Source organism: Roseibium sp. MMSF_3247 (assembly GCF_030733765.1).
In the GTDB taxonomy this organism is placed as follows: Bacteria; Pseudomonadota; Alphaproteobacteria; order Rhizobiales; family Stappiaceae; genus Roseibium.
The window spans coordinates 1-57,671 of the sequence record NZ_JASHII010000011.1 but is presented as its reverse complement, the minus strand read 5'-3'; the positions used below and the strand labels follow the sequence as shown (position 1 = coordinate 57,671).

The following is a 57,671-nucleotide window of genomic DNA, read 5'->3' as shown; positions in this document are numbered from 1 at the left end:
CGCGCAACCGGCACCAACACCCGCCACCGTTCCGGTCGGCCAGGTCAGGGCTCCGGCGCAAAAGCCGGCATAAAGAGTAATGACTATGAAACAAAAACGGAAAGCCAGCGCAAATCCGCGGCCGTTCATCATTGCCGGCTATGCAACGATCCTCCTGACCTTTGGTGTTGTCGGCGCCTGGGCCGCGATCGCCAAGCTCGACAAGGCGGTGATCGCCTCCGGCGAAGTCGAGGTTGAAGCCAACCGCCGCGAAGTGCAGCACCTGGAAGGCGGCATCGTCAAGAAAAAGGACGTTTCCGAAGGACAGGTGGTCAAGGCCGGCGATGTCCTGATCGAACTACGCGACGTTGAAGCGCGCGCCAACTTGCAAGTGGTCACCATCCGCCTGCGGATCGCCGAGGCTGTGGAAGCGCGCCTGAAGGCCGAGCGTAACTTAGAAGACCACGTCGAATTCAAAGAGTCGCTGCTCGCCGATAAAACACCAGAAGTTGTCGATGCGGTCGCAGATCAGCAACGGATATTCGACGACCGCTCATCCATCCTGAAATCTCAGCAGGATATTCTGACGAACCGCGTCGAACAGCTGAAACGCGAAAAACTCGGACTTGGCGAGCAGAAAGAAGCCTACGAGTCTCGTGCCAGGGTACTCCTGAGTCGGCTTGACCGTCTGAGAGAGGGCCTTGAAAGCGGCTCGATCCAGAAGAACCTCTTTGCCACCTATGAAGACGAATACATCGAGGTGAAAGCCTTCGTTGCCAGCATGGACACCGAGATTGCCAAGGTCGAAAAATCAATTGGCGAAACCGAGTTTCAGATGCTGCAAACGCGGCAGGAGTTCCGGGAGCGCGCGTCGACCGAATATAAGGAAATCTACGGTCAGATCCAGGAACTACGCGAGCAGAGCAAGGTCGCTCAGGACGTTCTGGACCGGACAAAGATCCGCGCGCCAATCGACGGTGTCGCTCAGAACATCAAGCTGAACGGTTTTGTAATCCAGCGTGGCCAGACGCTGCTTGAGATCGTTCCGGACACGGATGAGATGATCATCAACGCGCGCGTCCAGCCGCTGGACATCGACAGTGTGTCCGAGGGTTTGACTGCGGAAGTGAAGTTCACCTCCTTCCCGTCCCGCCTCATGCCGATCATCGAAGGCGAAGTGCTGACCGTTTCCAGAGGCACAATCACCCCAGAAGACACACGGCAGAGCCCGTATTATCTCGCGCGTGTGCAAGTCAGCAAAGACGCACTGCCCGAGGATGTACGCGGCCGCCTCAGTGCTGGTATGCCCGCTGATGTTTTGATCACATCAGGCGAGCGTACGGTGGTCGATTACATGATCTCTCCGATCACCGACGCGATCTGGAAGAGCCTGCGCGAAGAATAAACAGCGCGGATCGTTCAAGACACTGAAAGTACAAAGCGGTGGCCCTTGGCCGCCGTTTTCATTTGCAGTCCGAGATGTCTTACTTCGTCAGGAGTTTCATCAACGGGCTTGAGGCGACGGGCCAGATACCTCTTTGAGGAGCTTGACCACCGCCCATCACCACATAACTTTGGCGTCCATAGTGCCGGAGAGACCGGCGCGCAGACCGCAAGGTCTCGGCATCGTCCGACGCAATGAGGAGGACAGGGGCTCCTACCGGCGACCGGGCCGCCCAGGCGGTCAATGCGCCTACTGCCACGTTGTCTGGAACCGGAGCGATTGCATTGTCTTCCGCAAATTCCGCCAGTTCTGTGGGCTCCCCCACAACGATCAACGGACGTGAACCCGCCTGTGTGAGATCAGGTGCTTCTGCAACAATTTTCGCAGTCGATCCGCGGTCCATAAGACCATTAGCGAGAGCCAACGCCTGATCCGTTAGCCCATCATCATCATAGAGACTGAGTATTGTGACGCTGGGTGCGAGCGTGATGTCACGCATGATCGGCATTGTCTCACCGGGGAGTAATCGGCGGAACAGGTCAAAATCCGGATCGACATGAACACTTTTGACCGGTTCTCCGGTCCGGAATTCAAGAATGGCCTCCTGTCCATCAAGTCGCTTCAGTTCCCGTATGGTTTTAGACGGCGTTTCCAGCTCCACAGGCACCAAGAGCGAATAGGCCGGCGTGCTTTGCCGGACGGTTACCCTTGTCAGGTAGTCGTCGCCCGTTTGCTCCGTTTGAACCTCGGCAAGTTTCAGCTCGGGGGCGCCAACGCGATCCAGCCATTGATCGAAAAAGGCGGTCAGGTCCTTATCTGAGACCGTTTCAAAAACGCTTTTCATGTCTGACCAGCCGGCCATTTCATACCTGTAGTCAGACCAGAACTGCTGAAGCCCTTTTTCAAAACTCTCTTGGCCGATTTCCATCTCCAGCATGTGAAACTGAAAGGCGGCCTTGTTGTAGCCGATAATTTGCGCCGCCTGATGCTCTTTCCCGATGAAATCCCGGACGCGCTCATCCCGGCTTTCCGGCAAGGCCGCATAATCGCGGAGCCACTGCAGCCGCATGGTTTTGGCAGCCTCAGACCCTTGATCCTTTGCCAGCCCATAGTCCGCCATGAAGGTGGTGAGGCCTTCCGACCAGTTGCCGCTCGGATAATCGACATAAACCCCGTTGCCCCACCAATTGTGCAGCACTTCGTGGGCCAGCGACCTGCCCTTCATGAAGGGCAGGGGCACAATCATCTCGCCGATATAGGTCAGATTGACAAAGGCCAAGCCGACGGGGAGCGGTGAGGAAATGATATGAAAGTCTTCATAAGGATAAGGCCCGATTTCCGCGCTGAAGCGGGTGAGATAGCTCCCGGCAGCGTCCAGATAGTCATCGGAAAACCCGGTTATTCTCTTCGGAAAGTAGGTCCGCACCCGAATGCCGCCGACGTCCCGCTCACCTATTTCATAGGGGCCCGCAAAGAGGGACGGTGCCTCAAAGGCTTTTTCCGACGCAAATACCACAGTGTAGTTTTCCGCCGTTTCCGTTTGTTGCAAGATCGCGCCGGGCGAGACGGCCTTGGTCCCCGCCGGTACCGAGACGTTGAGCCGATAGGAGAACGGCGCAGACCCGTCCCAAGGAAACCAGCCACTGTAGCCAGACAGGAATGTGCCGTTCGCACCTGAGACCGCGGATCCGGTTCCACTGCGCCGGCCGCCGGAGGCCAGCGCTGGGATTGTGCCGCGCGCGCTGATGACCAATTCGTCTGGTCCAACATCGGAGAGCGGAACGATGAAGCCTCGTTGCTGCGGAGTGAAAGCGTGTGCACTCCCGCCAACGGTAACGTTTTCGATAGTCAGCCAGTCCGCCCGGCGGAGTGCAAGTGGCCCGCCGTCAACTCCAGTGATCTTAACCTCGACTGCCATCGCGCCGGTCTCTGGATCAAGATCAGCGGTGATGTCGTAATGCGGCAGGTTCGCCCGGTCCTTGGCAACGACTGTGCCGGTCACGCACAGGAAAACAGCGAGCGCGATTTGAAGCGGGCGGATCACTGAACGCTGTCCCGATCAGAAGGAAACTTGGCGATCAGTGTTAGGCGTTCGCCGTTCCTGTCGACATCAAGCGGCAACCACGTGCCCGGGGCCTGGCGCTGGATGATCTCCACCAGGTCGGACGGGGTCTTCAGCTCTGCTCCGGCAGCGCTCAAAACGATGTCGCCTGCGGTCAGGTCTGCGGCCTCCGCGATGCTGCCGGCAACCACCTCGCTCAGCAAAAGCCCGCCGTCGGGGCCCGGTTGAATGGCAACTCCTAAGCGCGGACGGTTCGGAACGGGCATGTTGTCACCGCGGTCCTCGACAAGGAAAACCGCATCAGCAACGTCCGGCTCCAAACCGGCACAGGCCCGGTCACGATCGACCGGTACAAGTGACGTCACGGCCGAAATTCCCAGATCTGCCAACTGATGCGGGATGCCAAAGCCGCGCTCCACATGCCCGCGCCCGACAATCCCAACCACAACAGAGTTCGGGTTTGCCTCTGCAGACTGTGCCAAGGCCTCGGCCATGGCGCGGTCCCATGTCAGCTGCGCATCGACAAAGTTCTGAAAACCCTCCGTTTCAAGAACATCTTCCACGGTCTGAACCTCTTCAAATGCATCGCGCCGATGGGCAGCGGCGGCAAGATAAACGGAGGCAAGGCTCTCCGAATAGGCTGGTCGTGCCGCTGCCGGGGTGGTGATCCCCTCGCGTGCCTCCTCAGGCACTGCATCCCAGCCGTTCCGACCAACGCGGGAGATCAGGCCGCGGTCAACATTCAGCGCGATCATCGGATTGCGGTTCTGCCGGACAAACTCAAACAAAGGCATATAAAGATCTACGTCATACCCCCAGACCTCCGCCCAGTTCGTCTCGCGCAAAAAGTCGTCTTCGGACAGTTTCCCGGCGGACCAGTCATCAAGTACCGGCTGCACGCTGCGTGGCAAGGCCTCAAACCCGATCACCAGCTCCGGCGTCAAGGCATAAAGCCCGGCCAGGGTCTGCAGCTGCCAAAGATGATCTTCCTTGGAGGTGTGGGTTTCCCCGAGCAGAACGACCCGCGATTCGACTGCCGTCGCGAGCACCTCCCGGTTCGTCAGTTCCGCCTTTGAAGACGGCTCCACCCACTGGCCTACATCCTGGCAGAACTCTGGTTCAAGGACAGCTCCGGCTGTCTGCGACTTCGCGTCTGCACGCGCACCCGGATCGGATGTGAACACCGTCAGTCCAAGCACCACAAGGGCAAAGGTTCCGATGGCAATCCGATAAAAGAGACTGGATCGTTTTTTCAATTTGATCATCACCTGGTCTCCGGGACGAGGATACACTTTAACACCGTTCGGGAAGAGGATTTGGCGCCGGACACCTTTTGTAGGCCTCAAGAAAGCGGTGTCACCAAGTCCCCATACCCGCGAAAATGCGGTGAATCTGATACGAAAAGAAGGAACGCCCAGATTTGAGCCAGCCTTCGAAACGCGCGGCGAGCCGCAAAAAAACCCCTCGCTGCAATTCGCAGGGAGGGGTCTCCAAGACTGACTGTGTGCCCTATCAGGCGATATCAGCAAGTTAGTCTTTCGGCAGGGCCGCGGCGAGGGCCTGGGCGTAGGCGTTGCGCGCGGTCTGGAGAATCGCGATTTCTTGCTGCATCTCGGCAATCTTTCGATCTACAACCGTCATAGAGGACAATTGATTCAAGGCATCTTGGGATAGATCTGATACGGCGTATTCGCGGCCATCTATAGTTACTTTACCTGCTGGTTGTTGTGACATTTTATAGCCTCTTGATGTTTTCAAACTTCGCTTTTGATTCATAGATGATCGGTACGCACTCGTTACCCTTCAAGGCGCCTTTTATCAACGTGTAAAAGAGAATTTAATGAATCCCAAGATCAAGTGCTCGAATTTATCACCTATCCTAGAATAGGAATTTCAGCAATCGGGATAGTCGAAACAAGTAGGTTGATTACTGAACAAATAAATTTACTTATCCCTACCATGCAAAAGGGGTGGCCTTGAGGCCACCCCAATCGTTTTCACTTCTAGGAAGTGATCTTATACGAGGAACTGGCTCGCATCGAAATCAGACAGTTGACCGACTGTCGTGATGTTTTCGAAGGTCGCAACCTGAACTGCACCGGCAGAGAAGTCGCCGTTAGCATCGGCCCACAGCTCAGCAAAACCAGTTGCATTGTTGTAAACCATAACAACAGTTGCGCCGTCGACACCAGCTGCTGCACCTGCAACGTTGCCGAGATCGGTGATCGCGTCAACGGCTGTAGTGTAGATGTTGAGCGTTGTGTCAACCATGTTCGCCACAGCCGCGGTCGTGGTGATGGTGTTCGTGACCAGGGTATCACCGAGGCCCGCATCGAGACGCAGTTGGTCGCCACTTGTGCCAAGGGCGAAGTCAGTGATGACCTGAGCGTTTGTGATGTTTGCAGCATCACCGATCACAGCTGTTACGTCGAAGATGTCAACGCCATCGCCACCTGTCAAACGACCAGCACCGATTGCCGCTGTACCGAAGCTCACGTTGATGGTGTCGTTGCCTTCACCGCCAGAAATCGTGTTTGCAACGCCAGCTTGAGCTGAACCAGTGAGAACGTCGTTCGCAGTACCACCGTTGATGGTGATGCCCGGGCTTGTCGCTGCACCAGTTTCAGCAGACGCATCGATAGTCAAGATGCCAGTAGCATCAGTGCCATCGATTGTGTAGTTCAAGCTGTTGTCAGCCATCGTAACCTGCAAGCGAGAATCGCCGCCGATGTCGATGGTTTCAAACGCGCTACCGGTCAGACCAGCAATTGAGTTGGTGTTTGTACCAGCGCCTGATGATGTGATGTTGAAGGTTTCGACACCATTTACAGTCAGGCTGGTTGCAACTGCAACAGCGGTGTTGTCGGTTGCATGGTCGAGGATCAAGCTTGCGCTGTCACCACTACCCGCAGCTTCCTTCACAGAAATGCTGGATGCACCAGTGGTGCCGTAGGTGAGAGTTACGGCTGCGGCTTGCTCAATGTTACCAAGGACAAGAGCGTCACCTGTACCAGGGGTGGAATCGCGCGCTACGATCGCTGCCAGACCGCTGACGTTGATCAGGTTGGTAGTGGCAGTGGTTGCACCGTCACGATCAAGGCTGAGCGTCGTAGTACCAGTATTTGTGCCAGCAACAATAGTCTTGCCGCTCACATCGCCATGCTCAACGCGCAGAGTGGTGTCGGCTGTACCGGTCAGGTTCAAGGTGGTGAAATCATCACCTGCAGCAAACGCCAGACCGAATACGTTCGCAGCGTTCCCGGTTGACTCAATGTTGAGTGTTTCCAGAGTGCCCGCAGCGATTGCGTCAATATTGATTACAGACTGCGTTGTCGCAGTCGTTCCGAACGTTGCACCAGAAACAGAGAAGTTCATTGTTTCTGCTGTAGCACCGGTGCCAGTAAGGGTCGCTGGTGATACGGTCAGCGTACCAGTCAAGGCGTTCAGATTGAACGTTGGGTTGGTCGTTGCGATCGCAAAGCCGTCAATCAGAAGGTTGTTCGCGCCGGTAGCCGTGACAGAGGTCATGCCAAGAACGTTGTCAAGCTCGAGGTTTGCACCTGCAGCAAGCGTTGTTACGTTTGCGCTTTCGATGTTCTGAGCGGTAAACGTACCAGTTGCAGCCGTCAGCGACACTGTCAGCACATCGGTGTCGGTGGTTGACGGATCGATGAACGTGTCGCCAGCGTTGATGGTACCCGGACCACCTTCGATGGTTTCGCTGTTGGAGCTGAAGCGGAAGTCCGACGGCAGATTGCCGTTGAATGCAGAGTTGGAGCTCGCGATGTCAGCGTTCGGTGTCAGGGTGAATGTTGATCCACCAGATGCCGGAGGTGTGACAGTCGGGGTGTCAGGACGGCTTTCGAACTGACCAAACAGCATGAAGTGCTGCTGAAGCTGAGCTTCAGTGGTGATGCCAGCGGCTGCAAGATCAGGGTTCCCAGCAGCATATGCGGCAGTATCCAAGCTAGCCAGCGGGAAGCCGGTGTACGGCAAGCGACCTTCGAGTGAACCGAACTGCAGGAAGTGTGTGAACGGGTTCACGCCAGCAGCAGCAACGTCAACGTTAGTGTTGAGGTAGTCGGTGGTGACGAAGTTTGCGTTCGGGTTAGAACCTTCCAACCAACCGAACGTGTTGAAGTGCTGCTCAGCAAACTGTGCCCATGTCAGGCCAGTGGAGCCTTGGGTCGCAACGAACGCGTTGAACACGTCCGGGCGAATACCCTGATAATATGTTGCGTCAAATGCGAGAGACATGTGTCTTTCTCCTATGATCTTAACGTTGTGACGTCACGTCTTGGTCCGTCGGGTGATCAATCCCGACCACCGTGTATCACTGCGCAGCCAAATCGAACTGTTCAGCGATTGCTGTACAGCTATCACTGTACCGGATGTGTGACAAGCATTTTTTTTGGGAAAAGTCAATTTTTTGGGAGGAAATCGGCAGTAATTCAAAGCACTTACCGATTTCAAAATGCCTGTTGCAGAATCACCGCAAAGGCATATTGGACCGGACCTGAGAGAGGTCCAATTCACACTCAAAGCATGTTAAAATTTCCAGCCACGCTCAAGAAAACCTGATGTTCGGAATTCATGAGCGGATTGCTTAAGAAATTAACATTTTTCTTTGTAAGGTGAAAGTTTTTTAATCATTTTGGTTGGCAGAGTGATGTCAGGTCCAAATTCCAGTCCTGGATTCGACGGTCGGCAGAAAATTACCGTCGTTATTTTTGCCATGTGCAGCTGTATCGTCTTCGATTCGCAACCCACCAAAGCGGATTTTTGATCCGAATCGCTTACAGCCCTTAGATGGCAGACTTTTGGTTAAAAATGAGTTGATGCGTCGTCGGCTCGTAAAACTCGAGCATTTTGATCGCGAACTCGCGGCTGTCGATCCCAAGCGCCTCTGCGTAGACAGCATAGCGATCTGCCGGCAAGCGGCCCTTGCCACTCTCAATTTGCGAAATGAATGTGTAATAAAGAGCGCCCATCTTCGAGGCGAGCTCGCGCTGGGACAGACCGGCTTCTTCCCGGGCCGCCTTGAGCCATGTACCCGCCAGCAGCCGGAGTTCTTGACGTTTGTCGTCCGTTGTTTTTGCGTTTGTCTGGAACTGCATGATGGACCGCCCTGCCCGAGGGTTTTGTTACTCTATGCATCCACGTGTACAGGAAAAGGTGTACAAAATCCAGCGCAATTGTGATATTTATGTCGACATTGTTCGGTCACAGTCCCGTGAGAGGTGATTTCCTCTGGACGAAAAAGGCCCTGAAACGGTAGGGTGCGGCCGAAATTACGGATAGAGACAACCATATGGTCGAAATCATTGCCTTCCCGGGCAAAATCCAGTCAACAACCGTCGACACGTCCCGCCTAAATCTCGAGGGCGCAGCATCCTGTCAGGACCTACAAGTCATGCCAGTGCCGCAGATCAGCAGCACCTTGGACGGGACGGTTGTGGTCAGCCCTTCGGAAACGGCAGACAATTTCCCGGAAGGTGACTGGACCAACCAGGAACTGGCAGATCTCTATCGTGTCGAATCGCTGCTGGTTCAGGCGGGCATTAAGATGTCCACCGGACGGGGCGTGACCGACGAGAATGATCCCTGGTTCGTGTTTTGCCGGGAAGACGGCGACGTCTTTGTTCATCTGGCGCGCGCCGATGGGCGCTATCTTCTCGACAGCCCGGGCTTGTCCGGGCTTCTGGAAGGTCCGGATTTCGCGACCCTCATCGACACATTCGTTAAGCAGCTCGCCGCCCTGCGTGCGCCCGACGACGACAGCAACGTTGTCAGCTTCCGTCCGAAGATGCTGCGCGACAAAAGCGTTCATCTGCATCCGTCGATCCTGCTCGCAGCCCTGATCTGGACGCTCTATCTCGCCTCCGACGACATTGCCAGCGCGACAGAAGCGGCCAGCGATCTTGCTGAGGACATGATTCTCCCAGTCGATAAGCTTTTGATGATGGATCAGAGCGATACGGGCACAGGAGACATAGAAGCAACAGACATCGATGGCACCGCACCGGATCTTGCCAAGGTAAAGACTGCTGTTGCCAACCCAACCGCACAGACGGCAGTCAGTTTTGCGGATGCGGACCGATCAGGTTCCGACCGTCTGGTCTCAAGCTTCAGTGCAATGATCGCATCCGCGTCTCCGGCAGCACAGGCCGTTTCGGCGAGCCTTGCCATCATCGCCTTCAGCTTCGGGTTTTATGGCCAGAACAAATCCGAGATCGTTGAAACTGAGGGCGAAACCGGATTTTCAATTGCTGGCCTGCATTCAGCTTTGCGCCAACTCGCCGAGACCGGCATTGAGACCGTCCGCCTGAACGGTGACCAACATGCCGTTGAAATCAGCGCGTCAGCGGAAGCCGGGCCAGTGGTCCTCGCCGATCTCAACGGCGAGCTGGATCTGCAAACCGCCGAGATCGTCGACTACGAACTCCATCTTGCGGATCTGAATTCCGATTTGACTGTTGCGTTTGATGGCCAGGCTGAGGTTGCAGCGGAGGACGGTGCTACAGTCCAAGCAAACATGGGCGAGAAGCACCAGCCCGCAGGGCACGCGGCCGAAGTGCAATCCGAAACCAAGGAGAAGGCATCAGCACCAGCGAAAAAAGTGGCGGACGAAGCAACGACGCCAGCGGCCTCCAAGGAAGAGAGCAAGCAGCAGGCAAGCTCCGAACCGGCGAGCGAAGACAAATTTGTTGTCGCTGAAGTTCTGGACACGCTGAGCTCGGGCTCCGCGTTCGGCTCGGCAATGGTCTCCACCACACTCGACTGGGACGGTTTCGAACAAATCCTCGACCAGCTGGACGTTGCAACCAGTGTGGTTTCGGAAGGTCCAGATCTGGACACCGACCTGGCGGCTGTATCTGGAATAAATCTGGGCTCGAAGGAGCTTGGTTCAGGAGACGACGGTTCGGACACCATCGGCAGCACACCGTCTTCTGGCGTGGATATGCCCTCACTCCCCGAGGCTCCGTCAGTCTCTGTGGTCGGTGCCGAGATCCTGGACTACGACCAGCGTGTCACCAACTTCATCACCAGCTTCATTCACAACAACGATTCGATCGAGATCGTGCATTTCCAGACAGAGCTCGTGATCATTGACATGTCGGCGATTGGCAACTCTGCGAGCCACACCTATGCCCGCAGCTGGATCACGGACGAGGGCCACGTGATTTCCACGGTCGGCAGCTATCAAGACTTCCTTGATTACGGCATGGCCTGATTTCATGACTGAGACGTCTCCTGTGCCCGGGGCCCTGTCCCGGGTCTGCGGTGTTGTTGTCACATACCAGCCTGATCTTGGGCCCCTCACAGCCATGCTGGAGCGGATTGCCCCGCAGGTGGACGATCTGGTGATTGTCGACAACGGATCGGCCACCGACCTGAGCGCACTGGCAACCAACTTCAACGCAACACTCAAACTTCTCGGTGACAATTTCGGCATTGCCCATGCACAAAATGTCGGGATTGCCATGGCCCGCGAGCGCGATGCGGATTCTGTTCTGCTGCTCGATCAGGACAGCCTGCCGGCCCCGGACATGGTGGCCAAGCTGATCGCGGCGGAACTGAAGCTGCGCACGGACGGCAAGACCGTTGCGGCGGTCGGCGCGAACTACATCGACCCGCGCAAAGGCGATACCGGCTGCTTTCCCTACCGCAAGGGGCTGCGGCTGAAGCACCGCGTCAACACGGGCAAGGAAACGATCGTCGAGACGGACTACCTGATTGCCTCCGGTAGCCTGACGCCGATGACGGTGTTCGATCAGGTCGGCGATATGGTCGATGAACTTTTCATCGATTATGTCGACATCGAGTGGGGTTTGCGGGCCCGCGAGATGGGCTACATTAGTTACGGCGTATTCGACGCCCACATGGAACACGCGCTCGGCGACGATCATATCCAATTCCTGTGGCGGCGCGTTCCGGTGCACAGCGCGGTCCGGCATTACTACCAGCAGCGCAATGCGGTCTGGCTGATCCGCCAATCCTGGCTGCCGCATATCTGGACGCCGATCCTCTTATTCCGCATGGCCTACCGACTCGTGTTCTTCACGCTTGCCGCACCCAAACGCTGGACCCATTCGCGCATGATGCTGTCCGGCATTTGGGACGGTGTCCGCGGCCGGATGGGCCGGGTCTAAATGACAGGGGAGAGCGGAGCGCTGGATCCGGCGGGCGGGGAAAACCCGCTGCTGACGGTGTCCCTGGTTATTTACCGGCCAGATCTGAAGGTTCTTGCAGCAACGCTTCAAAGCCTTTCCAACGCAATGAGACGATTGGATGCCTCCCGCTGCAAGGTCTTCGTCATCCAGAACTGCGACACGGACGGGATCGCGCTGCTGCTGGCCGCACACCTCAACGGGTTCGCCTTTGATCTCCGGCAAGGACACGGCAATATCGGCTTCGGCCGCGCGCACAATCTGGCGCTCAGCGAGACCGGCACGTTTCATCTCGTGCTCAATCCGGACATCGAAATGGCCGAAGAGGCTTTGGTGAACGGATTGAAGTTCCTGGAAGAGCATACGGACTGCGGCCTGATCACACCGCACGCCTGCTGGCCGGACGGCACCCGACAGTATCTGTGCAAGCGGTACCCAGCGCTGTTCGACCTTCTCTTGCGCGGCTTTGCGCCGGCTTTCTTGAAAAACCTATTTTCAGACCGGCTCGCCCGCTATGAAATGAGCGAAGAAACAGGCGAAGACGTTTTCTGGGACCCGCCGATCGTCAGCGGATGTTTTATGCTGTTCCGGGGCGAGACTTACCGGCAGCTTGGCGGATTTGATCCGCGCTTCTTTCTCTATTTCGAAGATTTTGATCTCGCCCTGCGCGCCGGGAAAGTCACCCGGACCGCCTATGTGCCTGCAGTCCGGATCGTCCACGAAGGCGGCCACGCGGCGCGCAAAGGGCTGACGCACATCAAACTCTTTGCCAAATCCGCTCTTCTCTTCTACAGACTTAACGGTTTCAAGCTTTTCTGATAATCAGCGCCCCAAAGCGCTTACGTCACAGCCCCTTCGGAGACCACAATCAGTGGCCTCGCAGAGACCGAAAGGGCCATTTGTCGGAGAGCTGCAAATCCCGCGGCTCCCGATGGCGTTGTTTTCGGAACGTCTAGCTTTGCAAGAACATCGGCAGCCGTTTGCGCTTCTTCATCAGAGATCTGGATATAAGTGTCGGCTGTCTCTTGAAGGATCTCAAACGCCAGCATCGACGCGGTCTTGCAATCAAGACGCCCCATGTTTGAAACCGGCCCGATCACGTCAACCACCCGCCCGGCCTTCACCGCTTCATCCAAGCATGGCGCGGCCTCCGGTTCGACAACAATGATCTTAGGCTGCACGGCCCAGTTTTTTCGGATCATCTGGGCAACGGCCGCGGCCATGCCGCCAACTCCTGCTTGCAAAAAGACATGGGTCGGCCAGCCGCCAGTTTCCTCAAAGACGGCCCGCATTTCTTCCGCAAGAACCGTATAGCCTTCCATCACCAGCCGCGGCGGTTCTGTGTATCCTGGCCAGGACCCATCGGCGAGATGGATAAATCCATGCGAATCCGCGTCTTCGATCGCGGCTTCAATGTTCTCCTCATAGGTCGCACCTGAGCGGATGACCGTTGCGCCTTCCGCTTCCAGCCGAGCCACGAAACTGTCAGGCACCGTATCTGACAAATGGATGCGCGCGGCTGCACCAAATATCTTCGCGCCTCTGGCAACAGCCATGCCGTGATTGCCGGCACTTGCACAAACAAACATCTTTCCCTTCGCCGCGGCGCAGATGGTCTCAAGGGACACATCCCGTGGAGCATCAGACCCAAGGCACAGGTTGGCGACGGCGTAGATCCCGCCAAGCGCCTTGAACGCCCCGAGCCCCATGCGTGCGGTTTCGTCCTTGATAAGGACAGTCCACGGGGCATAGGTCCGCTCCAGAAGCGGGGTCGGAGCCGGATCGGCCCAAAGGGGCATCAGGCGGGCCGCGCGTTTATGGTCAAGTCGGGTCGATAAAGTCTGCATTTCACAAAGATAGCTGATCTGCTTGATAGAAACGCCTCGCAAGACTAGCGTTTCATGAGAAATATTCCCGCATCCAGACCAAAAGAGACGCCATGAAGCTCGATCAGGTAGACATTTCGATCCTCAGCGCTTTGCAGGACAACGCCCGTACCGGCCTCGAACAGCTGGCGCACGTGAGCGGCGTCTCGATTGCCTCGGTGCAGCGGCGGTTGAAAGCGCTGAGGGAAGGGGGATTTATTCTGCGGGAGGTGGCCCTTCTGGACGGGGCCAAACTCGGCCAGGCCATGACCTTCATCATCATGGTGGAATTGGAGCGCGAGCGGCTCGACCAGATCGATGATTTCGTCAAGCGGGCGCGGCAGGAGCCGCAAGTCCAGCAATGTTATTACGTCACCGGCGAAGCTGATTTCTGCCTGATCTGCATTGCCAAGGACATGGCCGAATTCGAAGCGCTGACCCACCGGCTGTTCTTCCAAAATGCCAATGTCCGCCGCTTCCGCACCTCCGTCGTCATGGGCCGCAAAAAGATCGGTCTGAACGTACCATTGGATATCAGCAGTCGAGAGTGATCACCGTCCGCAGACAAACACGAAAAAGCGCCGCTGATTGGAAAGCTACGCTACACTATCTATTTTCGGGAGACGGCGCGCCCATGACCTTTTCATAAAAAGCCAAAACGGGTTCATTTCCGGTGCGCACCAGGAGATTGATCTTCGGACAGCCAAGACCGAACAGAAACTGCTCGGAATGGTCCGTCATTAGCCGGCCTACCCCAGAGACTTGGCGATCCAGATCCACACCCAGATAAGAAATTGATCCGCGGTGGCCGTCATATCCCGTAATGACGCAGCCAACGACCGTGTCCCCGTTCAGGGCCAGAAAGAATCCGCCCATAGTGTCGGTCAGTTTTCAGTTGATGCCCGTGTCCGGGTTGTTCGACGGGCGGGTCAAACCGCACTTTTCCCAAAGCGCAATTACCTGCTGGCGGTACTTTCGTTCAAAAAATTTCAATTGTGAGGTTTGAAGTCGTGTGTTCCATCATTCAACCGTGACCGACTTGGCAAGGTTGCGCGGCTGATCGACATCAGTGCCCATGAAAACGGCCGTATGATACGCAATCATCTGAACCGGCAGGGCGTAGATGATCGGCGCAACGATATCCGACATTTCCGGTAGAATAACTGTGTCCTGCGCAGCGTTTCCGCTTTCTGCGGCGCCCTTTTCATCGGTAATGAGAATAATGCGGCCTCCACGGGCGGCCACTTCCTGCATATTCGAGACGGTCTTCTCAAAAATTCCATCATAGGGCGCGATAACGAAAACGGGAATGTTCTCGTCGATCAGCGCGATGGGACCGTGCTTCAGTTCACCAGCCGCATAACCCTCCGCGTGGATGTAGGAGAGTTCTTTTAGCTTCAGAGCGCCTTCGAGTGCGAGCGGGAAGCTGGTCGACCGGCCGAGATACAACGCGTTTGTTGCCTGGGACAGCGGTTGAGACAGTATTTCGATCGCCTGTTCGCTGGCAAGCGCCTTCAGCGCAAGGCTTGGAACTTCGGTGAGCTCCGCCACAAGTTTTTTCTCGTCTTCGACAGTCAACACCCCGCGTTCCCGGCCGGCCTGCAGGGCAAGTGCGGCCAGGACAGCCAGCTGGCAAGTGAACGCCTTCGTTGAGGCAACGCCAATTTCGGGACCCGCGATCGTCTGAAACACCACATCTGCTTCACGGGCAATCGTGCTTTCCGGCACATTGACGACAGCGCCGATGGCAGCCCCCTGCTCCTTGCAATACCGGAGCGAGGCGAGCGTATCGGCTGTCTCTCCGGATTGGGAAATGAACAGCGCACTGTCTTTGTCGCTCATTGGCGTTTCGCGGTAGCGGAATTCGCTCGCAATATCGATGTCGACCGGAAGCCTTGCGTATTTTTCAAACCAGTATTTGGAAACAAGACCGGCGAGATACGCCGTGCCGCAAGCGGAAATGACCAGACGGGACAGGTCCTTGAACTTCATCTTGTCAGCGCCCGCCACCTTGGCAGACTGCGCGCCATAATCCAGATACCGGGACAAGGTGTGACCGAGCACTTCCGGCTGCTCATGGATTTCCTTGGCCATGAAGTGCTTGTAGTTGCCCTTGTCCATCAGAGCAGCGGTGACAGATGAGCGCGCCTCCGGCCGTGACACGGGTTGATTGGCGGCATCAAAAATCTCGCAGGACGTCCGGGTCAGGACAGCCCAGTCGCCCTCATCCAGATATGTGATCCGGTCGGTAAACGGTGACAGGGCAATTGCGTCAGATCCGAGGAACATTTCACCGTCACCATGACCAACAGCCAGCGGTGATCCCTTGCGGGCACCAATCAGAAGATCGTCTTCACCAGCGAACAGAATGGCGAGTGCGAACGCTCCATTGAGACGGGGAAGGACTGCGGCAACCGCGTCCTTCGGCGAAAACCCCCTTGCGATCTCAAAATTCAAAAGATGCGCAACGACTTCCGTGTCGGTCTCCGTGTCGAGGACCGCACCGGCCGCGGTGATCTCATCGCGCAGGTCGAGATAATTTTCGATGATGCCGTTATGGACAACCGCAACGCTGCCTGCCTGATGCGGATGGGCGTTGCCAACCGTCGGTGCCCCATGCGTCGCCCAACGCGTATGACCAATGCCACTGGAGCCTTCCAGCGGTGTCTTTTCAAGTGCGGCTTCGAGGTTACGCAGCTTTCCTTCCGCACGGCGGCGCTGAAGTTCACCGCCGACGAGCGTTGCAACGCCCGCAGAATCATAACCGCGGTATTCCAGCCTCTTGAGCGAATCCACAAGCCTCGGCGCCGCTGCAACCCCGCCCAAAATGCCAACAATCCCGCACATGCAGTTATGTTCCTCACATTACCCAAACCAAATCGTCCGCCCCGGTTTAGACGAGGCGGCGTGGCAAATTGAAATCAAAGCTTATTTCAGAAAGTGACAAGCCGGGTCCGCTGGGCACCCTGTCAGGACTTCTGATCTTTCGCCTTTTTCAGTTTGTCCCTGAGAACCTTTGCCATCCCGTCCTTGGATTGCTGGCGGGTCCGTCCGAAGGCCATTGCGTCAGCGCCAACGTCTTTTGTAATGACGCTACCCGCCGCAACAAATGCGCCATCGCCAAGCGTGACTGGCGCAACAAGGGTAGAGTTCGAACCAACAAACGAGCCGGCCCCAATCTCGGTCCGGTGCTTCAAAAAGCCATCGTAGTTGCAGGTAATCGTCCCTGCCCCGATGTTGGTTGCCGCGCCTATGCTTGCATCACCGACATAGCTGAGATGATTGGCTTTGGCCCCGTCTCCAAATTTTGCGTTCTTGGCTTCAACGAAATTGCCCACCCGCACATCTTTTCCAAGCACCGTGCCGGGTCGCAAACGCGCGTAAGGTCCAACAACGGCACCGCTTCCGACCTCAGCGCCTTCCAAATGACTGAATGCCCGGATTTGTGCTCCGGATCGGACTGTCACACCGGGTCCGAAAACAACATTTTGTTCAACGATGACGTCTGGTTCAATAACCGTGTCGTGGGAAAAGAAGACTGTTTCGGGCGCAAGAAGCGTGGCACCGTTCTCCAGGACCTCCATGCGCTTTCGATCCTGAAAATCAGCCTCGCAAGCGGCAAGCTGGGACCGTGTATTGATGCCCTGGGTTTCCGCTTCCGTCCCTGCAACAGCGACGACCTTCAAACCTTTGGCATTGGCGACTTCAACCGCATCGGTCAGGTAGAATTCACCCTTGGCATTGTCATTGCCAATCGCGCGCATTAATTCGAGTGCATGTCGGCCAGCAAAGCCCATGATACCGGAGTTACAGAAGGTAATTTTCTGCTCTTCCTCGCTGGCTTCCTTTTCTTCCCGGATAGCCAAAAGCCGCCCATCTTTCATGAGCATCCGGCCGTACCCAAACGGATTCTCAGCCTCAAATCCGACTACAACCAGGTCTGCACCTTGAGATAACGATTGGCGAACGTTGCTAATTGTTTCCGACGTGACGAGCGGAGCATCTCCAAGAAGCACCAAAACATCGTCGGCGGCTTCCTCCAAGGCAGTGGAAGCGGCAAGTGCCGCATGGGCTGTGCCAAGGCGATCCGACTGCACAAAACACCGCGCTACGGGGGCCAGTTTGCCAACGAGTTTTTCAAGTTCCGGCATGTCTGGACCGGTCACAACAGACAGTCGGCTCGAGCCGGTTTGGCTGAGGACCTTCAGAACATGGCCGACAATCGGCAAGCCGCCAACTGGATGCATCACCTTTGGCAAGTCAGATTTCATGCGGGTCCCAAGCCCGGCAGCCAGCACCACGGAATGGCAGCTTCGCAATGTCATAAACGCCTCAATTCACTCAACTTGGGCGGCGCGCCCAGTCACTTTGGCCCCTATATGCCCCGATCCACAGAACATTGAAAGATCTGAACGGCCTACAGTGCATATTACCGTTTCATTAACCATATTCAGCGCCAAATGAACTACCTTTCGAAGGATTCGAAGCGAGAATCGGGGAACAGGACAGTTGCAGGCGGCCAGGGCCGAAAAACCGGTGCGGCACTGAACTTCACCGCCTTGTCGCCAATGACCTGCCAAATCAAAGGATCAGAACGAAGCTGGTCGGCGTTGTTCACATCCTCCCAGACCTTCAGTTGTTAAAAGACTGACTGCCGCTGGTAGCCGCCAATCTGGTGCTGAACATTCTTGCCGGAGCGCGGTTCAACCATCATCTAAGCCGCCATGTCGGGTAGACTAAGGGCATCAACCAGCTCTAAATGCAACAGCAATCCGCCATCGGGACTAACGGAACTTTCCTGAAACGCGAACTTGATCGTGTGGTCGAATTGAAACCTAAAAGACCTCGTTTCCGCTTCACCCGTCGCGTTCGCTCATAAAGCCAAACTCCATGCAGGCTAACCCATTGATGCTAAGAATTTTTCATGCGATAGGCTGACCGTAGAACGATTTCCATATGTGATTTTGGGGTGAAGAGTATTTTGAGGTGCGCCCGCGTTTCCCTTTTTGCAGTTTTTGATTTGGAGTTTCAGGCATGACCAAACCGATCCGCAAAGCCATCCTTCCCGTTGCCGGTCTCGGAACCCGCTTTTTGCCGGCAACAAAAGCTGTACCGAAGGAAATGCTGACGATCGTCGACAGGCCGATTATTCAGTATGTGGTGGACGAAGCACGGGCTGCTGGCATTGAGCACATCGTATTCGTCACCGGTCGCAACAAACAGGTGATCGAAGACCACTTCGACGTGGCCTATGAACTTGAAGACACCCTGAAAGCCCGGAACAAGACAGCGGCTTTGGACCTCCTTGAAAAACATCGCCCTATTCCTGGCTCAACCAGCTTCACCCGCCAACAAGCCCCGTTGGGTCTTGGTCATGCCATCTGGTGCGCACGCGACATCATCGGCGATGAACCATTCGCGATTCTTTTGCCGGACGTGATCATCAAGTCGAAAGTCAGCTGCTTGAAACAGATGGTCGACCTTTATAATGGAACCGGTGGCAACGTCCTTGCGGTCGAGGAAGTGCCGGACGATCAGACCCAGAACTACGGCATTGTGGAGCTCGCTGAAAAGATAAACGAAAACGCAGCGCACATTTCCAACATGGTTGAAAAGCCGGCCCCCGGAACTGCCCCGTCAAATTTGATGATCACGGGGCGTTATATTCTGCAGCCGCAAATCTTCGAGCTGTTGTCAAAACAAGATACCGGTGCGGGCGGCGAGATCCAGCTGACGGACAGCATGCTGAAGCTGATGGAGACGCAGCCGTTCTCGTCGATCAAGTTCGAAGGCCGGAGTTTCGACTGTGGCTCCAAGGCCGGGTTCTTGAGCGCAAACATTGTGTTTGGTCTTGACGATCCGAAACTCGCCAGTGAAATCCTGCCGTTCATGCGGGAGATGATCGACCAACCAGCTGCGGCAGAGTAGGCGCCCCAATCTGAAGACAGGCGCGCCTATGGTTCGATGGCGGTTTGGTAGATGCGATAGGAACTCGCACAGGCGCGTCCGAGTTCCTGACCACCGCACCGCCATTAACCACGATTCTACTTTGGTTAAGACTTTCTTAAAATAATTGCTATGGTTGTAGAGAAGCGCATCCGTGGGTCGAGGCCAAAGTCCTGCGGGCAGCGCAGTTTCCAACTTGGCGGAGTTTGGAATGGACACCTTAGAGCTTGTTCAGCGTCTCTTTGATGCCGATCACTATCTTCAAAATAATCCGGATGCCGTGCAGTCCGGCCTTGAAGCCTGGCAACACTTCGTTCTGATCGGACTGGGTGAGGGCAGGGACCCCGGACCGTTTTTCAATGCCAGCTACTACCTCGCCCAAAACCCGGATGTGGCTGCTGCGGGTGTCTCGGCTCTGACGCATTTCTTGGAACATGGGCTCTATGAAGGGCGGGTCCCGACAGACCTGTTCGATGCAGAGTATTATCTCGCCGAAAATCCGGATGTTGCAGCATCCAGCATGAAACCGTTTTTCCATTTTTTATGTCATGGCATGGGAGAAGGGCGCTCACCCTCGAGTGTTGGAGAAACCGCCTCAGACATCCCCATCGGTGAGACAGCCTCGGAACTCGATGCCGTTCTTCTGCTTCTTGGCACGGACGGGGCGGATCAATTGATCGGCGGCAACAACGACGATGTCTTGGTCGGTGGGGCGGGCAACGATACGTTGACTGGCGGAGACGGGCAGGACATCTTCGGCTTTGGTTCAGGCTTCGGCGAGGACATCATCCAGGATTTCAACGTCTCCGAAGATATCTTGCGCATGACGTCTCTTGGCATTGGAAGCTACGAAGATCTCATAAACCTTGCCGATGTTGCGGTGACCGGCAACGATACGTCCATCGCGTTTTCTGATGGCTCTTCCGTGACGCTCATCGGGGTTAGTGATCCGAGCGCCATCGAATTCATGCCCCTTCCGCTGGTCTAGAGACACCCTTGGTCGGGTTAAGGTGTTTCCGTTCACCCGACCAAGTTTTGGAAGCCTTTTACTCTTACATCTCGATGTAAAGCTGCGCGGCATTCAAATTGGTGCCGTGAATATCGATCAGCTCCGGATTTGCATCCAGGAAGGCTGTTTCATCAAAGGTGATCGAGCGGCCTTCAGCCAACCCAAACTCAAGGAAATGCAGAGCGCCGGCCTCCGCATCCGTACCAAAGACCTCAATCAGGTCCTGATGAGAGGCTATGTATGCCATTGCGGAGAAATCGATGGTCCGCCCTTCGCTCAGCCCGTGCTCGACAAAGTGCTGATAGAGCAAATCCTCATTTGTACCAAAGGCTGCAGCAACATCTGTATAGCTAGCAGCATATTCCAGTAGTGAAACTGTTTGATAACTTGCAACATCCAAATTCAAGTCATCGAACGAAATGGTCTCCACACTTTTGAGCTGATCAATTCCATGGTCGCTGTGAACCAGGATGGGCCGCGTGTCGAAAACATAGATTTCAGCATCCGCCCAGTCGAGATTGACTACAAACGTATCAGCACCACCACCGGCATCCACCACGTTGTCCAGCATGTTGCCGACAATTGTGTCGTTGCCCGCGCCGGTCACCGCGTTTTCGATGTCCGCGCCATAAGCGATCGAGATGTTGTTCACCATGCCGGCGGCGCTTGAAAAAGCGCCTGGATTGAGGTCGAGCACAACATTCCCTGCGAAGCCGCTGAAATCCAGGGTGTCTTCACCGCCCGCATCCCAAATCGAGAGAACCGGGTTTTCGTTCTTGGTGAAGTCGAAAAGCTCAGAGTCTGTATTTGAATTGAACCCGTAGACGGTGTCGTCCGTCCGTGTGGTCATGTTGGCGCCATACTTCGCCTGGATCGCCGCGATGTCATGGAGCATCGGCGTTTGTGCGTAATAGTCACCAAAATCAGCGCCCGTATTCTCCTCATCCCAGTAGGACATGATGGAGTACTGTTGGCTGTCTTCAGTGTAGGCGGCGTTGTTTTCATAAGACAGACGCGTAGAACCGGCGTTGTAATCGCCCGGATGCGGCTGCCCGATGGCATGTCCGATCTCGTGGACAATCACCTTGAAACCATAGTCGCCGATCTGAGGGTTGGTGTTGAAACCCCAGGCGCTATTGACCCAGACATCGCCGCCCCAACTGCCCTCTGTCGGCAAATAAGCATGTGCAGCAGAGTACTTTGCCAGTGTCGAAGAATTGGCAAAACTTATGATACCAGTCCCCGGATAGGTCTCGACAAACGAGATGTCGGCGACATCGCCCCATGTCGACACGGCAAGCCGTGCGATGACCTCCTGCTTCTCATTAAATGAGTGAAATCCGAGATACTCATCTTCCCCAAATGCGTAATTCGGAACCACGCTCGCGAAAGAATAGGTTACTGGGAAGCTGGTATTCCAGGATGCGTCACCCCGGTTCAGCTGAGTGATGATTTGGTCAATCGGTGTATTCGCGCCTGTAGCCAAGGCATTGCTTTCATCCCCAGAAGACGCTCGAAAATGATCGAGGCCGTCACAAGCGGGGTGGTGACATAATCCACACATGCGCCATCATTCGGAGACAAGTAATCCCCGTCCCTGTTCAAGAGTTTTTCAGGTGATTTCCTGATTAATTTTTGATGAGGACAGGATGCCTCGAAGGCAGAAAATAAAAGTGAACAAAAAGCAGTTTTATTCTGTATCCAAAGTTGTCGTTAATATATTTTGAATTTGGAATTAAGGAAAAATAAACTTAAAACTCTTCTAATCAGATTTATATTTTGTTATTGTAAATGAAAGTTAATAGTAAAAGCTCGGTTTACAATTTGGGTTCGTGGTCAGGAGTGCCGCCCCTTCCCCGGAAGCGCAATGTGGTCCCATAGCATTGGCAATACGGGGAAATTTGAGGCCGGTGCGCTATCGGCGAGCCCTGAATTCCGTATGATCAGGACGGAGGAGAAGGGGGAGTCTCGGCTGTCCATCCCTTGATCAACGCCGCGCTGGAAAGGCCTTCTGGAGCCGATATCGGACCATGGGCACTTCACCGGGATGGCATCCTCAACCGCGTCAGCCGGGCAAATTATAACCGGATCCTAAAGCAGCCGTTTCAAAACGTGTCACCCCCTGCAACGACCTGCACCCTTGCCAAAGTTTATTTGCAGAGCTTTTTCGCGTAACACGGCCGATCTCTCTTAACGGGCGACCATCTGATTGTCGGCGTTTACAGCCGTTGGCTGCATTTCAGCTCTCCGCGAAAAGGCGATCTTGGGTTAACGCAATCACGTGACCAGGTCCGCGTTCACGCCCGTCACCTACAACCTTTTATTTCGCACTAGGTTGTAACGGGTGATTTTCGACCATTTTCTAGCAGTGCATCGCAGCACAAAAAAGCACCGCCCAGATTACAAAATAGGCAATTCAATCAATGTAGTGGGGCCTCAAGACTCGCAATGAGCCAGCAAAAACACAGTGGTGATGGTTGCGTTGCGTCATTCTTACTGCGATGCAGCACGTCGCCGGGGCGCCGAGGCGTGGTAAAAAATCAATTAATTCATAACATTAACGAAAATTTAATTTAACTCTTGATTTACCAAATAAGCTGTGGCTTTCATTGCACCCAGTGCGAGCAATTATTTATATTCAGGGTTGAGTATCATGACCATTGGAACTGAAGCTCTTAACGAGAACATTTTTCTCCTTTCTGAAGAAGAGCAGGACGAAGTTAATTCCATTCTTGAGGGATTTGAGGTCGACGAGAGCGGTAATCTCGTCCGGACAACGCCGCCTTCTGGGCCGTCCGGTGACATCATCCCAGGCGTTGAGCCGGAGCAAGTCGTCTACGATGTGTTCGTTCCCGGCGAAGATGTTGGAACGCTTTCAGACGACAGCAACGACGGAATTTTCATTCAAGGTGGCGGCGATCGTACGGTTGATGCATCGTCCCGTACTGAAGATACGACCATCATCGGTGGCGAGGGCTCCGAAGACGTTTCTACAGGCACTGGCAACGACCAACTCGTTATGGGTGGCGGCAACGACAACGTTCGTATCGGCGGTGGTGAAAACCGTATCCTGCTTGGCGACGGTGACGATGTGGCGGATGCAGAGGGCGGCAGCGCTGCCGCGTCCGCGGCCCAAGGCGGCGCTAGCCCAGCGGCCTCCGATACGTCAACGCCATCCTACTTCGATAGCGACCAGTATCTGCGTGACAACGCCGACGTTGCGAACGCTGTCGCAAGCGGCGGCTTCTCGAGCGCTTATGAGCACTTCACCAACCACGGTCTTGGCGAAGGGCGCTCACCGAACGCCAACTTCGACAACGCCTACTACCTGTCACAGAACGCGGATGTTGCTGCCGCAGTCGAAAGCGGCGTGTTCGGATCCGGTCTTGAGCACTTCATTCTCTTCGGCCAGTTCGAAGGACGTCAGCCGTCTGCCGAGATTACAATCGAGAAATATCTCGATGCGAACCCGGATGTTGAAGCAGCAGTCTCTGCAGGCATCACCGACGCCTTTGCACACGCCTTCCAGTTTGGCGGAACCGAAGGCCGCGCAACCTCTGCGCAAGACACCATTGACGGTGGCGCAGGCAATGACACCATCCGCGGCGGCCTCGGCGACGATACGCTCGATGGCGGCACTGGCAACGACATCATCGACGGCGGTGCGGATGACGACGTTATGACCGGTGGGGAAGGCGAAGATACCTTCGTCTTCGGTGCGAACAGTGGCATCGACCGGATTACGGACTTTGAGGCCGGTGTCGACAAACTTGACATCACCGCGCTGGACACCACGGCTGCTGACTTGGTCACGGGCGTCACGTCCGATGCAGACGGAAATGCAGTTGTGACCTTCTCTTCCGGCAACACCGTCACATTGGTCGGTGTCAGCGCATCGAGCGTCAATGACGGTTTCTTCTCTGACAACTCTTGATACTGAGGTCTGAAGTCAACGTACAAATCTGACTAGAGTACGAGTTTTGGTGGTAAAGAAATGGGCGGCGAGATTGTGACGGTGAGTTTGCAATCCGCTGCCCCTTTTTTTGCGGTTGACGAGACCAGTCTCTGCGCAGTGTGCGAGATCGAGACGGATCCAAAGCTCCTTGTGCAAAGTGTTCTCGCGAACCTGAATGTTTTCTACACCGCCTACAGCCAAGCGGGCCGGCCACCGTTTCTGATTGTCCGTTTCCCGCGTCACGCGTTTTCGCAAGCGCACAATCGGGCTGTCCTTCGACCGCGAGATCCCGATCAGCCGATCCTTGTCATCGACAATACAGAATTCACGGGCGAAATAGGCCTGGCGCACAGCGAACGCTTTGCGGACCTGGATAAGATCGAGATATTGGCTCGGCTTTTCTGTCGGCCGGCCGAGACTCTGTTTGACTATGTGAGCAGCCAGGCAACAAGCATACTGGCAGACGAGTACAAGGTGTTCGACGGCGTTTCTTTTTTTGAGGTGCCGCTTCGAACCCCGTTGGAGCCGTTTTCAGTGTCCAAGTCGACAGGCGAATTAAGGCCGCTCAGACATGACGGGGGTAAAAGCACCGAACGCGAAGCAACATGGTTTTTTTGCAACGCGCTGCCGGATACCGAAGACCTCATCTTAATCGGCGATGGTGCATTCTATATTGTTCGCCGCACCCAGGCTGCGGACAGTTATGCGCAACGGTCCGTCAAATTGCCGGCAGCGGCAGCGCTGGCGCAGCGGGAAAAGCTTGGGGCGTTCCTTCATCGGTCGAACAAAGACACTGAACAATTTTCGAGGTTCGTAGCCCTTCAAAAAATGCAGAACGTCAGCGCGCAAACTTACTCCTGGCGGGAAGAGGTCAGCGCGGTCGTCGACACCCTTGTTGGCCTGAACGACGCGATTTTCCTGGGTGGAGAATTCAAGGATCCAACGGGGCTCGTTGAGACCATCACTGTCAGGACAGCCTTTGGGGAAACACTCGCGTTGGATCAGTTCATGGTTCGGCCGAAAAACGCAAAAGACAGGTTTTGTGCCCTGATACCGGTGAAACGCGGCGGCAGGAACAATGTCCAGATCCGGGGGCAGGTGACACTGGCATCCGGATCTTTGGCTGCGATCGCATCTCCTTTCTGGACAGGAGACCTCAACGCAGCACGCACGAGAATATTGTCCGCTTTGCCTTCAGCAAGTTTGACGGAAGACGTGTTGGAAAAGGTTGTTGGTCCAGCCCTCAAGAAGGCCTATGACACCTATTACGAGCGCCCGATAGCGGAAGAAGTCACGCCTTTCGGTCCGGTTCTATCGGCACCTGACTGCACATTGATCATTCCTCTTTACAAGGAATACGGCTTCATAAAGCCGCAGCTTCAGAGTTTCCACTTTGACCCGGAGTTTAAAAACACTGAAGTCGTTTACGTGCTGGATCGGCCGGAGGATGCTTCTGCGGTCGAGCACCTTATCAAGGGCCTGGCTCGGATCTACAAAGTGTCCGTCCGCCTCGTCGTAAACGCAAAAAACGCTGGCTTTGCCGGGGCCTCTAATCTCGGTGCCAGCGCCGCAGCGTCCGACCTCCTGCTGTTTTTCAATTCCGATGTGGTGCCTGGTCAATCGCCGTGGCTCTCCAACTGGATCACCCGGCATCGCTCGACGGTATTGGTCGGGGCAAGCGGACCGCGGTTGCTCTATGCGGACGGATCACTTCAGCATGCCGGGCTTTATTCTGAAAAAGATCTGATGCCTTGGTACACCAATCATCACTATTTCAAGGGTTATCCCGGGGATTACCCAATGGCTCTGGAAAGTCGCCCAGTCCCGGGGGTAACCGGTGCCTGTCTGATGATGGAAAAGGACCTGTTTGAAGACCTCGGCGGGTTTGGAGATGAGTTCGTTGTTGGTGATTTTGAAGATTCTGATCTATGTTTGAAGGCAATCGAGGCTGGACGGTCGAACTATTATTTCGGTGACATATCACTTTATCATTTTGAACGGGCATCCATGAACCAAAGCCAAGCCTATACGAAGTCTGGGGCGGTCCGATACAATGGATGGCTTTATTCGGAAAAGTGGAAGGACGCCTTGGACAGCATTGCTCAGCCTGAGGCCGTTTGATTTGAAAGTATTACATCTGGCCCACAACCATCCGGCCTTTCACGCTGGAGGCACGGAGATCTTTGCAAAGGAACTGTCGGCAGAACTGGAGAAATCCTCCGGTGTTTCTTCGACATTCCTGGCAGCCGCCCTGAAACAGCATCGCCGCCCGCATCCTGGAACCTCTTTCGCGATGGAGCAGGAACACCCGGCAGACTTTGTCATCACCGGCGGGCATTTCACGCCCGTTTCATTGAGCCAATCCGACACCTTTGGGTTCTTGAACGAATTGGCCCGGCTTTTGACCGACCTGCAGCCGGACATCGTTCATATTCATCATATTCTACTGTTCGGGATCGAGACCTTTGCTGTCATTCGAAATGCCGTGCCGGATGCCAAGATCGTCATGACGCTTCATGACTATTATCTTATCTGCGCAAATGACGGCTTGATGCGAACAACGCAAGGGCGGCTCTGCGAGACTGCGAGCCCAACAAAATGCAGCAGATGCATTTCAAGCGAAACGGAAGTCACAATGGCGCTGCGCGAACAAACGGTTCGCACAGCCCTCCGGGTCGTGGATGAATTCGTTGCGCCTTCAGAATTTCTCAAGTCCGTTTTTGTGAAGTGGGGCTTAAGGGCGGACAACATCCGCGTGATCCATAATGGATATCCCCTGTCGACCATAGAGACCCCGGCACAGGAGACCATTTCCCCGTCCTATGACTTCGGGTTTTTCGGTCACTTGAACGAAGCCAAAGGCGCGAAGGTCTTTCTGGAAGCATGCAAACGTCTGCAGGATCAAACCCAAGGAGCTGTGAACGCCGCAGTTTACGGCAGTGACCGATTTGCGTCTGACGCCCAAAAGGAAGCACTTGCGGAATTAAAAATCGCCTTGAGAGGCAAGGTCAGCTTCTTTGGTGATTATGACCGGCGAAACGTGGTTCGCTTGATGCAGTCCGTACGCTGGGTGGTCGTACCTTCGGTCTGGTGGGAGAACGATCCCTTGACTGTTCAGGAGGCCAAAATCGCACGTCGGCCGATCTTGTGTTCTGATATTGGCGGCATGGCCGAGCGTGTGGTGCCGGGAAAAGATGGCTTTCATTTCCGCAGCGGGGATGCCGGAGCATTGGCGGGCCTGATGCAGGAGATCGTCTCCGGCTCCAGGTCCCTTAAGAAAACGGAAGATGCTTCGACGGCGATGCCAGGATGCGTAGAAGCTTATAAGGAGGTCTACAGAGATGTTCTCAACGACCGTCCGTAATCTGAAACTGCACCTTCCTGAGGGCTTTCAGCACGAATTGAGGCTTCCGGCAAAAGATGTCCCGCGTCCCGGAAACGCCTTGTTGATCAGGGGGCATATCATTGGGGATGGCCCATCGGAAGCGCAGCTTCAAGTCGCGGCGTCTAGCCAACCGCTCCGCTCCTGGCCGGTCGAGGTCACAGAGGTCAACGGGCAAAAACGCTACGATTTGAGCGCTGTCATAAACCTGCTTGGGTCGCCGGAAAAAACCTTGGTGTCGTTCCAGTTGGTCGGCGACAACAACTGGCGGACACCGGTTGCAACGGTCGAACTACTGCGGCAAAGCGAAGCGGATTCAATTGAATGCATGCCGGGGATCTTCGTCGTCAGCCTCGGCAGGTCCGGGTCAACAATGTTGATGTCGGCCTTGGCAGCGCATCAACAGGTGGTCGCTTACGAGCGTCACCCGCTTGAAACCCGGATTTCGCAACAATACGCCCGGATCGCCAAGACGCTGACAGAACCTGCGGATTTTTTTGACACGGAACTCGAGGCGTTCGCACACACCGGCAAGGTGGCATCAAATGCCTATTTGCGTCCGGACGGCGACATCATTGATTTGATGGACACCACCTTGGGCAACCAGAACATTGTCCATTGCCAACAACAAGTGACAAGCTTTTATCGCGGGCTCGCCGCTCGGCGGCAGAAGACCGCTGGCATGTTTGCCGAAAAATGCATTCCGCATATGGCTTGGCTGAACCTCTTGAAAGACCTTTATCCGGGGTCCAGGGTAGTCTTGCTGGTGCGCGATTTTCGAGATGTTTACCGGTCGGTCTTGGCCTTCAATGCGCGGCGCGGCTTTAATGCATTTGGGCGGGAGGCCGTTGCAAATGATGTCGACTATATCGATGCTTTGGCCCGCTCGGCATCCGCCTTGATGGCGGTTGCCAAAGAGGACGGCGTCGTGCTGATCAAGTATGAAGATATTGCCACGCGTCCGAAGGAAACCTTCTCAGGTTTTCTTGAGACATTGGGGCTCGAGGCTTCACCAAGCAATCTGGATCTCATGGCCGCTGCCCTGAACAAGGAGACACCGGAATCAAACCGGCATCGCACGGCGGGTTCGGCAGAGCAGTCCGTTGGACGATGGCATAAGGAGACATCCGCAGCAGAGGTCGCCCGTTTCCAACAACACCTGAAACCCGCCCTTGAGTTTTTTGGCTACAGTCTCTGAATTTAGAACACCGCTAGTGGCGCTGCTGTCCCGGATAAAAGACGATAAGAAATGAACATTTCGGACCTATATGCGCAGCAGAGGCAAGTCGACGACTTCGAGAACTGCGATTTCTATCACACGATTGATTTGAGCCATCAGGAGACCGTCTGGGGTCACGTTGATTTACGGGGCCGGGAGCAGGACTATTTGGGTGGCTGCGAGCTGGACGGAAAAAGCGTGTTGGAAGTCGGTCCGGCGACCGGGCACCTGGCCTTTTATATGGAACAGCAGGGGGCCAATGTGACCTGTCTGGAGTTGCCACAAGGAAACGTAGGCGATCTCGTGCCAAGGACGGATCTTCAGAACTGGGATCAGATAATTGCTGACCGGCGGCGGCATCTGGATCGGATCGTTAATGGATTTTGGTATTGCCACCGCAAACTCGGATCAAAAACGAACGTTGTCTATGGAACTGTTGAGGATCTGATCGCAGCCGGGGCCAAGTTTGACGTCGTGGTCCTGGGCGGCGTTTTGCTTCATCTCCGGGATTTGCAATTGCGCTTGCAACAATTCGCGGGCTTGGCGCAATCCGAGCTCGTCATCACTGAGCAGTTGCTGGCACCTCTGGATCGCTCCGATACGGCGCCACTGGTGTGGTTGGCACCGACCAAGGGAAACGGGGTGTGGGATCATTGGTGGCGGTTTGGGCCAGGCTATTTTGCAGGATACTTGCCAATTTTGGGGCTTTCAGACCTCAAGGTGAGCAAGCACGAGCAGAGTTGCCTCGGTAACATGTTTATGCATTTTACAATCCGGGCAAGACGAAATATCTAGAGACTTGTTTCGATTACATCTAGGCAGGAACAAGCTTTCCGTGCACTGAATATTGGAAGAGTGGGGTGTGGACGTGATCAAGATTTTCATCGCAAATGACAAAGGCGGCGTGGGCAAGTCGTTGGTGGCGCAGTTCTGTGTGCTGGCCCTGGATGCCAACGGACTGGACCCTGACATCATCGAATATGACAACCAGCCCAAGATGCGCTCCATGTTTGGGGCAGACCGGGTTGAAACCAATTCAATCGGCCTCAGCGCGGACGGGAGCCGGGATCAGGATGAGGGCGTTGTCTCTTGGGATCCGCTTTTGGAAAATCTGTTGAGCAACAACTCCTTTGTTGTCGATTTTGGCGCCCAGGCTTGGGCAGGGTTTTCGGAGTGGGCGGAAAGCATTGACCTCGGCCAATATTACAAGGGTAAGGGGCTTTCGATCATCGTGCCTGTGACGGCAGACCGCGAAGCTTTGAACGGGGCTATCCGTGTTTTGAAATCAGCGCGGGAACTTCTGCCGGCTGCAAAGATCCATGTCCTGAAAGTCAACAAGGACGGCGATGTCGACGACCTTGAGGGCATTCCGGAATATAAGATGTTGTTCACAATGATAGAGACCTGTAAGGCCAAGGTAAAAGACCTACCGACCTTGCGGGCAAAAGGATTACCGGTTCTCTTCTCGTTGAACTATTCCCTCGACAGGATTGTGAATACGCCCTTGGAGGATCTGCCTCTGGGTGATCTGCCGATGGCCTCACGCGCGAGGTTGATCGCCTCCGTGAAAGACTGGTTGGGCGAGGCGAACAAGGTGCTCCTATCCGCGCTCATTTCAGTCAAGAAGGTTGGTGGGACACGCCTTCGGCGCCGATAACATCAAGCTGAATTTTGGGATTTAAGTCCAGAAGCTACTTCGCAAGATCCAGCACACCCGTTGCAGTGGCGAGGACCAAAACCAGAATGCCGATGAACAGGACTGTGTTCACCTTTGCATAAAAGGCGTTGGACCGAACGCTGCGCTCAAGACCTGCGAGCTTTTCGTTTGTCTCGCCCGTGGAACTTTTGATCGCTTTTATCGCCGTGTCGGTCTGCATGATCTGGTACGACAAGGTGTTCAAGGTTTCATTCAACTGCCTTGGGGTGACCTTTTCGACCGTATCGGCCATCCCGATCAAAGCCCGTTCATTGCGGCTCGAAGCTGCGAGCAGGACTTTGCGGGTCAGCTTTATGGTTTCGGACAATTCGGCAAGCTCACCGCGCACTTCTCGTGTGTTGCTAAGGTTTGGAGCCCAGGATCGTTTCAAGGGGATGTCTGTTCCTTTCACCACGACCATGAGATCATCCGGATCAAACTCGTCCAGGGCGGGAAGCTTGAAGGTGAAGGCACATTCACCAATGCCGGCACGGCTCAAATCCTGACGAGACTCATTGGCTGTGACATCCCCAAGGTGCGTGTCACCATAAAAGACTTCAAGTTCAAGTGGTTCTGACGGCGTTTCTTCAGATTTGGCCCAACCGGCGACAGAAGATGCATCGAGACGATCTATTTTGCCCTTAAATGCGCTAATTTGGTTCATGAAAGACACCTGTAATATATAATCGAGACTGTGCTATGGGAATGCCATGGAGCCTGTCGAATATCCGGAAGCAACGAGCGTGCTGCATTCGGCACAGGCTCTGGGAACAAACTTGTCACAAGACTCAGTTGCAAATTGTCTTATGGATTGCAAGGGGGATGAATGCGTCGGTCGATTTTGTTTGTCCAACCAAAGCTGCCTGGCCAATTCCGGCAACAAATTGCGGCTGCGCTCGCCGACCCGAAGGCCGACGTTCTTCTCATCTCCAACGCCAGTTTTGGCGTCTCAGATGTACCGAAAGGGGCCATTCACGAGTTCTATGGCAACCCGTCACCGAAGGGCCGGGTTGATCCGTTATGTGCGGAATATAACACCGCGATTGCCACCGCCGCCGAAGTTGAAAAAGCGGCACAAAAACTGAAACAACGGGGATATTCGCCGGATACCATCATTGCCTATTATGGCTACGGCGAGAGCTTGTTTCTGCGGGGTGTGTTTCCGAATGCCCGGATCGTCACGTTTTTCGAGTATTTTTACGGGCTCAAGGATGGTGCGATGAATTTCGATCCGGAGTTTCGTCAACCAGAAGCCGAAATCCTGCGGCGGAGCAAAGCAAGGAACTCGGTCGCCCTTTTGGCGCTGCACGACTGTGATGAAGGCATCGTACCCACCAAGTGGCAGCTGTCGCGCATGCCGGAAGAGTACCGGCACAAGATCAAGATCGTTCCGGACGAAATCGATCGGGAGCTCAACACGCCGAACCCAAACGCGACCCTCCGGATCGCAGGACGCGAATTTTCAAGAAGAGACCAGATTGTGAGTTACTGCGCGAGAGCCCTGGAGCCGACACGTGGAATACATATTTTTATGCGATCCCTTCCGCGGCTAATGAAAGAGGCTCCGGAGGCGCATATTGTAATCGTTGGCAAACCGGCGACGGCTTATGACCCTCCATTGCCGAATGGAGAGGCATACATTGATAAATATTTGAGCGAAATCAAGGACAAAATAGACTTGAAAAGACTGCATAGGGTTGGTTGGTTAGAGCGAGAGGATTTGACCGCTTTGTTCCAAGTATCCAGTTGCCATGTCTATTTGACAACGCCTTTTGTAGCATCGTGGTCGTTGAGGGAAGCACTGGCCTGTCAGACCCCAATTGTCGCCTCAGACACGGCGCCGGTCAGGGAATTCGTGGAACACGGAAAAAACGGGTATCTGGTCGACTTTTTTGATTACAATCGGATTGCTGAAACCGTATCTGCAACGCTCAACTGCTGACCCCAGACCCAAGAACTCCTTCAGTTTAGTGTAGACTCTGTCCCAATCAGGAGACAGACGGAATGAAGCGTTCTAGGTTCACAGAAGAACAGATAATCGGATAACGTATAAATTCTCTCGCACATTTTCGGTTTGAGACGGGGGGTAATCATCCATTTTTTTGGGGTGTCCATTTAGAGTTTCAATTTATAATCGCACAAATCGGTTTTTATTGTATCGTATACTTTCTCCAGAGGCAGATGTTTAATGCAATTACAACTTCCAGAAAGAAAGTATTTTGAGTTTTTGACCTCGCAAGGAGCGCAATCACGATCGACGCTAACAAATTTGGAGCCACGGCCAAGAGGAGCCCGTGTGCCAGGGTTTGTCGGACCAAACAAACCAAGCGTAGGTATACCGAGAGCATGGGCAATATTCATTAAGCCACTATCATTAGAAACGAAATAATCACAATATCTCATTGCTTGAACCATTTGTTCGATGCTGCCGCCGGTCAGGTTTTCTGTATTAGGAACGTATTCCGCTTCTACGCCAAATGATGCTACTCGATGCCCATCCTCGATTAAGAGGTTGGCCAATTCTTCGAAATAAGGCCAACGTTTGCTGACCCAGAATCCATCCTTAGACCCTCCATGTATTCCAATTACCAGAGCCTCTTTTTTATTGTCTAACTTACTTGATGGAATCGATTTCAACTCATTCCCTATGAAATGTTGATGTATGTCGGCACTAGAATAATCCACTCCAAGCAGGGTTTTTGCGGCTTCGAGGTTGAATATAGTTTCATGTAGTTCTCCTCCAGGCGTGAAATTTCGCCAATCTCTAGAATGAACAATAAAATTGGCTTGGAAAGGAACAACAGCAGCACCAAAGCTATGAGTGACGAAAACAACATCGTATTTCCGCCTCAATATATTCTGATCTAAGCAGTAAACTGAATTTACGTATTTCTGATTTTGCAACAGGAACAGGCTGTGAGAGTGATCTTCGGCAACTACAATATCCACTTGGCAAGAGAAATGTTCAGAGATGCGACGGATCATTGGCCCAACGTGGAGCATGTTTCCGATGCCCGAACCTATACCAATCAAAATTCGAGAAATTGCTGCGGATTCTATCCGTCTCAGCGCCGTTTGCTGTTCCGAGTATGAGAATTTGTTGGAGTTTTCAAGCGCACGATCAGATAGCATTTTATGAAAGGCTTTATTCGTGTAGACCTTTTTAATAGTGTCACTCCATATTTTAGCGTCCTCGGGCAGCACAACTCCTGAATCACGTAGTAGAAATGGTACGTTTCCTTTGTCAGATCCTATAACTGGTTTTCCGTACCTTTGGGCTTCAATACAAACACGACTAAATGTTTCAATAAATTTGTAACTTGGAACAGCAACCACACGCGAATGACGGTAGATTACATCCATATGCTCTGTATAATTGAGGATCGTAACATTCGAAAGCCCACGATCTTTTACATTAGATATTGCTATTTCTAGATCAGATTGGCTTGCAATCGCCACAAACTGTATTTCAGGGCACAGCTCGGCCGTTTCTAGAATAAGATCAAATCCTTTGATAGCACGAGTGTTGACAAGAAGAACGTAGTCACGCAAATCCCCAATCACTTCTGCAGATAGGTCATCAGAATTCAAAGAATTATCAGGTTGAACTTCGTTTGGAACAGAATATATTACAGGGGGACGAAATGAAAAACCTTCCTCTAATACTGATTGTGTATACTGAGAATTGCCGTAGACTACAGCTCCGCGCACAATATTACGAAAGTCGGCTCTTGTTATTGGTTCTCGGTCAAAATTTCGGAAAAACTCGGTGTCGCCATTGAAGCTGCCAAGGCAATCCCGCCAAAAATGCACACCATAAATGACCGGTATTTCAAAATATCGTGTAGCTTCTACCGCTTCATACCCCAAACCTGACAATACATGAATCAACCGAACTTGATGCTCAAATACAAACCTTCGCAAAGCCGTCGAACTGTCTTCGATGAATGCGAAGTGGCGTCCGTCAGGTTTATTGATACCTGCTTCACCAACGCGTTCAGGCGTAGTTCCGACAGTTATTGTATTGTATCCCAGAGCCTCATAGTGTTCACACATCGAGTGTAAAAAATGCTCTCCTCCACCAAATTTCGTTACACCATGACGAGACATTAATACTACAGTTCCGTGGCGCGCAGCGCTGGTGCGTTTTCTCAATGTATCTGGATCAAATGCAAGAGACATATCAAACATGGAAAAGAATGAGCGATATTTCTTTAAATCATTGGCTAGTTCTCCAAGATTGTCTAGTAATCCAACTTCACCAAGAGAAAGAAGCGCATCCACCCGCCATGCTTCGCACCAACCTGAACCGGATGGGCAGGGTACGCGGACCAATCCGGCCCATCCAGGAATTGAAGTTTTAAAAATCTCGAACCAATTATCTCCCGGCTGTGGAAGTTCAAAATCCGCAATTATTATCCAATCAATGTCGTTGTTAGAAAAGCAGTTTAAAATGTTATCAGATGAAGCAAGGTGTTTTTTGTCTTCGGATTTTCCAAGTACGCTTAGGCAATAAACATCTTTAGAGATAGGATTAATTAGGCTTATGCGGTCTAGTGGTCTATAAATTTCATCATCCACTAGGTGTTTAAGAGCGCGAACTTGATATTGTGCACCCTGGTGGTCGGGTTGTATCGCTAGTATTTCTTGAGCGCTCGCAATGGCCCCTTTTACATCATTTGAAGCAAGCTCGATACGACTGCGCAGATTTAACGCCACTATCTTTTGACCGGTTGAATAATTATCCCAATCTAAAGCAGACAATGCGGCTGTGAACCGCTTAAGATGTATCAAAACGTGGGATTTATCTAAGGAAATAGGGTGTTTGTTTTTACTGTCTAGTCTTTCTGCACGCTCTAAAATAGAAAGACTTTCTTCCATGATGCGGTTGCGTGTATTTGTGTTCTCTGGCAATAATCCAAATCTAAGCCTACAACGGCCTAACTCAAACATATATTGTGCGTTTTCGGGAGATATTGCTGACGCCTTTTGTAGAAGTGGGTACGCCATTTCCCAATTGGCCTCGCGCATGTAAGCAACGCCACTATAAAAGTTTGCAGGTCCATCTTCCGGATTGATAGCTAGAACCTGTGATAGAATTGTTCTGGCATCACTAGGTCTGCCTTCGTACGTGTAAGCACGGGCAATTTTAAGAAGCATATCACAGTATTCATTTGAAATTCTTTCGCCTATAGGATAAATTTCTGTAATTCCTCTCCAATCGCGGTTTTGAAAAAGGTCCTTTATCCGATCAGCCAATACTGTCTTATATAAGTAAGAAAATTGCTCTGCAGCTTTCTGAGATGTAGATCTATTAATAAGTGATCCAGCGTCTAATAGTTCTTTTGCGATCCCCTCCGCTTCCAGATTTCTATCTCTAGCTTTCTCCAACCGCTCAGAGTTAGGCGTAATTTCGTTCAATTTTTTTAGAATACTCAAATGCTTTTCCTCCAATAAGTATTCGCAAAAGGAGGAGTCTTGTAAGAGTAAAATTAATTGTGTTCTCGATGTCGAAGCGGCTTTAATGTTATTCTTGTTTTCTTTAGGGATCTTCGCCTGCTCAGTAATCCAATCTATTGCGTCATCGGGTATAATCTCCGGATCGTGTGGTAATGTTTCATTGCTGATTATTCCAGGCAAAACTTTTGTTCTAAATTCTTTAGACTCCAAAACTCTACCGACTACATTTTTCGGCTTCCATCGAGCCATTTCTAAGACAGTAGCCTGTGGGCTTGCGGCGCGGCCTAAGAAAACTCTGAAAACGAAATGCACCCCGTTTGATCCGGTTTCGTTCGTCATGTTAACCTCTGGAAGAGTGGGTCTAGATGCGGCGAACTGCCAATATGATTTGTAATCGCATTACATAGAATACCGACGTTTGCATTTCTATCAAACTCTATGTTAATAATACTTATTTTTTTGAGTAAAGGCTATTTTTTCTTTTGTTCATTATCAAAAGACAACGCTATTTAGTATAGTTTTTCTTCAATAAGTTCTGATTTAACAGCAATATTAATTTTTCTTTTGCAAGACGCTCTCTCATCGTTAGTTATATAAACCGACCTGGCAAGCGCAACGAACTCCGGTCCGAACTGCTCATTCGATTCACACACCCTGATTTCATCTTCGATGATCCATAATTTTTGGTTTATCGACCGCAAATCATCAATATAAGAAAACGCTTCATTGTCAGGGTTCAAAAGGTCCCCGGCGACTTCCATCAGAAGATCGAGTTCTTTCTTGACGTTCGCGAATTTGGATGAACCGGGTTCTGCATACTTTAATTTAAGTTCCAAAATCGTTATTTTGTCCAGCAATTCACCCGCAGATATGGGAGCAGAATACTTCATAGAATAACCTCATTTAAGATACTTATTGGATAGCTCAAATATCAAATCGCAAACGCGTTCCACTGAAATAGAAGCTATACAATTGCATTTACCACTGTCAAACTTTTTCCGGTTTGAAACCTCGCATGAAGAGCAACCATTAGGGATAAGTACCTCGGATTTTGAGTTAATTGGCCCACGTGTCTGGGGGTTAGTCGGCCCGAACAGTGCAATCTGAGGCATACACAGAGCGGCAGCAATATTCATAAATCCGGAGTCATTGGATACAAATAATAAGCATTTTTGCATACAGCTTGCAGACCGGCCTAGATCGAGACCGGTTTTGTTTATAGTACCTTCAACGTATTCTTCAGGTGCGCCATAAGACTCCACTGTCCAACCGGCATTAGAAAGGTAGTGTGCTAGTTCTTGGTAGTAAGGCCATTGTTTTGTCGCCCACTTGCCACCTTTACTGCCTGCATGAATACCTAAAATCCGACTATTAGGATTGTTCCATGTAAGATTGCTGAAAAAGTAGTCTTTTTCTGTGATTTCGGGTAATTCAATTTTCAATGCCGTCCCCGCAACCTTTGCGTTATGACGGGCCTCGTGTAAAGCACTTGCAGGGTTGAAAGCACTATGTTTCTTCAAATCAAATACAACGTCTGCATTCCATGGAAGATCTATGCTGGCAAAAGAATTTGTAAGTATGATTTTGTCATATGTTTTCGCGATTGGAATCTGTGACAGCTTGAAAATGCTATTTACGTAGTTGTTTTCGCAAAATATCTGATAGCTATTTCCGCTATCAGCAGCAAGTGCAACATCAACCCTCACATTGTAATAAATAGATAGTAATTTGATCAACGGGGTCGTGTGTAAAATATTCCCTATTCCGGTTCCAACACAAACAAGTATCCTGTTTTTTTCATATTTGATCAGTTCTTTTAGGCTGCTCTCAAATCGCGAATAACTCCATTCTTTCGAGTGATCGACTGCTTGTTTTGATCGAAGCTTATAATAAACCTCATCCTCGTATAATTTAGTGATTTCATTCGCCCAAATAGTGGGGTCTTTTTCAAGATTCTGTCCAATATCCTGAAGCAACTTGTCCACATTACCTTCATTTGAACCAATCACGGGTTTGCCGTGGCGGTGCGCTTCAATAACAATTCTGCTAAAGGTTTCTTTAAAATCATAACTCGGAACGATAGTTACAAAGCAATTCTTGAATAGCTGCGTTGTGTCTTCTACTCGGTCTATTAATTTGACGTTTGACAAATTCTTTTTAACTATCGAGTGCTCGAGAACAGACTTGTCTGATTGACTCGCGATTATCACAAAATCGATATCAGGTAACCGCGCCGCAATATCTAACGTAAAAAATCCACCTTTGTTGGCTCGGCCGTTGAGTTGTAACACGTAACCCTTATGGGTTTTGCTCTGTAGGTGAGCCTTGTTTATGTTGTCTGTCGGAAGCGAAGGAATTATCGATGGATAAACGCCAAATTTTTCAAACACATGTTGTGCTGTGTAGTTCGAATTTGCGTACACTGTGCCATTTGAGGCCAACAATCGAGAAAACTCTTCTCGTTTTGGTAGTTGGTCCGGGCGTTCAAACGTATGTCCGTTCGGTAGCCAATCTGAGTAAATGAAATCCCTCCAAAAATGAACGCCATGGATGTGAAATACCTTCAGTCCTCTACATGCCATTGCCATGGCGTACGAAGAACCAGAAACAGAATGTACAATGGAAGGTTTGTGTTCGAGCAGTACTTTTCGTAACGTTTTCGGGTTTTCTTCTACGTAGATTGTATCATCATTGTCGTCTGTATTTTTTTTGCTTTTACTTCCAGAAAAACCGAGAAATCTTACCTCAAAACCGGATTCTTCATAAATGCTTGCTGCGTTAAGTAGAAAACGCTCAGCACCTCCGAATGCGTGTTTTCCGTAGCGAGACACCAGTAGTACTGTTGGATTACGATTATATCGAAAATCGATGGTAGAAGAATTCTCAGTGTATGTTTTATTTAATAAGTATTCTTTCTCGACCGTAGATACTTCTTCGCGGATAACAGAATAGTCTTTTGTTTCACTATTGAGAGTGTACTTGAATCTCAGTTGACCAAAATTGAAGTGTATATTGCCACGAACACGCGACCAAAATACTTCCCGATCTGGCAAAAAACCAACAAAACTCGCCCTATCATCACCCATTTCATATGAGCCATAATATTGGAGTAGATTACTCAAAAACAATAAATCGTCGTTAGGGTCTTCTACATCTAAAACTTGAAGGGCGAGTTTATGTTCCCCTAGGTAGATATATAAGCGAGTAAGGAGACCCCTAAATTTTTGACTGGCTTCGTTTTTGCTCAAAGCCTTTTTTGCAAATGCTAAAGATTGAAAAAGGTCTTTTTGATGGAAAGCTATTTGAGAGATATGATACTCAGGGAGGCCATCTCGCCGCCCATCTTCTATACTTTTTAACAAAAGAGACTGTGCGATGTGCAATACATCATATCTTGGCGGGGTTATCCCAAAATCACCGTGTAACAAGCGCAAAGCAAGTTGACCGGTATTCAATACTCGGTCTGCGGTAGTTTTATGATGCAGTGCCATTAGGCGTACCGTAAATGCATCATCGAGTTTATTTTGTTGCTCCAGTGATAAAGATAGATGCCAAAAAAGGTCGGCAGACAGTGGAAACCGGTTTAGCCCCAGCCGACATAATTTTTCGCAATCGACATCTCTACCCTTTTTTAGAAGTATCAGAGACTTCTTGCTTAAGTAATATTCATCACACCCGAAATTATCCAAATATACATCAAGTGCTATGTCAGACGCATTGGGATTTTTCTCAGGATTTATTTTATCTATTATGTGTCCAAAGGCAGTTTTTTCATCATCATTATCGTTTCTTAAAACAGAGTTATTTAAATGAAAATATATATGTTCGATCGTAGAGGAGAAATCACCTGCATTGACTGCTTCCAACACAATTTCGTTGGTTGGAACAGTCATATTTGAAAAATTAAATAGAGAAACGACATCTTTTATCTTATCAGACGAAATTTCACTAAGGATATCTAAAAGTTCTAGCCAAACGGCTGACGATCCGACATCACCAACAGTCTTCTGGATGTAGATGGTTTTACTTGAACGCTTTCCAATAAATTCTAATTTGAGAACTTGATCTTCTGTGATGTCAATCGGTATTGTAAAGCCGGCTAAGTTTGTATCTAAATTGTTTCCGATCACATCCGGCCGAGTAATTGTTGGTAAATATTTCTTGCCTTGGAACGAAATACAGACTGGACTAAATTCATTTTCCTCATAGCACCATCCTCTAATGAAATTAGTAGCCAAATGTTCTACATTGTATCTTACTGTCATATCTTTCCTCTGAATATAGCTATTCTCAATACTTGTTGCGGATCGACACGTCAGGCGCTAGTTGAGTTTTTTCAATTAATTTGGAATAGGTTGATTTTATTTGCGTTAAATGAATTTCATCAATATCGGCAGTAGATGTCGAGCGTTTTTTGTAGGGGGGGATGAATAAGGTTCGAGGTGAAAAAAAACTCTGTATTATCGGGATGTTCCTGTAAAGCGTTTCATACCGTACGCATATAGTTTCTACTTCGTTGTTATTTGTCCAAGAGTCGAACATAGCTTCGTAATTTAGGGCGTCGTTTGTAAATATATCAGTATCCGCCGGATCTAGGTGCCCGGAACCACAATTCTGAAAGTGTTTGGGATCATACCGATGTAGTTTAGTTGAAATGACCGAGAGTACGGGGTCAGAAAATAGAAAAATCGCCTTCTGTGCAAAGGAATAATTTTTTGGTTGAAAGCTGTGTGTTTTTTCAACATCAGTAACGATGTCCGGGGTTGTAGATCCTGCTGTAAGACCAGCTAGAGCGCGATACATTAGTGTTGTACCAGACCGTGGAACTCCGGCGCATACAATAGTTTTGTTTGTACTCATTTACCTATCCTTTTGTATCCGCCAATGAATGCAAAATCGACATAGTTAGCGCCCAATACTCATGTACTGAAATCCTAGTTGATTCATGGAAGTCGAGGTATATATGTTCCGGAGGTCTGCAACCTTTGGGGTTTTGACCAGCGATTTCACCCGCTCCAGGTCGAGCGCCCGGAACTGGTCCCACTCGGTCACGATCACGATCGCATCAGCACCTTCGATCGCGTGGTAAGGACCGTCACAGAACATGACGTCCTGCATAAGTTTGGCGGCCTCTTCCATGCTCGCCGGGTCAAAGGCGCGAATCTTGGCACCGGCTGCTTGCAGTTTTTGAACGATGTCGATACTGGGCGCTTCGCGCATGTCATCGGTGTTCGGTTTAAAGGCGAGGCCGAGCAGGGCGATTGTTTTGCCGTCGACATCCCCGCCCATGAAATCAATGACCTTGTCGGCCATCTTCTTCTTCCGCGCAGCGTTCACTTCGATCACTGAATCGACGATTTTCAGGCCGGATTCCGCGTCTGCTGCGATCTTGGATAGAGCAAGCGTATCTTTCGGGAAGCAGGATCCGCCATAGCCAGGGCCCGCATGCAAGAACTTGGATCCAATCCGGTTGTCCAGACCAATGCCGCGGGAGACCTCCTGAACATTGCCGCCAACTTTCTCGCAAAGGTCCGCAATTTCGTTGATGAAGGTGATCTTCACGGCAAGGAAGGCGTTGGCAGCATATTTGATGAGTTCGGACGTGCGGCGCTTGGTGACCAGGATCGGCGTCTCATTGAGATAGAGCGGCCGGTAGAGCTCCCGCATGACATCCACCGCCTTGGCGCTGTCTGTGCCGACAACAACACGGTCTGGGCGTTTGAAATCTTCGATGGCGGCACCTTCCCGCAAGAATTCCGGGTTTGAGACGACTGCAAAGTCCGCATCCGGGCGGGTCTTGCGGATAATCGCTTCCACTTCGTCCCCAGTGCCGACCGGAACGGTCGACTTCGTCACCACTACCGTGAACCCGTCAATGAGCGTGGCGATCTCTTCGGCTGCTGCATACACATATGTCAGGTCAGCATGCCCGTCGCCCCGGCGGGTCGGGGTTCCAACCGCGATGAAAACAGCATCCGCGCCTTTGACAGCTTCTTCTGCATCGGTCGAAAAGAACAGCCGCTCTTCGGAAACGTTCTTGGCGACCAGTTCCTGAAGGCCAGGCTCATAGATCGGGATCTCGCCCTTGTTCAGGGCATCGATCTTGGCGGCGTCCTTGTCAATGCAGGTTACAATGTGGCCGAAGTCGGCAAAACAGGTTCCAGATACCAGACCGACATACCCGGTCCCAATCATCGCAACGCGCATCGTCAGTTTCCTATAGCAAATTCATTTTTATAACTAATTTTTGAAAATCCCCATCAACAAATATGTATCCATATCTTAGTTTCATAAACAATACCTGGAGGATGAGACTTTTGTGTCATGCAGGGATAATTCACGGAGATACCGTTCCCCCACTTCTGTTGGATCATAAGTGTTGCTGGTTAGCTGTTGGCCAAAGCTTGTAATCCTCTTGGCCTTATCTCGATTCTGATAAAAAAACCGCATCAGTTTTATTGCACTATGGACTGACGGGTTTGCCCAAAGAAGTCCCTCGCCGAATTGATATTGACCCTCTTTAACCTCTGATAAGGTATAGTCAACAAGACCAGCTGTACTTCGCAATGTATAATCCATATTGCCAGAATACCCGGTGGCGATAACAGGTAGCCCCAACATCATAGCTTCAGCAATTCCGCGCCCGAACCCCTCACTGCGATGTAGTGAAAGGTAGCAGTTGCAACACCTATATAAATCAAGCAATTCCGAGCGACTTAGTGTTCCTGAAACAATCCGTATTCTGGGGTCAATACTTGCCGTAGCCTGTAAGTCTGACCAGCTCTGTTTTCCATACTCGGCCCGCATAGCTTTTACTATGAGACCAACATTCTCATCGCCATTGGGAAATGCCTTTCTGAAAGCCTCTATGCATGCTTCGGGGTTCTTTCTTGCAGTGCTTGAAAGAAAATCGAATGAAAAAATGAAAAGATATGAACTTTCGGAAATATCAAAGTCCCTGCGCGATAATCCCGCTGTTTGATCGACCGTGACTGCCATTGGCATATGCTTTACTGGGACGGGCGAAGTCTTAACAAAAGCATTGTAAGTAAAATAGCTTGATGCCCATATCTCATCTACCAGATGGTATGCGTGGTGCCACTGCGCTGGCCAATCTGGAAGTTCCCAAGGCCAATAGCCAATAGTCCTGCGGCCATCGAAAAGTTTTGCGCCATGGATTGCGGCCAAACGGGCAGTCTCAATTCCCGTCATACAAAAAATGTTGGTTGAATAGGGTAATTCTTTCGAAATTAAGTGATCAACACTGTCCTCACTTTGACACACCTGCTGTCCTGGCGACACGTTAAAAATCGAGTGGGGTATGTTGGCGGACTTCAATGCAAGTGCTGCCATGCGGACGTCTTCGCCGATCCCTAACTGACCCTTAGCGTAGCCAATTAGGTTAACCCCAAATTGCAGTTCATTCACTTTAGGCCTTGGGGGTATGCTTGAGGCCGGCTTTTTCTTAATTTCGATAAGTCGCGAAATGATCGGATATTGTGATCGGCCGTCTTGGCTCATCAACCATTTAACAAATTTCTGATTTATCAATTGGCCAAAACGAGACCTAAAGTCTGCGTTAGAATGCCAAATTATTGAAATAATTCTGGAAAAATGTTCACCGTTGGTCGCCGGCTTTAGAAGGATTTCCGCCTGATTGCCGTCGACACAATAGCTGAGACCAAGTTCTGTTACTCCTCGACTGAAGTACCAATCAAGGAATGCTTGTTGACCATCAGGAGAGTGAATATCAAATACGGTTTTCAGGTCACTGCGGTATTTCCAGATATTGTACATAAGGTGGCTAATAGGTAAATAACTATTAGACGAAACATTGTCGGTAGTTTTGTTTATTAAAGCTAGTTGGCCAGGTGTTATGAGGTGCTCGATGTTAAGTTCTTTTGGGCCGAAGATGAAATACCACCAAATGAAATCCTCTTGCCCAGCTGCTGTGTTTATATTGAAACATTCTTGAAGATCGGATCTGGTTTCCAGGACGTCTTGCATGAAAACAGTAAGAAATGGCTCTTTCTTGGAAGTTGCAATTGGGCTCCGTGTCAACAGCTTGGCCTGGATCTCATTCTCGAAATGCTCTCGCAACGCCATATATTCTGTCGGGCCGATAGATTTAGCCCATGCGTCGAACTTGCTTGAATCCGTCTCAAACAACCTGCGCAGATCTGGACGGGTGAGCCAGATGGTTTTTTTCAAGTGATCTAAATCGAATTTGCGTCCAACCATTTCGAGTTCCGTTTGGTTGATGATGTCTAATAAAAGTAGTGCGGTGGGAGAGCTGCAGCTGGAACCTACAATTTAGGAATATCTCGATACTTGGGGAGATTAATATTCGAAACGACAATAACCATTTTAAAATATAGTGTGTGGGTCAATTTCTTCGGAGGTCTGCACAAAAATTAACATCTTTTTCAACCGTGACTAGCTTATTCACCATATTTCGTGTCTGTGGAGCAGCACGTCTCGGATATAAGTGTCGCTCGAAGCAAAAACATGATTGACGCAGAGTTCGGCTAATTCACCTGCATTTCCTCTTGTAGCGGCCTCAAAAATTTGCCGGTGATCCGCCACAGCGCGGCTCAGTGTTGCCGGGTCGGCAATCCGGAAGCAGTCGATCGGCCGTGCGGCAGCGGACATCTCATTGATGCTTGCGGAGAGATACTTGTTCTCGCAAAGCTCAAACAAGCAGGTATGGAAGGTTGCATCGAGAGCAACGGCCTTTGCATAGTCCCTGGCATGTCCGGCTGTTTCATAGGCTCTGGCGATGCGGCGGAGTTCGGCCAGAGACTTCGTCGATATGGGGCACTTGATTTTGGAAACAGCAAGCCGGTGTAGATCTGCTCGAAAGTCCGACAGTGCGTTGACCTCTTCGACTGAATAGTGACGGACCCGCGCGCCTTTGTTGGGACGCCGCTCGACGAGATGGCGTCGTTCCAGTTCTAAAAACGCGGACCGGACAATATGGCGTTTCACGCCAAGTTCCAGGATAAGCTCCTCTTCAACCAGGCGCTCTCTTGGCCGCAATCGCCCGAGGACGATGCGCAGCTCCAACTCTTGAACGACCTGCTCCAATGTAAGCGTCGGCTTTTCTTCAGATTGGGACATCAAATGGGGCATTATCCTGAGGGCCTTAAACCAAAAGAACGCTTCTGCGTTGAATGGTAACCAATGCGTTGAGGGCAAGCCAGCGGGTTTAGGTGGGTCCGGACCCAAATTTTCAAAGAAGAAGTAAGAAAATCGGCCTGAATGTGCCGTTGAATACGAACGGTTCGGCGGAATGAGGGTTCGAAAACAGACAACGCAAAATGCGCCACCCGTTAAAGAGCGGCGCTTTTTGATGGAAACGAGATCTAGTTCCCTGTGGCGGCCCGTTCCATGGCAATCGCCGTCAGGGCGCGGTCGCCGATTTCCTGGGTCATGTCGAATTCCATGCGGGTGACCAGCCATTGGCCCTCGATCCGCTCCAGATCCCAGAAATAGTTGCCAACCGGCCGCCACAGTTCGCCGTCGATCCAGTGTCGGCCATCGACAAAGGCTGTGGCCGTTGCCATGTCGCCGTTCACGGTCACGGAGACCGGCCCGAGTTCATGCCAGGTGACATCAAAACCCGGAACAATGCCGCGCCAGGCGTCCATCAGCGCGGACGGGGTCATGGTCGCTGGTTCGCCGCCCCAAAGCGAGGTATAGTCGATGACGAACTCCGGCGCGAAGGCAGCTTCTGCAAGATCGTAGGCCGCCCGGTCAACCGCAAGCGGGATCGAGGACACAAGCGTGCGGATCGCAGCTTCCTGCGGTTCACCTGCGGGAGGAAGTTTGCTGTCCGCCACCGCTGATGTGGCAAGAACGGAGAGGACGGCAACAGCTGGAAGTGTCGGTTTCATGATCTTTGTCCTTGAAAATGAGAAGTGTCTTTGGGCAGCCGCCCGGCCTCAGCCGCGAAAATGCTCTGCCATCGCATCAGCCGCCCGGGTCACATCTTCCGGATTGTCGTAGAAGTCGAACTGGGTGACATCTTCCAGCATCTGCAAGGTTGCTTTGCCTGCAAAGCCGCTCAAAAATGCCCTCACGCCCTGAGGAATGGCCGCAGCTTCCGAATGCACGATTGCGAGCGGATGGGTGAGACGACCCGCATGATCGGCCGGATAATATGTCAGCCAGCCTTCCCAGCCTGCCTGGTTCCACTTGTTGTCATAGGCCGGGATCGCGCCGCGGTCCTGCTCATAATAGTAGCCGCCGATCGGCATCAAAACGCCTTCAGCGCCTTCCGGGCCGGCCGCCGGGATGATCTGGCCGCCATTGGCTTCTGCATTCCTTGAGACTTCGATCAGCGTGCCGACACCGTTTGCACCGCCATACACGGCCTCGACAAGGTCCGCATTTTGCAGCCACGGGGCAACAAGGCCGATGGACTTGACTGTGCCGTTCCCCGAAACGGCGTCGACCATGTATCCGGCTGAGGCACAAATGCCGAGCCCATGGATCTGCGTGGCATCGACTTCGGGCAGCGTGGCCACAACATCAAAGGCTGCCCGGATGTCGGAGGTTTTTGCTGCCGGGCTTTCAACGAAACGAACATTTTCAGGCAAATCACCTGATTTGCCCCAGCCGCGGAAGTCAAACGTGAAGGCTGCAAACCCGCGGGCAACCATCTGATAGGCGTAGACGGACGGCATCTGTTCTTCAACCGATGTCCAGGCGCCGGTCACGACCACGGCCGGCAGGGCCGTGCCGTCGTGTTCTTCCGGCAGATACAACGTGCCGGAAAGGATTGCACCTTCGTTTTCAAAGGTGATGGTGCGGGTTTCAACCTGCGCGATGGCTGAGGTGGAGGCCATCAACAAAGCTGCGGTGGTCACGGAACGGATGGTCATATCGGTCTCTCCAAAATCAACGTTCTGGGCGCCTTCGCCCGATGACATTGGAGATACGCTTCGCCCCGCCGGATTACTTGAACAGGCCTGCTTTGTTTTTGAAGGATCCGGCCAAACGTCAGGGCTAAGGCTCTAGGCCGCGCGGTGCTGGCTCGGTGTTTGGCCGGTCACCTGTTTGAAAGATCGGGAGAAATGGGCCTGATCGGCAAACCCGCAGGAAATTGCGATTTCACCAAGCGGCCGTTTCCGATCCCGCATCATCCCGATCGCCTGTTCGATCCGGTAGGCGAGGACATATTGCATCGGCGTTTCGCCAACCGTTTCCTTGAAGACACGGGCAAAATGGGACGCGCTCATGCCGGCTTCCTGCGCCAGCTCTTCCACGGAAATCGTTTGGTCCAGCCTCTCGCGGATGAAGCTGAGAACCCGCTTGTAATGCTCGGAGGTAAACCGCGCCGACAGTGCCAGGTCTTCGGCCTGTTGCTGACCATATTTTTGAAGCAGCTTGACCAGAAACACCCGGCTCATTGCTTCAAACATGACGCCTGAGGAAAGATCATCGGTTTCCAGCGCATCCCGCAGCATGACACCGGCGGCGCACAGATCCGCATCCTGGAACTGCGGCAGATCGGTGAGCTGCTGATGGGTGAGGACAAGACCCAGCTCATGCAGCGCGAACCGCTCGACCTTCTTCGGGTCCAGGGTCACGACGATGACGTCCGAGGTGCCGAACCATCGCCACCCGGACCGCAACCCAGCGGGCGTAACCACAATCTCGTCCTTCTCAAACATGAAATCCCGCAGCTCACCGCCGCGCCAGTTCTGCACCCGGTGCGGGGTCTCGCAAAGGTTCAGAAGCACATGATGTTCGGCAAAGACCTCTTCCGGCATCGTATCCGGCTCGGCCCGGAAATAGCGCACCGACATCAGCGCGGCCGCCGAGACATGCGCCATGTCATCGCTGCTGAGAAGCGGCAGGGACGGATAGATTTCGGCATAACGTCGTGGCACCAGGATGCCTCCTTCGCCCACAGTCTAAAGGCCCCGCAAGAGGATGGCTATCGCCTTGGGATCAGGAGAATTTGACACTACGGCAGAACGCCCGTCCGAGCGCCGATCGGTACCCACTGCGGGCAGGTCATTGCCGATGCCTTTGGGCTCAAAAGCCGGATGCAGTACACGGTTCTCGGTGACACTGTGAACGTTGCAGCCCGCCTTCAGGAGGCCGACAAAACCACCGGCAGCGACCTTGTTATTTCCGAGAACTTGCTGGACCGGGCAGGGGTGCCTCCCGCGGTTACCGGCTCTTGGTCTGCACTTGAAGACACGTCCATCCGGAGCGGACAGGTCAGGTTACCCGCTTTGAGTATTTCAGCCCGTTTGCTGAGCAGCGCCTGAGTTCGGATTCAGCGCATTCTCAATGATCGGATTCATGAGGTCTGGGTGAGTCAGGGCTGCCATATGACCGCCGTGATCTGTCTGTTCAAAAGTCCAGTTGGGGATGTGTTTGCGCATGAGTGAAACAATCTCGTCTATGCTCCGAACAGTGTCGGCAGCCGATATGACCGTAGTCGCCTTCGGCAAGTCGCGGGCCCACTCGGACAGGGGGACCTGCTCATTCATGACGCTGTCCCATTCATGAAAATTTGGTCTGAGTGCCTGGATAAACTTTGCTCTTCGATCCTCAGGCATCACCTCCCAGCTGCCGGCACCAGTCCAGTAATTTGCAAAATATTCGGCGGCCCGCGACCAGGTTGTGGCGTCCGTGCCAGCCTTGATCAGATCGCGTAAAGTCACCGCTTCTTGATACGCTTCTTCGCGGCCGTGCAGGTGAAGCAAATAAAACGGATTTGGTTCGATCAAGACGAGCCGATGCATTCGGCCCTTCAAAAGCGCCGCCGCCTTCATGGCAACACTCCCACCGAATGAATGTCCAACGATGGACACCCGGCTACCGTCGGCGGGGACGAGGGCTTCAACAAGCCGTGCCTGATCTTCAAGGGATTGGGTTGCGCCTTCCGGCCAAGGTTTCGTCTTTCCATATCCGAACAGATTTATGGCGACCAGATGGAACCTGTCGGACAGATTATCCATCAGGGCGCGCCATTGCCGCGCACCTGCGACGCTTGAATGAACAAGTATGACACGGTGTCCAGAACCCGCTTCCAGGAAATCTGGTTCGTAGGAACACTCCATGGCAAAGCCTCCGCGAGTTCGACAACAAGCCAAATATACCAGATCAACACATGGGCGTCAGAGACAATGGTGCCAAACAATCCAGACGCTGTTCTTGCGACTTCCTTCAGGCTATCGCCTGATTTCGCGGCGCAATCTCACAAGTGAAAATATTCGTCTGTCATAGGCGTAATTTTCCTGCCTTTAGCCACTGGAAAAGCGATAAGCTTCCTTTACGAAAGCCCAACACTGCAGAACGTCATGCAGGCTCAGTGAGGACGGGGGAGGGCGGATGAAGAATACGGACGCATTCGAACGGATGGAGCGGGATGGCTGGCAGGATCCGGGCATCGCGCAAGGCTACGCAGAAGGGTTTGATCTTGCGACCCGGCAGGCAGCTGACATGCTCGCGGAAACGGTCGCCCCAGACCCCGGCTTGACGGCCCTGGATCTGTGCACGGGACATGGTGTCGTTGCAGCCAAGCTCTTGAAACGCGGGGCCGTGGTGACAGCGCTTGATTTCTCGCCGACCATGCTTGACCTCGCCCGAAGAACGGCACCAGGCGCCAGCTTCGTGGAAGGCGATGTGATGGCCATGACCTTCCCGGACCAGAGTTTCGATGCCGTGTCGATCGGCTTTGGTGTGCCGCATTTTCCCGATCCGGAAAAAGGATTGCGGGAAGTTGCCAGGGTTTTGAAACCAGGCGGACGGCTTGCCTTTTCGATTTGGCGCGGTAAGGGTTCGAACGGTGCCTTTGGCTGGCTTTTTGAGGCCGTTGGACGTCACGGCGATCCGGCGGTCACCCTGCCGGACGGGCCGGATGCGCATATGTTTGCGGACAAGGCGATCGCAGAGCCGCTCTTGACGGCCTGCGGCTTTACCGGCATCGCGATGCTTGAGCTTCAAAGCCGGGTGTTTGTCTCCTCTCCCGAGAAACTCTTCGATGCTTTCGACAAGGGGGCCGTCCGCGCCGCGTCCCTCTTGGGCGGGCAACCGGAAGACCGGCGGGCCGCCATAAGAGCGGAACTGTCGCGACGGGTGCAAGACGAAGGCACACCGGACCACGGCGGGCACCTGGTGCCCACACCTTCAGTCATTGTCTCGGCCGTGCGCGCTTAGTGTTCTGGTCCGCCGGCCGCCTTATTAACCGCTCAGGACACCTTGCCCGTAATCTCCGGCTCTGGAGACCAGAACTGGCCCTTGGTTTCGATCAGCAGATCCTGAAACTCGGTTGCGGGCATGGGCCGGCCGAAATGGTAGCCCTGCAGGAGGTCGCAGCCCATGTCGCGGGCAAGGCGCGCATGCGCTTCCGTTTCAACGCCCTCCGCCACAATGCTCATGCCAAGGCTCTTGCCGATGCCGATGATGGAGGCCATCAACTCGCGGGCAGTCTGGTCTTCCACAATCGGCAATATGAACTGCCGGTCGATTTTGAGGACTGCCGGATTGATTTTCAAAAGCCCCTGCACGGAAGCATGGCCGGTGCCAAAGTCATCCAGCGCGATGGTCACCCCCAGCTCTTTCAGCTCGCTGAGCGTCCAGTTCACAACATCGCCAAGCCGGTCAAGATACACCGATTCCAGGATTTCAATCGTGAGCCGTTTGGGGGGGATGCCGACGCGTTTGATGTCGTGAATAAGGTTCGGGTCCGCCAAACGTCCGGCAGAAACATTGATCGAAACCCTTGGAAGATCGACCCCGGCGCCATCAATCAGCGCCAGTTTTTTCGGAAGCGTCGCAAAGACGATTTCGTCGATCCGCTTCAAGATGCCCATCTTGTCTGCCGTTTCCAAAAACGCAGCCGGCGGCAAGAGGCCCATTCTCGGATGCGCCCATCTGACAAGCACTTCGGCCGAGGCAATGGCCCCGGTCGCAGCGTCGATGAGCGGCTGGAAGAACGGCACGAATTCCCGGTTTTCGCAGGCAATCAGGAGATCGGACACAAGGCGTTTGGCGGAAATCGCCTCGGCATGCATCTCCTTGGTGAAGAACGACCAGCGGCCCTTGCCGTTGGTTTTGGCGTGGTAAAGGGCCGTATCCGCATCGTTCACCACCCGCTCGGGCGCATCCATTGTGGTGTTTGCGATCGCAACGCCGACACTGGCGCTGCAGAAGGTGGATTTGCCTTCAAACACGAACGGCGCATGCATTTCCTGAACAATGGCATCCGCCAGGCTGCTGATGTCCAGTGCGCTTTGCCCAAGCGGACGCAAGACCACGAACTCATCCCCGCCGATGCGGGCAACAAGGTCCGTCTCGTTGGTGAGCCTACGAAGCATCTCGGCGACGGAAATCAGAAGGCGGTCGCCGGCATCATGCCCAAACGTGTCGTTGACGGATTTGAAGCGGTCCAGATCGATGTAAAATACCGCAAAGTCCGGTCCGCCGTCCTTCAGGTTGGATACCCAGGACTTGAACTCGACCTCGAAATGCCGCCGGTTGGAAAGGCCCGTCAGCGCATCTTCCTTCGCCTCTTTGGCAACCTTCTTGGCCAGCTGAAACAACCGGTTGTTCTCTCGCTTCAGATGCCCGATTTTTTCGACATAGCTTGTCAACGCTTCGCGCCCGGAGACCGGCCGTTCCAGATGCCGGACGGTGTCTTCCTGGCTGGCCTGATCCTCCAGCTCGATCAGTGAACACAGCCACCACCGGTCACCGGTGGACGTATCGGAAAGGGGCGTCCAGCTCATCCGCTGCCAGTATTGCTCGCCGTTTTTCCGGTTGTTGAGCGCCTTGACCGAAAAATGCTCCCAGTTCATCAGCTTTTCGATGATGATCAGGTGATTGCCCTGATCCATGCTGGATCCGATCAGGATCGTGCCGCGCTGACCAATAACCTCGGCCGCGTCATATCCTGTGATCTTGCAAAACGCGCTGTTGCACCATTGGAAATGCATGACCGCTCCGTCGGCATCGGACGCAAGCGCGAGCGCAAGTCCTTCGACTGACTTGTCATTGATCTGTGCAAGTATATGCGCTGGTATCGGGAGCGAACAATCCATAGTCCGCACTTAGAAGACCGTTGACAATCTAAGCAATTGTCATTTCCGACAATAAAAGACGAAGGAATAGTCAAACTTCAACTTTGAGAATATGCCGAATTCACCGGATCAGACAAAAGTTGTATTTTCATGGTTACGGGCGGGTGAATTTCTGATGCAAATCAGGCTGATATGGGATCGATCCCTATGGCGGCATTAGAAGATCATGTCGTGCTTCACCAACAGCGAGCAGGTTCTATTGCAAGCGCGGGAACGATGCCCGCGCTTCTTGTCAGAGGCCAGTCAGGCAATGTCGACGTAGTAGGCGACGCCCTCGAAGTTGTATTGTCCAAGAGTGGCGATGATGTTGTCGCGCTCCGCCTCGGAGGTCGTATAAAAATGGCTCCCGGTTTGCGTGTTGAAGAAACGGAAGAGCGCTGTGCCACCGGTGCTGTCGTCGGCAGCGGCGTAATAAGCAACACCCTCATCTCTGAAGGCAGTGTTTGTCCGCAAACTTGCCGCTTCATCTGCACTGATCGTGTAGAAATGCACGTCGTTGGACAGATTGAAAAAGCGGTAAACAGCCATTCCGTTTGCCTGGGTGACGTTTGAATCGAAAGCATTTCCTTCAAAGCTGAACGCGTCCAGATTTTCAATAACCGTGTTCCGTTCATCCAGGCTTGTGGTGAAGAAATGGGAGCCGGTCGACGTGTTGAAGAACCGATAGACCTCAAACGCGCTGTTGTCGCTGTCTGTCGGCGTCACGAGGGCATTCGCCAGGGTCACGGATTGCCCGCCAAAGTCGAATGATTCAATGTTGCTCAAGCTGTCCTTGCCGTCGCGGTTGGCAGAGGTGTCGAGCACAACGGTTTGCCCTTGAGAGCCTGTGAAGATCACATATTCAGATTGGCCGCCGGTGTAGGCGGCAGTATCCGTTCCAGCACCACCATCAAGCGTATCGTTGCCACCGGCGCCGTTGAGTGTGTCATTGCCTCTGCCAGAATTCAGCGCGTTCGCAAGGGCATTGCCCGTTACTTGATCATTGCCATCTCCGGTGAAGACATTCTCGATACCGCTCAGTGACACCGCGATACCGTCCAGCGTGCCTGTCCCAGCAAGAAGATTGACGATGCTTGCACTGTCGACGGCCGCTGCATTGAGTGTATCGGTTCCGGCCGCATCGTTGAAGGATGTGCTGTGGCTCGACAGAGGCGCGAAGTCGGAAAACTCGTTTGTCACGATGTAGACATCATCGTCGCTGGCCGAGGATCCGTGAAAGGTCAACTCCACATTGTCGATGTTGATGGGGGAGGTGGCCGCGCTGTCCTGATCGATCAGTTGCACCGTCCAGGTGCCTTCGCTGGCCATGCCGCGAAAGGCGTTGGTATAGAAATAATCCCACTGACCGGAGTTATCGCTGTCCGTTTCATCGTTTTCAGCACTGACATTATCAAGCACCACGCTTGTCGTGCCATCCGGCCCGACTATCCGCAGTTCCAGATCATTCAAGTCGTACCATTGAAGGAAATTTACCTTCAGCTGAACATGTTCGATCTCGACCACGGTCGACGCCGTTCCTTGAAGCGAGTCAACGGACCCGTTCCCGGTGAGGGTGATGTTGGAATTCAAAAGGTCGATATTCGTGGAGGCCTGATTTTGTGATGTGGCGGAGGCCGTCCCCCATGTTTCGGCAAGCCTGACGGCTGCCTTTGCATCGACGAGACCAAATCCGTAATCACGAGAAAAATGAAAACCGCCCCCGTTCCAGGTGTCCGCACCGTTGAACGCCCAGGCATTTCGTTCAAACCCGGAGACACCGCCGCCAATATCAGTCCCGACATGACGCGCCGTATTTGCAAGAATGGTCTGTACATCCCGCCAACCGAGATTTCCATTGGCCTGCAGCATCAGAGCAACCACACCAGAGACTTGTGGCGCGGCCGCTGACGTCCCGTTGAAGTCCGTCGTGTAGTCAGACCCGTCCGTGTATCCACCGTTCAGGCCACTCCCGGTTACATCCGTTGTCTGGATCTGGCCGGGGCTTGGGGAGCCAAATGCAGAAACCAGAAGCGACGATCCCGGTGTTGAATAATCGTCGACGGCACCCGTGCGCTGGACGGCCGCAACCGAAATGGAATGCATGGTGGCATTCCAGGCTGCAGCATTGGTTTCTGTGACAACCGGTATTCCGTTGACGTCGACCTGACGTTCATTGCCAGCAGACTTGACGTAGATAGTCCCTTTGGTGTCCCGCCCGTTTTGAACGCCAAACACCATCGCATTGGTCTCTGCGATGGACGAAATCTCCTGATCAAAAAAGTTGGTTGAATCGAGTGTGCCCAGGCTCATGTTCACGACTTCGGCAGACCGGTCGACACCGCCAATCGAGAGCTGGCCAGAGATCAAGTTGATTGCATCGGCAATGCTTTGACCATGCTTGATGCCGAAAATCGTGCTTCCATAGGCCGTACCGGCAACGCCGATGCCATTGTTGGCCGTTGCGCCAAGTATCCCGGCTGCTGCCGTCCCGTGAAAATCACCATCAAAGAGATCGATTTGAGTAGACGGCCCAAGCGTGATCGTCTCAGAGGAATTTGCCAGGTCGTAGTCTTTGACCGTTGAGTAATTGCCGGACAAGTCCGGGTGGGTGGCCTCAACACCATCATCGATCACGGCGATCGTAATGCCAGTGCCCGTATAATCGTCCCAGACATCGACAATATTGAGATCGAATTCGCCCGCAGTTGTGTTGCGCAAGTACCATTGATTTATGAATAGCGGATCTGTTGGAATCGCCATTTTGCCCCCCAATATGCAAAAGCCTTATAGCGATAGAATTCGAACAAGTGGCATCCAGTCAATAGTCTTCATGTGCTTAACTGGAAAAGAATTTATTCGATGAAAACAATGAGATCAGATCCTATAGTTTTCGCGTTGCGAAGAGAAAATAGTTCAATCCGAGTTGCATAAAATACTTCAAACTACCCCTGAGGTATGCCGCACGTTCTTCACCCAAAATGAGAAGCTAATCGAATAAATGTGCCCCTATCAAAGAGCGTTGGCGGGCTCTGGGTTTTTTCACCTGAAGCATGATTCCATGGTTCGATGAAGCTGCGGACCAGTATAGTCTGTAGACCAAGCAGCCTTTGGTGAACGCCGTCCAAATTGTTCAATTCGAAAGGTGGATGCTGTCATGATAACAACAGATCTTGAGCTTGCGACCTACCCGGGTCTCGACGAGCGGATTATTGTCATTCGAGCCGGTGATGAGGTCGACTGTGTTTTTATCGTGACTGAGCGCTTCAATGTGCTCGTGGACACTTTGGCAACACCCGCCTTATGTGCCAGAGCATTGGAGCTTGTGTCTGCCCATATAGGCGATCGCCCACTCATTACGATCAACTCGCACATGGACTGGGACCATTTTTGGGGCAATTCCGCGCTTGATGTTCGCACACCAATCATAGCGCACAGCGCAGCAATCGCACGCTTAAGGGATCCAGAGGCCAAACACGTACTGGCGGAAAAACAGGCGCAGGAAACCCGCTTCGAGGATGTCGAGATTGTCACTCCGACGATAACGTTCTCGGGAGATGCAATGGCCCTTCACGGGGGCGACTTGACGCTCGAGCTCATGCACACGCCGGGTCATACACCTGACCACGTTGCTGTCTGGATACCGGAAGTGCGGACCTGCCTTGCAGTGGATGCTGTCGAATATCCTATTCCGGAAGTCTGGAACCAATCGCCGGATAATCTGCGCAAACTCTGCGCGTCCTTGAAGCAAATCCGCGACTTGAAGCCGAGCCATGTGGTTCTCGCCCATGGACAAACAGCTGACCCGGAAGTCGTCGGCGGCAACATCGAGTACTTTACCAAGCTACGGGATGCTGTTGGGCGAGTGCCACTTTCTTCTGCAGCTCTCGAGGGGCTTCAAGAGCGTTCGGGCTTTCAACTTGAAGACTTTGTTTCTCTACCTGCGGATATGCCGGCGGACACGAAAGGCTTTTACCGCGAGTTTCATAAATCCAATCTCGACGCCGTTGCCGCAGCCCATCTGGCGCGCGTCGATTTCTTGTGAAGTTACTGCAAAGTCAGGACAGGAAGTATCGTTTGGAGTTTCAAGTCTAAATGCAACACCGCCCGGATGTGTTCGGAGCAGGGAGATTAGACCCCACTCAGGTGTGCTGGTCAGGGTTGCTAAGGCTGAGTGGGGTCGGATGGTTTGCGAGATGATGGAACCTGCTGAGCCGCATGAATGCTCATTAGTAGCTCGGCATTAATGCAGCGGGCCGTTGAATATCTCCTCACGAAATACTTCTCGGGGCGTTCGGTAACCCAGGCACTTTCGTGGCGTGTCGTTAAGGCGGTCTATGAGAAGGCGGATCGCGGGTTCAGAAACACTCAAAACGGGTGTGTCCCTTGGTAGGTAACGTCGAACGCGTTTGTTCATGTTCTCAACGCTACCCTTTTGATAAGGCGCGGAGGGGTCGCAAAACCAGGCATCTATTCCCAGTCCTAGTTTCAACTGCCGCCAAGAGACAAACTCAAATCCACGATCAAACGTCAGGCTTCGCCGCGCATAGTAGGGCAACGGGCTCATTTCCTTGATAAGCCGATCCATAATTGGTTTGGACTGACGGTCGTTGTTTTTCAACAAAACGACAAATCGGCTCTTCCGTTCAATCAACGTGGCCACATTGGCTTGGCCCTGCGCGCGCTCAAAGATCATCAAGTCGCACTCCCAGTGACCGAACTCCTTGCGTTCTTGAACTTTTTTGGGCCTGTGTCTGATCCGTCGTTCTTCTGGAAATATCAGATTTTGCGGTTTCCGAGCATAACGGGGTCGGCGCTTCTTACGGCGCTCCGGCAGAAAACGAGCAAGTTGTTCTTCGCGGCCTTCAGGGGAGTAAACATATTGGTAGATGGTCTCGTGACAGACCGTCGCTTTCATGTGTGGCTCTATCTTCAGGCGACCCGCAATCTGTTCAGGTGTCCATCCATTCTTAAGTCGTTGAATGACATCGCGTCGCAACGCTTCAAATCGATACAGCTTGCCACTACGGCGGCGTCGGTCCCGTGCGATGTCGTTCGCCGTCATAGGCCAATATCCGTCTGCATCACGGAACTCATTATCATGCCAGTAGTTACGTCTGATCTCGCGGGAGATCGTGGAACGGTCACGACCCAGGTGACGGGCAATATCAGACTGGCTGAACTGCTGGTCCCGCATCCGAGATATCGTTTTACGCTCTTCAAAACTTAAATGACCAAATCGCAGGCCCATGTCTCTTTCTCCCAAAAGCACGCATCATACTGATTTTGTTGCATTTCAGGATAGAATGTGCCGCGTCTACAAGCCTTGTTGTCACTGTCGAGATTGGTCACGATTTGCGCCCGGCAGAACGGTCACAGCAAGGCGGTGAAACGGGCATAGCAG

The 57,671-nt window shown here is 52.7% G+C and carries 42 protein-coding genes and 1 pseudogene (1 of these 43 running past the window's edge); 18 read left to right on the top strand and 25 right to left on the bottom strand.

Annotation, left to right across the window (positions count from 1 at the left end):
• Both RBB44_RS23890 and RBB44_RS23885 read left to right on the top strand, forming a co-directional pair.
• A protein-coding gene (locus RBB44_RS23890) for a type I secretion system permease/ATPase (RefSeq protein WP_306150196.1) crosses the window boundary here: on the top strand, window positions 1-73 show its 3' portion. The gene continues 1,664 nt to the left of window position 1, outside the view; only the last 73 of its 1,737 coding nucleotides appear in the window; the start codon falls outside the window, past its left edge; the stop codon is at window positions 71-73.
• A 12-nt stretch (window positions 74-85) separates the two neighbouring features.
• Window positions 86-1,384: an HlyD family type I secretion periplasmic adaptor subunit gene (locus RBB44_RS23885; protein ID WP_306150195.1), complete on the top strand. Its 1,299-nt coding sequence runs from the start codon at window positions 86-88 to the stop codon at window positions 1,382-1,384.
• Between the two features lie 79 nt (window positions 1,385-1,463).
• Here RBB44_RS23885 and RBB44_RS23880 read toward each other — a convergent pair whose 3' ends face one another.
• From RBB44_RS23880 to RBB44_RS23860, 5 genes are all read right to left on the bottom strand, one after another.
• A complete protein-coding gene (locus RBB44_RS23880; protein ID WP_306150194.1) occupies window positions 1,464-3,467 on the bottom strand; it encodes a M1 family metallopeptidase in 2,004 nt (667 codons plus the stop codon).
• Complete coding sequence (locus tag RBB44_RS23875; RefSeq protein WP_306150192.1) at window positions 3,464-4,750, bottom strand: ChaN family lipoprotein; 1,287 nt, start codon at window positions 4,748-4,750, stop codon at window positions 3,464-3,466. The genes RBB44_RS23880 and RBB44_RS23875 overlap by 4 nt, the downstream gene beginning before the upstream one ends.
• Window positions 4,751-5,015: 265 nt before the next feature.
• Window positions 5,016-5,219, bottom strand: a complete 204-nt coding sequence (locus RBB44_RS23870) for a DUF6447 family protein (protein ID WP_306150191.1) — start codon at window positions 5,217-5,219, stop codon at window positions 5,016-5,018.
• A 282-nt stretch (window positions 5,220-5,501) separates the two neighbouring features.
• The gene (locus RBB44_RS23865; RefSeq protein WP_306150190.1) at window positions 5,502-7,742 is read right to left on the bottom strand and encodes a hypothetical protein; all 2,241 of its coding nucleotides are present in this window, start codon (window positions 7,740-7,742) and stop codon (window positions 5,502-5,504) included.
• 548 nt (window positions 7,743-8,290) lie between these two features.
• Complete coding sequence (locus tag RBB44_RS23860) at window positions 8,291-8,602, bottom strand: helix-turn-helix domain-containing protein (RefSeq protein ID WP_306150189.1); 312 nt, start codon at window positions 8,600-8,602, stop codon at window positions 8,291-8,293.
• 194 nt (window positions 8,603-8,796) lie between these two features.
• Here RBB44_RS23860 and RBB44_RS23855 point away from each other — a divergent pair, with 194 nt between their 5' ends.
• From RBB44_RS23855 to RBB44_RS23845, 3 genes are read left to right on the top strand one after another with little or no spacing between them, the layout of a single operon-like run.
• Entirely contained in the window at window positions 8,797-10,719 is a 1,923-nt protein-coding gene (locus RBB44_RS23855; protein WP_306150188.1) for a hypothetical protein, read from the top strand.
• Window positions 10,720-10,723: 4 nt separating this feature from the next.
• Window positions 10,724-11,638 (top strand): glycosyltransferase family 2 protein, encoded by a 915-nt coding sequence (locus tag RBB44_RS23850; protein WP_306150187.1) that lies wholly within the window; start codon window positions 10,724-10,726, stop codon window positions 11,636-11,638.
• A complete protein-coding gene (locus RBB44_RS23845; protein WP_306150186.1) occupies window positions 11,639-12,475 on the top strand; it encodes a glycosyltransferase family 2 protein in 837 nt (278 codons plus the stop codon).
• Between the two features lie 20 nt (window positions 12,476-12,495).
• On the opposite strand, the gene RBB44_RS23840 is transcribed toward RBB44_RS23845, so the two are convergent.
• Entirely contained in the window at window positions 12,496-13,455 is a 960-nt protein-coding gene (locus RBB44_RS23840) for a pyridoxal-phosphate dependent enzyme (RefSeq protein WP_306150185.1), read from the bottom strand.
• A gap of 140 nt (window positions 13,456-13,595) precedes the next feature.
• Between RBB44_RS23840 and RBB44_RS23835 the strand changes: the two genes are divergently transcribed.
• Window positions 13,596-14,072 carry an Lrp/AsnC family transcriptional regulator gene (locus RBB44_RS23835; RefSeq protein ID WP_306150184.1) on the top strand — a complete coding sequence of 159 codons (477 nt, stop codon included), beginning with the start codon at window positions 13,596-13,598 and terminating at the stop codon, window positions 14,070-14,072.
• 55 nt (window positions 14,073-14,127) lie between these two features.
• On the opposite strand, the gene RBB44_RS23830 is transcribed toward RBB44_RS23835, so the two are convergent.
• The 3 genes from RBB44_RS23830 to glmU form a co-directional block, all read right to left on the bottom strand.
• Complete coding sequence (locus tag RBB44_RS23830) at window positions 14,128-14,397, bottom strand: GNAT family N-acetyltransferase (protein WP_306150183.1); 270 nt, start codon at window positions 14,395-14,397, stop codon at window positions 14,128-14,130.
• A gap of 144 nt (window positions 14,398-14,541) precedes the next feature.
• The gene (glmS, locus tag RBB44_RS23825) at window positions 14,542-16,368 is read right to left on the bottom strand and encodes a glutamine--fructose-6-phosphate transaminase (isomerizing) (protein WP_306150182.1); all 1,827 of its coding nucleotides are present in this window, start codon (window positions 16,366-16,368) and stop codon (window positions 14,542-14,544) included.
• Between the two features lie 122 nt (window positions 16,369-16,490).
• Window positions 16,491-17,846 carry a bifunctional UDP-N-acetylglucosamine diphosphorylase/glucosamine-1-phosphate N-acetyltransferase GlmU gene (gene glmU, locus RBB44_RS23820; RefSeq protein ID WP_306150181.1) on the bottom strand — a complete coding sequence of 452 codons (1,356 nt, stop codon included), beginning with the start codon at window positions 17,844-17,846 and terminating at the stop codon, window positions 16,491-16,493.
• A 709-nt stretch (window positions 17,847-18,555) separates the two neighbouring features.
• Between glmU and galU the strand changes: the two genes are divergently transcribed.
• Both galU and RBB44_RS23810 read left to right on the top strand, forming a co-directional pair.
• Window positions 18,556-19,449, top strand: a complete 894-nt coding sequence (gene galU / locus RBB44_RS23815; RefSeq protein ID WP_306150180.1) for a UTP--glucose-1-phosphate uridylyltransferase GalU — start codon at window positions 18,556-18,558, stop codon at window positions 19,447-19,449.
• A 229-nt stretch (window positions 19,450-19,678) separates the two neighbouring features.
• The gene (locus RBB44_RS23810) at window positions 19,679-20,455 is read left to right on the top strand and encodes a hypothetical protein (protein ID WP_306150179.1); all 777 of its coding nucleotides are present in this window, start codon (window positions 19,679-19,681) and stop codon (window positions 20,453-20,455) included.
• A gap of 64 nt (window positions 20,456-20,519) precedes the next feature.
• Here RBB44_RS23810 and RBB44_RS23805 read toward each other — a convergent pair whose 3' ends face one another.
• Window positions 20,520-21,962, bottom strand: a complete 1,443-nt coding sequence (locus RBB44_RS23805; RefSeq protein ID WP_306150178.1) for a M10 family metallopeptidase C-terminal domain-containing protein — start codon at window positions 21,960-21,962, stop codon at window positions 20,520-20,522.
• Between the two features lie 1,167 nt (window positions 21,963-23,129).
• Here RBB44_RS23805 and RBB44_RS23800 point away from each other — a divergent pair.
• The 6 genes from RBB44_RS23800 (at window position 23,130) to RBB44_RS23775 (ending at window position 30,689) form a co-directional block, all read left to right on the top strand.
• On the top strand, window positions 23,130-24,410 hold the full coding sequence (locus RBB44_RS23800; protein ID WP_306150177.1) for a calcium-binding protein: 1,281 nt from the start codon (window positions 23,130-23,132) through the stop codon (window positions 24,408-24,410).
• A gap of 60 nt (window positions 24,411-24,470) precedes the next feature.
• Entirely contained in the window at window positions 24,471-26,552 is a 2,082-nt protein-coding gene (locus tag RBB44_RS23795; protein WP_306150176.1) for a glycosyltransferase family 2 protein, read from the top strand.
• A 1-nt stretch (window position 26,553) separates the two neighbouring features.
• Window positions 26,554-27,795, top strand: coding sequence for a glycosyltransferase family 4 protein (locus RBB44_RS23790; RefSeq protein WP_306150175.1), 1,242 nt, complete (start codon window positions 26,554-26,556; stop codon window positions 27,793-27,795).
• Window positions 27,773-29,011: a sulfotransferase gene (locus tag RBB44_RS23785; RefSeq protein ID WP_306150174.1), complete on the top strand. Its 1,239-nt coding sequence runs from the start codon at window positions 27,773-27,775 to the stop codon at window positions 29,009-29,011. The genes RBB44_RS23790 and RBB44_RS23785 overlap by 23 nt, the downstream gene beginning before the upstream one ends.
• Window positions 29,012-29,062: 51 nt before the next feature.
• Window positions 29,063-29,827, top strand: a complete 765-nt coding sequence (locus RBB44_RS23780) for a bifunctional 2-polyprenyl-6-hydroxyphenol methylase/3-demethylubiquinol 3-O-methyltransferase UbiG (RefSeq protein ID WP_306150173.1) — start codon at window positions 29,063-29,065, stop codon at window positions 29,825-29,827.
• A gap of 73 nt (window positions 29,828-29,900) precedes the next feature.
• A complete protein-coding gene (locus RBB44_RS23775) occupies window positions 29,901-30,689 on the top strand; it encodes a hypothetical protein (protein ID WP_306150172.1) in 789 nt (262 codons plus the stop codon).
• Between the two features lie 34 nt (window positions 30,690-30,723).
• On the opposite strand, the gene RBB44_RS23770 is transcribed toward RBB44_RS23775, so the two are convergent.
• The gene (locus tag RBB44_RS23770; protein WP_306150171.1) at window positions 30,724-31,392 is read right to left on the bottom strand and encodes a hypothetical protein; all 669 of its coding nucleotides are present in this window, start codon (window positions 31,390-31,392) and stop codon (window positions 30,724-30,726) included.
• A gap of 162 nt (window positions 31,393-31,554) precedes the next feature.
• Here RBB44_RS23770 and RBB44_RS23765 point away from each other — a divergent pair, with 162 nt between their 5' ends.
• On the top strand, window positions 31,555-32,670 hold the full coding sequence (locus tag RBB44_RS23765; protein ID WP_306150170.1) for a glycosyltransferase: 1,116 nt from the start codon (window positions 31,555-31,557) through the stop codon (window positions 32,668-32,670).
• Window positions 32,671-32,843: 173 nt separating this feature from the next.
• On the opposite strand, the gene RBB44_RS23760 is transcribed toward RBB44_RS23765, so the two are convergent.
• The 10 genes from RBB44_RS23760 to RBB44_RS23715 all read right to left on the bottom strand — a co-directional run bounded on the left by RBB44_RS23760 (window position 32,844) and on the right by RBB44_RS23715 (window position 48,085).
• Window positions 32,844-36,527, bottom strand: coding sequence for a glycosyltransferase family 9 protein (locus tag RBB44_RS23760; protein ID WP_306150169.1), 3,684 nt, complete (start codon window positions 36,525-36,527; stop codon window positions 32,844-32,846).
• A gap of 170 nt (window positions 36,528-36,697) precedes the next feature.
• Window positions 36,698-37,078, bottom strand: a complete 381-nt coding sequence (locus RBB44_RS23755) for a DUF6165 family protein (RefSeq protein WP_306150168.1) — start codon at window positions 37,076-37,078, stop codon at window positions 36,698-36,700.
• A gap of 9 nt (window positions 37,079-37,087) precedes the next feature.
• Window positions 37,088-40,453, bottom strand: coding sequence for a glycosyltransferase family 9 protein (locus RBB44_RS23750; RefSeq protein ID WP_306150167.1), 3,366 nt, complete (start codon window positions 40,451-40,453; stop codon window positions 37,088-37,090).
• Window positions 40,454-40,478: 25 nt separating this feature from the next.
• Window positions 40,479-41,048 (bottom strand): hypothetical protein, encoded by a 570-nt coding sequence (locus tag RBB44_RS23745; RefSeq protein ID WP_306150166.1) that lies wholly within the window; start codon window positions 41,046-41,048, stop codon window positions 40,479-40,481.
• Window positions 41,049-41,093: 45 nt separating this feature from the next.
• Window positions 41,094-42,395 carry a UDP-glucose/GDP-mannose dehydrogenase family protein gene (locus RBB44_RS23740; RefSeq protein ID WP_306150165.1) on the bottom strand — a complete coding sequence of 434 codons (1,302 nt, stop codon included), beginning with the start codon at window positions 42,393-42,395 and terminating at the stop codon, window positions 41,094-41,096.
• Between the two features lie 81 nt (window positions 42,396-42,476).
• Window positions 42,477-44,429 (bottom strand): glycosyltransferase family 4 protein, encoded by a 1,953-nt coding sequence (locus RBB44_RS23735; protein WP_306150164.1) that lies wholly within the window; start codon window positions 44,427-44,429, stop codon window positions 42,477-42,479.
• 204 nt (window positions 44,430-44,633) lie between these two features.
• Entirely contained in the window at window positions 44,634-45,308 is a 675-nt protein-coding gene (locus tag RBB44_RS23730) for a GntR family transcriptional regulator (RefSeq protein ID WP_306150163.1), read from the bottom strand.
• A gap of 245 nt (window positions 45,309-45,553) precedes the next feature.
• Window positions 45,554-46,084 carry a nuclear transport factor 2 family protein gene (locus RBB44_RS23725; protein WP_306150162.1) on the bottom strand — a complete coding sequence of 177 codons (531 nt, stop codon included), beginning with the start codon at window positions 46,082-46,084 and terminating at the stop codon, window positions 45,554-45,556.
• 48 nt (window positions 46,085-46,132) lie between these two features.
• Window positions 46,133-47,074, bottom strand: a complete 942-nt coding sequence (locus RBB44_RS23720; RefSeq protein ID WP_306150161.1) for an alpha/beta hydrolase — start codon at window positions 47,072-47,074, stop codon at window positions 46,133-46,135.
• Between the two features lie 132 nt (window positions 47,075-47,206).
• Window positions 47,207-48,085, bottom strand: a complete 879-nt coding sequence (locus RBB44_RS23715) for an AraC family transcriptional regulator (RefSeq protein WP_306150160.1) — start codon at window positions 48,083-48,085, stop codon at window positions 47,207-47,209.
• A 102-nt stretch (window positions 48,086-48,187) separates the two neighbouring features.
• Between RBB44_RS23715 and RBB44_RS25570 the strand changes: the two are divergent.
• Window positions 48,188-48,472: pseudogene (locus tag RBB44_RS25570) on the top strand (adenylate/guanylate cyclase domain-containing protein); the annotation flags it as partial.
• On the opposite strand, the gene RBB44_RS23710 reads toward RBB44_RS25570, so the two are convergent.
• Window positions 48,446-49,270 carry an alpha/beta fold hydrolase gene (locus RBB44_RS23710; protein WP_306150159.1) on the bottom strand — a complete coding sequence of 275 codons (825 nt, stop codon included), beginning with the start codon at window positions 49,268-49,270 and terminating at the stop codon, window positions 48,446-48,448. The pseudogene RBB44_RS25570 and the gene RBB44_RS23710 overlap by 27 nt on opposite strands.
• Before the next feature lie 271 nt (window positions 49,271-49,541).
• Between RBB44_RS23710 and RBB44_RS23705 the strand changes: the two genes are divergently transcribed.
• Window positions 49,542-50,369, top strand: coding sequence for a methyltransferase domain-containing protein (locus RBB44_RS23705; protein WP_306150158.1), 828 nt, complete (start codon window positions 49,542-49,544; stop codon window positions 50,367-50,369).
• A 32-nt stretch (window positions 50,370-50,401) separates the two neighbouring features.
• Here the strand turns inward: RBB44_RS23705 and RBB44_RS23700 are convergent, their stop codons facing one another.
• Entirely contained in the window at window positions 50,402-52,252 is a 1,851-nt protein-coding gene (locus RBB44_RS23700) for an EAL domain-containing protein (protein ID WP_306150157.1), read from the bottom strand.
• A 282-nt stretch (window positions 52,253-52,534) separates the two neighbouring features.
• Window positions 52,535-55,030, bottom strand: coding sequence for a S8 family serine peptidase (locus RBB44_RS23695; RefSeq protein ID WP_306150156.1), 2,496 nt, complete (start codon window positions 55,028-55,030; stop codon window positions 52,535-52,537).
• A 397-nt stretch (window positions 55,031-55,427) separates the two neighbouring features.
• On the opposite strand from RBB44_RS23695, the gene RBB44_RS23690 reads away from it, so the two are divergent.
• Window positions 55,428-56,312, top strand: a complete 885-nt coding sequence (locus tag RBB44_RS23690; RefSeq protein WP_306150261.1) for an MBL fold metallo-hydrolase — start codon at window positions 55,428-55,430, stop codon at window positions 56,310-56,312.
• Window positions 56,313-56,510: 198 nt separating this feature from the next.
• Here RBB44_RS23690 and RBB44_RS23685 read toward each other — a convergent pair whose 3' ends face one another.
• Complete coding sequence (locus tag RBB44_RS23685; RefSeq protein ID WP_306150155.1) at window positions 56,511-57,518, bottom strand: IS30 family transposase; 1,008 nt, start codon at window positions 57,516-57,518, stop codon at window positions 56,511-56,513.
• Window positions 57,519-57,671: the final 153 nt, after the last annotated feature.

What these genes read in the sequence shown, in the direction of transcription:
- RBB44_RS23745 (WP_306150166.1), bottom strand. Translation starts at nt 41,048, where the DNA reads ATGAGTACAAACAAAACTATTGTATGCGCCGGAGTTCCACGGTCTGGT.
- RBB44_RS23785 (WP_306150174.1), top strand. Translation starts at nt 27,773, where the DNA reads ATGTTCTCAACGACCGTCCGTAATCTGAAACTGCACCTTCCTGAGGGC.
- RBB44_RS23730 (WP_306150163.1), bottom strand. Translation starts at nt 45,308, where the DNA reads ATGTCCCAATCTGAAGAAAAGCCGACGCTTACATTGGAGCAGGTCGTT.
- RBB44_RS23760 (WP_306150169.1), bottom strand. Translation starts at nt 36,527, where the DNA reads ATGACGAACGAAACCGGATCAAACGGGGTGCATTTCGTTTTCAGAGTT.
- galU (WP_306150180.1), top strand. Translation starts at nt 18,556, where the DNA reads ATGACCAAACCGATCCGCAAAGCCATCCTTCCCGTTGCCGGTCTCGGA.
- RBB44_RS23800 (WP_306150177.1), top strand. Translation starts at nt 23,130, where the DNA reads ATGACCATTGGAACTGAAGCTCTTAACGAGAACATTTTTCTCCTTTCT.
- RBB44_RS23855 (WP_306150188.1), top strand. Translation starts at nt 8,797, where the DNA reads ATGGTCGAAATCATTGCCTTCCCGGGCAAAATCCAGTCAACAACCGTC.
- glmU (WP_306150181.1), bottom strand. Translation starts at nt 17,846, where the DNA reads ATGACATTGCGAAGCTGCCATTCCGTGGTGCTGGCTGCCGGGCTTGGG.
- RBB44_RS23845 (WP_306150186.1), top strand. Translation starts at nt 11,639, where the DNA reads ATGACAGGGGAGAGCGGAGCGCTGGATCCGGCGGGCGGGGAAAACCCG.
- RBB44_RS23860 (WP_306150189.1), bottom strand. Translation starts at nt 8,602, where the DNA reads ATGCAGTTCCAGACAAACGCAAAAACAACGGACGACAAACGTCAAGAA.
- RBB44_RS23740 (WP_306150165.1), bottom strand. Translation starts at nt 42,395, where the DNA reads ATGCGCGTTGCGATGATTGGGACCGGGTATGTCGGTCTGGTATCTGGA.
- RBB44_RS23705 (WP_306150158.1), top strand. Translation starts at nt 49,542, where the DNA reads ATGAAGAATACGGACGCATTCGAACGGATGGAGCGGGATGGCTGGCAG.
- RBB44_RS23870 (WP_306150191.1), bottom strand. Translation starts at nt 5,219, where the DNA reads ATGTCACAACAACCAGCAGGTAAAGTAACTATAGATGGCCGCGAATAC.
- RBB44_RS23850 (WP_306150187.1), top strand. Translation starts at nt 10,724, where the DNA reads ATGACTGAGACGTCTCCTGTGCCCGGGGCCCTGTCCCGGGTCTGCGGT.
- RBB44_RS23685 (WP_306150155.1), bottom strand. Translation starts at nt 57,518, where the DNA reads ATGGGCCTGCGATTTGGTCATTTAAGTTTTGAAGAGCGTAAAACGATA.
- RBB44_RS23865 (WP_306150190.1), bottom strand. Translation starts at nt 7,742, where the DNA reads ATGTCTCTCGCATTTGACGCAACATATTATCAGGGTATTCGCCCGGAC.
- RBB44_RS23795 (WP_306150176.1), top strand. Translation starts at nt 24,471, where the DNA reads ATGGGCGGCGAGATTGTGACGGTGAGTTTGCAATCCGCTGCCCCTTTT.
- RBB44_RS23720 (WP_306150161.1), bottom strand. Translation starts at nt 47,074, where the DNA reads ATGACCATCCGTTCCGTGACCACCGCAGCTTTGTTGATGGCCTCCACC.
- glmS (WP_306150182.1), bottom strand. Translation starts at nt 16,368, where the DNA reads ATGTGCGGGATTGTTGGCATTTTGGGCGGGGTTGCAGCGGCGCCGAGG.
- RBB44_RS23780 (WP_306150173.1), top strand. Translation starts at nt 29,063, where the DNA reads ATGAACATTTCGGACCTATATGCGCAGCAGAGGCAAGTCGACGACTTC.
- RBB44_RS23735 (WP_306150164.1), bottom strand. Translation starts at nt 44,429, where the DNA reads ATGGTTGGACGCAAATTCGATTTAGATCACTTGAAAAAAACCATCTGG.
- RBB44_RS23765 (WP_306150170.1), top strand. Translation starts at nt 31,555, where the DNA reads ATGCGTCGGTCGATTTTGTTTGTCCAACCAAAGCTGCCTGGCCAATTC.
- RBB44_RS23810 (WP_306150179.1), top strand. Translation starts at nt 19,679, where the DNA reads ATGGACACCTTAGAGCTTGTTCAGCGTCTCTTTGATGCCGATCACTAT.
- RBB44_RS23770 (WP_306150171.1), bottom strand. Translation starts at nt 31,392, where the DNA reads ATGAACCAAATTAGCGCATTTAAGGGCAAAATAGATCGTCTCGATGCA.
- RBB44_RS23840 (WP_306150185.1), bottom strand. Translation starts at nt 13,455, where the DNA reads ATGCCCCTTTGGGCCGATCCGGCTCCGACCCCGCTTCTGGAGCGGACC.
- RBB44_RS23700 (WP_306150157.1), bottom strand. Translation starts at nt 52,252, where the DNA reads ATGGATTGTTCGCTCCCGATACCAGCGCATATACTTGCACAGATCAAT.
- RBB44_RS23885 (WP_306150195.1), top strand. Translation starts at nt 86, where the DNA reads ATGAAACAAAAACGGAAAGCCAGCGCAAATCCGCGGCCGTTCATCATT.
- RBB44_RS23695 (WP_306150156.1), bottom strand. Translation starts at nt 55,030, where the DNA reads ATGGCGATTCCAACAGATCCGCTATTCATAAATCAATGGTACTTGCGC.
- RBB44_RS23750 (WP_306150167.1), bottom strand. Translation starts at nt 40,453, where the DNA reads ATGACAGTAAGATACAATGTAGAACATTTGGCTACTAATTTCATTAGA.
- RBB44_RS23725 (WP_306150162.1), bottom strand. Translation starts at nt 46,084, where the DNA reads ATGAAACCGACACTTCCAGCTGTTGCCGTCCTCTCCGTTCTTGCCACA.
- RBB44_RS23755 (WP_306150168.1), bottom strand. Translation starts at nt 37,078, where the DNA reads ATGAAGTATTCTGCTCCCATATCTGCGGGTGAATTGCTGGACAAAATA.
- RBB44_RS23830 (WP_306150183.1), bottom strand. Translation starts at nt 14,397, where the DNA reads ATGGGCGGATTCTTTCTGGCCCTGAACGGGGACACGGTCGTTGGCTGC.
- RBB44_RS23875 (WP_306150192.1), bottom strand. Translation starts at nt 4,750, where the DNA reads ATGATCAAATTGAAAAAACGATCCAGTCTCTTTTATCGGATTGCCATC.
- RBB44_RS23710 (WP_306150159.1), bottom strand. Translation starts at nt 49,270, where the DNA reads ATGGAGTGTTCCTACGAACCAGATTTCCTGGAAGCGGGTTCTGGACAC.
- RBB44_RS23835 (WP_306150184.1), top strand. Translation starts at nt 13,596, where the DNA reads ATGAAGCTCGATCAGGTAGACATTTCGATCCTCAGCGCTTTGCAGGAC.